The 47,972-nt window shown below is 44.3% G+C and carries 46 protein-coding genes and 1 riboswitch; of the genes, 9 read left to right on the top strand and 37 right to left on the bottom strand.

The window, feature by feature from the left end:
• Positions 1–193 precede the first annotated feature (193 nt).
• Both WS40_RS04350 and WS40_RS04345 read left to right on the top strand, forming a co-directional pair.
• Positions 194–1,312, top strand: coding sequence for an iron-containing alcohol dehydrogenase family protein (locus WS40_RS04350; RefSeq protein ID WP_046440501.1), 1,119 nt, complete (start codon positions 194–196; stop codon positions 1,310–1,312).
• A 192-nt stretch (positions 1,313–1,504) separates the two neighbouring features.
• Positions 1,505–1,699 (top strand): hypothetical protein, encoded by a 195-nt coding sequence (locus tag WS40_RS04345; RefSeq protein ID WP_046440499.1) that lies wholly within the window; start codon positions 1,505–1,507, stop codon positions 1,697–1,699.
• A gap of 50 nt (positions 1,700–1,749) precedes the next feature.
• Here WS40_RS04345 and WS40_RS04340 read toward each other — a convergent pair whose 3' ends face one another.
• Complete coding sequence (locus tag WS40_RS04340) at positions 1,750–2,697, bottom strand: WYL domain-containing protein (protein ID WP_046440497.1); 948 nt, start codon at positions 2,695–2,697, stop codon at positions 1,750–1,752.
• Positions 2,694–3,938, bottom strand: a complete 1,245-nt coding sequence (locus WS40_RS04335) for a WYL domain-containing protein (RefSeq protein WP_046440495.1) — start codon at positions 3,936–3,938, stop codon at positions 2,694–2,696. Before WS40_RS04335 ends, WS40_RS04340 begins: the two co-directional genes overlap by 4 nt.
• A gap of 142 nt (positions 3,939–4,080) precedes the next feature.
• Between WS40_RS04335 and WS40_RS04330 the strand changes: the two genes are divergently transcribed.
• Complete coding sequence (locus WS40_RS04330) at positions 4,081–5,316, top strand: RtcB family protein (protein WP_046440493.1); 1,236 nt, start codon at positions 4,081–4,083, stop codon at positions 5,314–5,316.
• Between the two features lie 12 nt (positions 5,317–5,328).
• Positions 5,329–5,781, top strand: a complete 453-nt coding sequence (locus WS40_RS04325; RefSeq protein ID WP_046440491.1) for a DIP1984 family protein — start codon at positions 5,329–5,331, stop codon at positions 5,779–5,781.
• A 364-nt stretch (positions 5,782–6,145) separates the two neighbouring features.
• Here the strand turns inward: WS40_RS04325 and WS40_RS04320 are convergent, their stop codons facing one another.
• The 14 genes from WS40_RS04320 to WS40_RS04260 form a co-directional block, all read right to left on the bottom strand.
• Positions 6,146–7,345 carry a cation:proton antiporter gene (locus WS40_RS04320; protein ID WP_046440489.1) on the bottom strand — a complete coding sequence of 400 codons (1,200 nt, stop codon included), beginning with the start codon at positions 7,343–7,345 and terminating at the stop codon, positions 6,146–6,148.
• Positions 7,346–7,386: 41 nt separating this feature from the next.
• Positions 7,387–7,458: riboswitch (Fluoride riboswitch) on the bottom strand.
• A 46-nt stretch (positions 7,459–7,504) separates the two neighbouring features.
• A complete protein-coding gene (locus WS40_RS04315; RefSeq protein ID WP_046440487.1) occupies positions 7,505–9,685 on the bottom strand; it encodes an ABC transporter ATP-binding protein in 2,181 nt (726 codons plus the stop codon).
• A gap of 35 nt (positions 9,686–9,720) precedes the next feature.
• Positions 9,721–10,263: a DUF1854 domain-containing protein gene (locus WS40_RS04310; RefSeq protein WP_046440486.1), complete on the bottom strand. Its 543-nt coding sequence runs from the start codon at positions 10,261–10,263 to the stop codon at positions 9,721–9,723.
• Positions 10,264–10,279: 16 nt separating this feature from the next.
• A complete protein-coding gene (locus WS40_RS04305) occupies positions 10,280–12,550 on the bottom strand; it encodes an ABC transporter ATP-binding protein (protein ID WP_046440483.1) in 2,271 nt (756 codons plus the stop codon).
• Positions 12,551–12,714: 164 nt separating this feature from the next.
• Positions 12,715–12,873, bottom strand: coding sequence for a hypothetical protein (locus WS40_RS11410; RefSeq protein WP_325208412.1), 159 nt, complete (start codon positions 12,871–12,873; stop codon positions 12,715–12,717).
• A gap of 52 nt (positions 12,874–12,925) precedes the next feature.
• Positions 12,926–14,422 carry a sodium-dependent transporter gene (locus tag WS40_RS04300; protein ID WP_046440481.1) on the bottom strand — a complete coding sequence of 499 codons (1,497 nt, stop codon included), beginning with the start codon at positions 14,420–14,422 and terminating at the stop codon, positions 12,926–12,928.
• Between the two features lie 271 nt (positions 14,423–14,693).
• Entirely contained in the window at positions 14,694–15,647 is a 954-nt protein-coding gene (locus WS40_RS04295; RefSeq protein ID WP_046440479.1) for a carbohydrate kinase family protein, read from the bottom strand.
• Positions 15,648–15,661: 14 nt separating this feature from the next.
• Entirely contained in the window at positions 15,662–17,032 is a 1,371-nt protein-coding gene (locus WS40_RS04290) for a glycoside hydrolase family 32 protein (protein ID WP_046440477.1), read from the bottom strand.
• 55 nt (positions 17,033–17,087) lie between these two features.
• Positions 17,088–19,025 (bottom strand): PTS beta-glucoside transporter subunit IIBCA, encoded by a 1,938-nt coding sequence (locus WS40_RS04285; RefSeq protein WP_046440475.1) that lies wholly within the window; start codon positions 19,023–19,025, stop codon positions 17,088–17,090.
• A gap of 165 nt (positions 19,026–19,190) precedes the next feature.
• A complete protein-coding gene (locus tag WS40_RS04280) occupies positions 19,191–20,192 on the bottom strand; it encodes a LacI family DNA-binding transcriptional regulator (protein WP_046440473.1) in 1,002 nt (333 codons plus the stop codon).
• Between the two features lie 140 nt (positions 20,193–20,332).
• Positions 20,333–21,685 (bottom strand): MATE family efflux transporter, encoded by a 1,353-nt coding sequence (locus tag WS40_RS04275; RefSeq protein WP_046440471.1) that lies wholly within the window; start codon positions 21,683–21,685, stop codon positions 20,333–20,335.
• Positions 21,678–24,362 carry a glycosyl hydrolase family 59 gene (locus WS40_RS04270; RefSeq protein WP_046440468.1) on the bottom strand — a complete coding sequence of 895 codons (2,685 nt, stop codon included), beginning with the start codon at positions 24,360–24,362 and terminating at the stop codon, positions 21,678–21,680. Before WS40_RS04270 ends, WS40_RS04275 begins: the two co-directional genes overlap by 8 nt.
• A gap of 160 nt (positions 24,363–24,522) precedes the next feature.
• Positions 24,523–25,341 (bottom strand): AraC family transcriptional regulator, encoded by an 819-nt coding sequence (locus WS40_RS04265; RefSeq protein ID WP_325208411.1) that lies wholly within the window; start codon positions 25,339–25,341, stop codon positions 24,523–24,525.
• A gap of 251 nt (positions 25,342–25,592) precedes the next feature.
• Complete coding sequence (locus WS40_RS04260; protein WP_046440465.1) at positions 25,593–26,714, bottom strand: metallophosphoesterase; 1,122 nt, start codon at positions 26,712–26,714, stop codon at positions 25,593–25,595.
• A 169-nt stretch (positions 26,715–26,883) separates the two neighbouring features.
• On the opposite strand from WS40_RS04260, the gene WS40_RS04255 reads away from it, so the two are divergent.
• Positions 26,884–27,597: an acyl-[acyl-carrier-protein] thioesterase gene (locus WS40_RS04255; protein WP_046440463.1), complete on the top strand. Its 714-nt coding sequence runs from the start codon at positions 26,884–26,886 to the stop codon at positions 27,595–27,597.
• A gap of 164 nt (positions 27,598–27,761) precedes the next feature.
• Positions 27,762–28,694, top strand: a complete 933-nt coding sequence (cysK, locus tag WS40_RS04250) for a cysteine synthase A (protein ID WP_038671060.1) — start codon at positions 27,762–27,764, stop codon at positions 28,692–28,694.
• A gap of 214 nt (positions 28,695–28,908) precedes the next feature.
• Here the strand turns inward: cysK and WS40_RS04245 are convergent, their stop codons facing one another.
• The 15 genes from WS40_RS04245 to WS40_RS04175 form a co-directional block, all read right to left on the bottom strand.
• Entirely contained in the window at positions 28,909–30,111 is a 1,203-nt protein-coding gene (locus WS40_RS04245; RefSeq protein ID WP_046440461.1) for a transglutaminase domain-containing protein, read from the bottom strand.
• Positions 30,112–30,128: 17 nt separating this feature from the next.
• Positions 30,129–30,650 (bottom strand): DUF4358 domain-containing protein, encoded by a 522-nt coding sequence (locus tag WS40_RS04240; protein ID WP_022286642.1) that lies wholly within the window; start codon positions 30,648–30,650, stop codon positions 30,129–30,131.
• 145 nt (positions 30,651–30,795) lie between these two features.
• Positions 30,796–31,707, bottom strand: a complete 912-nt coding sequence (locus WS40_RS04235; protein WP_038671065.1) for a dihydroorotate dehydrogenase — start codon at positions 31,705–31,707, stop codon at positions 30,796–30,798.
• Complete coding sequence (locus WS40_RS04230) at positions 31,700–32,473, bottom strand: dihydroorotate dehydrogenase electron transfer subunit (RefSeq protein ID WP_038671067.1); 774 nt, start codon at positions 32,471–32,473, stop codon at positions 31,700–31,702. Before WS40_RS04230 ends, WS40_RS04235 begins: the two co-directional genes overlap by 8 nt.
• An 18-nt stretch (positions 32,474–32,491) precedes the next feature.
• Positions 32,492–32,974, bottom strand: a complete 483-nt coding sequence (locus WS40_RS04225) for a hypothetical protein (RefSeq protein WP_046440459.1) — start codon at positions 32,972–32,974, stop codon at positions 32,492–32,494.
• 21 nt (positions 32,975–32,995) lie between these two features.
• On the bottom strand, positions 32,996–33,931 hold the full coding sequence (gene pyrF / locus WS40_RS04220) for an orotidine-5'-phosphate decarboxylase (protein ID WP_046440505.1): 936 nt from the start codon (positions 33,929–33,931) through the stop codon (positions 32,996–32,998).
• Between the two features lie 28 nt (positions 33,932–33,959).
• Complete coding sequence (locus WS40_RS04215) at positions 33,960–35,228, bottom strand: dihydroorotase (protein WP_046440457.1); 1,269 nt, start codon at positions 35,226–35,228, stop codon at positions 33,960–33,962.
• An 86-nt stretch (positions 35,229–35,314) separates the two neighbouring features.
• The gene (locus tag WS40_RS04210) at positions 35,315–35,794 is read right to left on the bottom strand and encodes a hypothetical protein (protein WP_046440455.1); all 480 of its coding nucleotides are present in this window, start codon (positions 35,792–35,794) and stop codon (positions 35,315–35,317) included.
• Positions 35,795–35,833: 39 nt separating this feature from the next.
• Positions 35,834–37,501, bottom strand: a complete 1,668-nt coding sequence (ilvD, locus tag WS40_RS04205; RefSeq protein ID WP_046440453.1) for a dihydroxy-acid dehydratase — start codon at positions 37,499–37,501, stop codon at positions 35,834–35,836.
• A 42-nt stretch (positions 37,502–37,543) separates the two neighbouring features.
• Positions 37,544–38,059 (bottom strand): hypothetical protein, encoded by a 516-nt coding sequence (locus tag WS40_RS04200; protein ID WP_046440451.1) that lies wholly within the window; start codon positions 38,057–38,059, stop codon positions 37,544–37,546.
• 15 nt (positions 38,060–38,074) lie between these two features.
• Positions 38,075–38,869: a hypothetical protein gene (locus tag WS40_RS04195; protein WP_046440449.1), complete on the bottom strand. Its 795-nt coding sequence runs from the start codon at positions 38,867–38,869 to the stop codon at positions 38,075–38,077.
• Positions 38,870–38,893: 24 nt separating this feature from the next.
• A complete protein-coding gene (locus WS40_RS04190) occupies positions 38,894–39,853 on the bottom strand; it encodes an ROK family protein (RefSeq protein WP_046440447.1) in 960 nt (319 codons plus the stop codon).
• A gap of 28 nt (positions 39,854–39,881) precedes the next feature.
• Entirely contained in the window at positions 39,882–40,127 is a 246-nt protein-coding gene (locus tag WS40_RS04185) for a hypothetical protein (protein WP_046440445.1), read from the bottom strand.
• A gap of 10 nt (positions 40,128–40,137) precedes the next feature.
• On the bottom strand, positions 40,138–41,094 hold the full coding sequence (locus WS40_RS04180) for a type I phosphomannose isomerase catalytic subunit (RefSeq protein WP_046440443.1): 957 nt from the start codon (positions 41,092–41,094) through the stop codon (positions 40,138–40,140).
• A 131-nt stretch (positions 41,095–41,225) separates the two neighbouring features.
• Complete coding sequence (locus tag WS40_RS04175; RefSeq protein WP_046440441.1) at positions 41,226–41,942, bottom strand: hypothetical protein; 717 nt, start codon at positions 41,940–41,942, stop codon at positions 41,226–41,228.
• Positions 41,943–42,246: 304 nt separating this feature from the next.
• Here WS40_RS04175 and ruvX point away from each other — a divergent pair, with 304 nt between their 5' ends.
• The gene (gene ruvX, locus WS40_RS04170) at positions 42,247–42,678 is read left to right on the top strand and encodes a Holliday junction resolvase RuvX (RefSeq protein ID WP_046440438.1); all 432 of its coding nucleotides are present in this window, start codon (positions 42,247–42,249) and stop codon (positions 42,676–42,678) included.
• Entirely contained in the window at positions 42,641–43,501 is an 861-nt protein-coding gene (locus tag WS40_RS04165) for a metallophosphoesterase (protein WP_325208410.1), read from the top strand. The genes ruvX and WS40_RS04165 overlap by 38 nt, the downstream gene beginning before the upstream one ends.
• On the opposite strand, the gene WS40_RS04160 is transcribed toward WS40_RS04165, so the two are convergent.
• From WS40_RS04160 to ylxM, 6 genes are all read right to left on the bottom strand, one after another.
• Complete coding sequence (locus tag WS40_RS04160) at positions 43,460–43,816, bottom strand: TSUP family transporter (protein ID WP_195519258.1); 357 nt, start codon at positions 43,814–43,816, stop codon at positions 43,460–43,462. The genes WS40_RS04165 and WS40_RS04160 overlap by 42 nt on opposite strands.
• A 33-nt stretch (positions 43,817–43,849) precedes the next feature.
• Entirely contained in the window at positions 43,850–44,209 is a 360-nt protein-coding gene (locus WS40_RS04155) for a sulfite exporter TauE/SafE family protein (protein ID WP_046440435.1), read from the bottom strand.
• Positions 44,210–44,263: 54 nt separating this feature from the next.
• The gene (locus WS40_RS04150) at positions 44,264–44,497 is read right to left on the bottom strand and encodes a KH domain-containing protein (protein ID WP_022286624.1); all 234 of its coding nucleotides are present in this window, start codon (positions 44,495–44,497) and stop codon (positions 44,264–44,266) included.
• Positions 44,498–44,610: 113 nt separating this feature from the next.
• The gene (gene rpsP, locus WS40_RS04145; RefSeq protein ID WP_022286623.1) at positions 44,611–44,853 is read right to left on the bottom strand and encodes a 30S ribosomal protein S16; all 243 of its coding nucleotides are present in this window, start codon (positions 44,851–44,853) and stop codon (positions 44,611–44,613) included.
• 67 nt (positions 44,854–44,920) lie between these two features.
• Positions 44,921–46,288, bottom strand: coding sequence for a signal recognition particle protein (gene ffh, locus WS40_RS04140; protein WP_022286622.1), 1,368 nt, complete (start codon positions 46,286–46,288; stop codon positions 44,921–44,923).
• A 33-nt stretch (positions 46,289–46,321) separates the two neighbouring features.
• On the bottom strand, positions 46,322–46,717 hold the full coding sequence (gene ylxM / locus WS40_RS04135; RefSeq protein WP_022286621.1) for a YlxM family DNA-binding protein: 396 nt from the start codon (positions 46,715–46,717) through the stop codon (positions 46,322–46,324).
• A 207-nt stretch (positions 46,718–46,924) separates the two neighbouring features.
• Between ylxM and WS40_RS04130 the strand changes: the two genes are divergently transcribed.
• Entirely contained in the window at positions 46,925–47,893 is a 969-nt protein-coding gene (locus WS40_RS04130; RefSeq protein WP_038671085.1) for an aldo/keto reductase, read from the top strand.
• Positions 47,894–47,972 lie beyond the last annotated feature (79 nt).

The following is a 47,972-nucleotide window of genomic DNA, read 5'->3' as shown; positions in this document are numbered from 1 at the left end:
CACAACATAGAATATTTTTGTTTTTTGCGCTGTCTACTTGACAGGGGGCGGGTCACAGTGGGAGTACCGCTTTTTGATATATTTTTAATAATTATTAACAAAATATCACAAAATTACTCTATAAATAGTTGTATTATTAAATCATATGATTATGACGGTAGAAAATGCCGTTAAAAATAACGGAGGAAAGAATATGTCTTACAACGAATTTTTACCAAGCTACTCTATTGGCGACGATTGCTACAAAGAAATACCTTATGTTACCCGACGTTATGGAAAAACCGCTGTTGTTATCGGTGGAAAGACCGCTATGGAAAAGGCTAAGCCTGAACTGCTTGCGGCTCTCAAAGGCTCTGACCTTGAGATAACCGACTTCATATGGTATGGCGGCGACTCAAATTATGAGAACATTGAAATGCTTAAAGCTATGCCGGAAGTGCAAAATGCAGATATGGTCTTTGGCGTTGGCGGCGGACGTGCTGTTGATACTGTAAAGACCCTTTGCGACAGAATTGACAAGCCGTTTTTCACTTTCCCGACCCTTGCTTCAAACTGCGCTTCCTGCACGGTAATATCTGTTATCTACAATGCTGACGGCACTTTCAAGGAATACGCTTACCTCAAAGCACCTGCACTTCATACTTTCATCAACACAAAAATAATCGCAGAATCACCTGAAAAGCTGTTCTGGGCTGGTATCGGTGACGCTCTCAGCAAAGAGTACGAGGTGGTCTTTGCCTGCCGTGATAAGGATATGACCCATACGCCTTTGCTTGGCAGAGTTCTTGCAGAGGCATGCACAAAACCGCTTGTATCCTACGGAAAAAAAGCACTTGAGGATTGCAGAAATAACGTTTCTTCAAAGAATATCGAGCAGATAGCTCTTGATATCATCATTACAACAGGTCTTGTTTCAAATTTTACTGTTCATCAGAACAACCCCGACCCAAAGGACGATTACTATTATAATTCATCTCTTGCCCACTGCGTTTACTATGGCGCTTCGCTGTTTCCAAAGTGCGAGCATGATCACCTCCACGGAGAGATAGTTTCATTCGGCGTGCTTTGCCTGCTTACATATGACGAGCAGTTTGAAGAACGTCAGCGCATTTTTGAGTTCAACCACAGTATAGGTCTGCCATGCACATTAGGAGAGATAGCTCTGACAGAAGAAGATGTCCCAGCCATTGCACATAAGGCGGCAAGCGTTGTTGAGTGGACTTATGTTCCTGGCGAGCCTACAGAAGAAAAGTTTATTAAGGCGATACTTGATACCGATAAGGCAGGAAAGGAATTTCTGGCAAAGGCATAATAACAAAGAACAACAGCATATATAAATGGTGACTGAGCCGTATGGCTTTGTTATAAATAATAAAAATAGGATAGTGCTTTTTGAACAAGTACAATACAATGGAGATTGCAGCGTAAACGGGAGGTTTACGGCGATCTTTAAAACCTCCCGCTGAGAAGCAGTTGACATTTACAACATTCAGGAGGTAAAACAATGAATAAAAATATTGTGATTCGTTTAGAGAAAAAAGAAGAATACTATGAAGTCGAAAACCTTGTAAGGGAGAGTTTTTGGAACGTTTACCGTCCCGGCTGTCTTGAACATTATGTGCTTAGTCAGCTTAGAAATGACGCTGATTTTGTGCCGAAGCTTGAATTTGTGATGCTGCTTGACGGGCAAATCTTTTAAACGATAAAAAGCAAGGCTCTCTGCCATATAAACGGCAGAGAGCCTTTGTTTTATTCTTTCATCAAAGCCAATTGCCTGTCCACCCTCTCCTTGATTTTCATGCGAAAATCATATGGCGAAAGCACCTCCACCACAGGTCCGAATGACAATAAACGTATTATTATCTCATTTTCGTTCTGCTCGTCATATTTAATAGATACCATACATTCACCGCTGTCCTCATCAAAGACCGACTCTTTTTCAAGCTCTGCAAATTCAAGCATAAAACGATTTACTGCATTTCGTTCGTTGAGTATCTTTATTTTTGCCTGCTTTTTCTTGTCTGTGACAGCTAAAAAGCTCTCAGGCGTTATATCTGTCAGCTTAGTGAGTGTTACCTGCGACAGATTTATAATTCCGCTGTCCACCATTCTGCGCTTTTGGTACCGGTTTACATATACCCTGAACTTGTTGTTTTTGGCAGAGTATTCGATTTTTGTGGGCAGAAAATAGTGCGTGATACGATTATCTTTTCTTGTCTGAAAGCTTATTTTGATAAGCTTTTTGCCATGGATAGCCGAAAGAATATCCCGAAAATGCTGTATGTATTGTGGGTCATGAAAATCATCACCGTCAGAATATTGGTCAAAGCAGGTCAAAAAGTTTCTCTGATATAGCTTTTTCGCACCAAGCAGTTCCGCCAACTGTGACTTTTGCTCAGTGTCAAGAAACAGACCGCTTCTCGGGTCGCTTAGCACCGCACAAAGCCACGCTTTTTCAAGTGCCGTCAGCGGGATATGAGGCTCTTTTTTCAGGATAGATCTGTATATGCTGTCCTCTTTTTTCAGCAAGCCATATCCGTCAGCTCCTGTGAGCTTAGGTTCGAGGAAAAGAACGCTTTCAGAAAAGCCGTTCTGCCTGATGATATCTGTTATCTCAGCCTTTGTGACAGTGTGTCTTTTCAGGATTTTCTCCGTTATGCTGTAATAGGTGCTGTAAATTTCCGAAAACAGTTTCATTCGTAAGCACCTCCGTATATCTCATAAAGCCTTGCGATATCCGAATCAAATTTATCCTGCAATTCCTCATTTGTTGTTTCAAATGCCACTATCCTGCCGATAAACGTTTTTATCCATGGAAAGGCTTCGTTAGCGTCAAAAATGTCAATGTCAAAGGCATAAAGCCCGTCGGATTTCTTTGTTACAGTACCGCTTCTTTTTTCACGTTCCAAACGCTTCACAACATACATTTCTTTTGCTTCGTCTACCGCTATCTCCATGTGGATATGCTCTTTTTGTCCGTATTTGCGAGCTTTTCCGAAGCTCGTTCCCCATAAAAATCTGCGGTTGTCCTCATAATATCTGTAATATGTATCATAGTCAGCTACCACATCAAGGGGAGTCACTTTCACTATGGAATCCACCCTTACAGACATCAAACGTTTCTGCTTTGTGAAATACATGATAAGATAATTTCTTCCTGTCTGCACCGAGCAATGTATCTTCAGCACAACGGCTGTTATCTCGTGCTTTTTGTCGTTCTTTCGGCTTACACAGGATAGCAGAACAGCCTTTTTCTGCTCCATTGCCCCCATGATATCAATGAGTATCTCATCATCAAGAGTATGCACCATGTAAGCGTGCTTTCGCACAAAAATATTATTTTTCGCACCCAGCTTATCCATGATAAAGCTGCCCACCACGCCAAAAGGGTTTTCCTCAGAGAAGAATTTTATCATATCCCCCAATCCCTTATACCTGCTTACAATATCATCTGCATAACAACCGGTTTTGGTGTATAGGATATTTCTTCCGCTTTTGACCTCCGACACCAAGCCCTCTTTTACATATTCCTTTAGCTTGATACGGATTATCTGCACGTCTATTATCATGCCGTAGTTTTCAGAAATATAGTCTGCTATCTCCGATACCGACATGGCGTTATCTTCAAGAGCGTCCATTAAAATAAAGTGCAGACGGATATCATTGTCCGTAAAGGTCTTTGAACGATAGCACTGATACAGTGGGTTTTGAAAAATGTTCCCCGAATCCACCTGCACAGATACTTTCTTTTTGTGACCCTCCAAAGAGGTGTGAACGTGGTCTGAAAGCCAGCTTTCTATCCTGCGTCTTTCGTTGTCATAGGTGCGCTTGCTTTTTGCGTCAAAGCTTTCTCTTGTGTGAAATCCAAAGATATAGAAATCACGCACATATTCTCTTATCTTTTCAAAATTCTTTATAAGTTCAGAATATACCGCCATTCAGAACACCTCCTTTGATAACATTATACCAAATCTATACTCCCATTGCAATACATAACAAAACCTCGCACCTTTTTTTATATGATTATTTTGTATCTATCTGCTATAATACATACAACAGCAAAAGCAGGAGGTGCACAAAATGTTTGAATATTACGATAAAGATAAAATGCTAGTACCGATCAAGATATGGACAGAGTCTATAGACGATATCGAGGAAAGCTGTCTTGAGCAGGCGATAAACCTTGCAAATCTTCCATTTGCCCATGACCATATCGCATTGATGCCTGATACTCATACAGGAAAGGGAATGCCTATAGGCGGTGTGATAGCCTGCAAAAATACGGTAATCCCAAATGCAGTTGGCGTTGACATCGGCTGTGGAATGGCATTCGTGCAGACAGATATCCCTGTGAACATTCTTCGTGACACTGTAACAGGAAGCGGCGAGCTTATAAAGGTGATAGTAGGAAATATACTCCGTACTATCCCAGTGGGCTTTAGTCATTATGGCAAGCCGCAGACTTCTGCCGTGCTTGATAAGGCGCAAAGCGAGATAGAAAGATACAATGCTGACAGCGAATTGCTGAAATTTATCGAGCAGGGATATTATTCTGTAGGCTCGCTTGGCGGAGGAAACCATTTTATCGAGATACAGGAAGACGAAAACGGCATGGCTTGTATAATGCTCCATTCGGGAAGCCGAATGTTCGGCAACATGATAGGGCAGTATTTCAACAAGATAGCCCATGAGATGAATGACAAGTATTTTTCAACTGTTCCCTCAGAGTATAATTTGCCGTTTCTCCCTGTGGATACAGACGAGGGTCAGAGATATCTCAACTGGATGAAACTTGCAATGGACTTTGCTTTTGAAAACAGAGAGGTAATGCTTGAAAAGGTAAAGCATATTTTCACAGAGCAGGTTGAGAAGTATACTGGTATCACACCGAACTATAGTGATGAGATAAACTGTCACCATAACTATGCCGCACTGGAAAATCACTACGGTGAGAACGTGTGGGTACACCGCAAAGGCGCTATCCATGCGGCAGAGGGCGAAGTCGCTATAATCCCAGGTTCTATGGGCTCAAACAGCTATATAGTGAAGGGCATGGGCAAGGCTGAAAGCTTTTTGACTTCATCTCATGGTGCAGGCAGAAACTATTCACGCACAGGCGCAAAGGAGAAATTCTCCGTTGAGTCTGTTATGGTAGACCTGAGGCAAAGAAACGTGGTGCTTGGAAAGACCAGTAAGAAAGATGTGGCTGAGGAGTGCCGCTTTGCTTACAAGGATATAGATGTTGTTATGAAAAATCAAAGTGACCTGACGACGCCTATAAAGAAGCTTTTCACAGTGGGCGTTGTCAAAGGATAGGAGGTAATTTATATGAAACTTGCAACTGCATTGGCTGAACGTTCTGATATCCAGAACAGAATAAACACGATCTCAGTAAGACTTGACAATAACGCAAAGGTGCAGGAGGGCGATGTTCCTGCGGAAGACCCAAAGGCTCTTATGGAGGAGCTTGACAGGCTGATATTCCGTCTTGAAGATCTGGTGGCACGGATAAATCTTACCAACAGCGGAACAGTATATGAGGGCAAGACTATCACAGAGCTTCTTGCACACAGAGATTGTCTGAAAAAGAAGGTAAGGGTATTGCGGGATTTTCTGAATACCGCAAGCGACCGTGTCACAAGAATGACAAGAACAGAGATAAAAATAGTCAGCACTGTTCCTGTGACAGAGATACAGAAAACGGTTGACGGTCTTTCAAAGGAACTGAGAAATGTGGACGAGAAAATTCAGGAGCTGAACTGGACAACAGAGCTGGTGTAATAAAATGGGTGGGATATCTACAGGGTGGATGTATCTCTATCAGCAGAGAATGTGCTGATTATGGACAGAAACTTCGGGCAGGTTTCAGAGGTTCAAGTCCTCATTTGACAACGCATTGCCAGCAACGTAACATGCGTATCGTAACAAATTCTTATTACCACCTTGCATCAACTGTAGATAGGGTAGGGATATGAAAATCGGCATGACCTTGATTTGGTCGTGCCGATTTTTTTATGCAATGTAATCAGAATATTTCGTAAAATGTGCAAATGCTCAAATTATTCCCTCATAAAATGTGTGAAATCAAAAATTATTCACTCATAAAATGTGCAGAGAGTGCCGCAATCGCCTATTTTACGCCACTTTACTCCTCGTGTGCAAGAAGCCTTTTATAGCTGCGGTCAATGCCTATTGCACCAAGGGGTGCTGTGATAAGGATCGCAAGCACAGCCACAGATAGCACTATCTTTCCGCAGGGCAGACCAAGGGACATCGGCACTGAGCCGATAGCCGCCTGAACTGTCGCCTTTGGCATATATGCCGTTACACAGAAAAGCTTTTCTTTAAGGGTCAGCTTCGTGCCGAGAAGACATATCCATACACCCACGGCTCTGAAAATAAGCGCTCCGAAAATAAGAAGCACAGCCGCCACACCTGCCGTAAGGGTGTAGCGTATGTCCACTGCCGCACCAACAAGGACAAAAAGCACAGCCTCAGCGGCTATCCAAAGCTTGCCGAACTTTTCTGAAAGCCTTGCAGACACGTTTTTGTCAGCCTTTATTTTTATCACGCAAGCCATTGCCACAACTGCAAGAAGTCCCGATACAGCCACATAAGGCTTCAAAAATGTTTCCGCTGACATGAGCAGGAACGCAAAGCCCAAGATAGCGATGACCTTTGTGCTGTTTCTTATTTTGTTACCTTTGTGGTAGGATATCTCAAAAATATAGAAAAGCACAAACCCTGACAGTGAGCCGAGAAGCACTCCGAGGATTATTGACACGGGGATATTGAGAAAATCTGTCGCCTTTGCAGAGCCACCCTGTGCCATTGTTACGAATGTGGAGAACAGCACGATAACGAAAATATCATCGCATGAAGCTCCCGCAAGTATCATTTGCGGTATGCTTTTTTCAGTGCCGTATTTTTCTTCCATAAGCTTCACCATTCTCGGCACTACCACCGCAGGGGATACCGCACCAAGCACCGCACCCATAACAGCGGCTTCCGTGTGGTTTATCCCAAGAAGCAGCGGAGCAAGGATAAAATATCCCAGTATCTCAAAGCTTGCAGGCAGAAATGACATCATGACCGCAGGTCTGCCTACCTTTTTCAGGTCAGACAGGTTCAGGGAAAGTCCTGCTTTTATAAGGATTATGATAAGTGCGATCTGCCGCAGCTCTGAGGATATCCCAAGAATCTTAGGGTCGAGCAGATTGAGAACGTAAGTGCCTGTGAGAATGCCCGTTGCAAGCATACCGATTATCCTCGGCAGACCGATAGCCTGAAAAATGGCGGCGGCTGACAGCCCCACAAGAAAGATCACAGCCAGTGAAAATAACATAATTATACCTCCCAAAAATCAAAAAAGCTGACAACTCCTGCGTAAAAACAGAAGTCATCAGCTTAATAAGCGGTTTAGGTTTCCCAGGGGAGAACATCATTCCCCAATATGAGATTTTACTATTGTATTTTACCACATTGCCGTGATAATGTCAAGTGCTTAACAGGTCTGCGGCTGAACTTTTTTCATCTTTGTGGTCTGGCGCTGAGCCATAACAAGCTTGTAGTATACGCCTTTTTTCTGCATAAGTTCAGCGTGAGTGCCGAACTCTGCAAGTCTGCCCTTGTCAAGGACGATAAGCCTGTCGGCGTTGCTGAGGGTGGAAAGTCTGTGAGCAATGGCAATTGTCGTCCTGCCCCTTGTGAGCTTGCCCAAAGCGTCTTGTATCTGCTTCTCCGTCTGAGTGTCAAGAGAAGCCGTCGCCTCGTCAAGTATTATTATCTTAGGGTCATGGAGTATCGCCCTTGCAATGGCAATTCTCTGACGTTCGCCACCCGAAAGCTGATAGCCCTTGTTGCCCACTCGGGTGTTGTAGCCGTCAGGGAGCTTTGTGATAAAGTCATGTGCATTCGCAATTTTCGCTGCCCTTATTACTTCCTCAAAGGTAGCGTCAGGCTTTGCATATGCTATATTTTCAAGTACGTTTCCGTCAAAAAGGAAAGTTTCCTGCAACACAACGCCCACCTGTGAACGCAGGCTGTGCTGTGCGATATCCTTTATGTTCACACCATCAATGCGTATCTCTCCCTGTGTGCAGTCATAAAGTCTGAGAATAAGATTTATCATTGTGGATTTTCCCACACCTGAGTGTCCCACAATGCCTATCATTTCGCCCTTGTTTATCTTGCAGGTTATGTCTTTCAGCACAGGATTGTATACCTTGTAGCCAAAATAAACGCCGTCAAATTCGATATCGCCTTGAATGTCAAGGTCAATAGGGTCATCACAATCACTAACGTCAGTGTCCTCGTCAAGTATCTCAAAGACCTTGCCTGCGGAAACTGAGGTGTCCGCAAGATTTCTCGGTATCTGTATAAGCCAGCGTATAGGCTCGTAAAGCATTGCAACATAGGTGGTGAACTGTATAAGCTGACCTAATGTCATGGTGTGGTCGAGAATCATGTTTCCACCGAAATACAGTACGAAGAAGTTACCAATGGTGAGGATAAATTCTGAGGCAGGAATGGTGAGATACCACATCATTTCCGCACGAACGCAGCTTTTCGCCCAGCGTTCGGAACATTCTGTGTAACGCTGTATCTCCCTTACCTCGTTGCCGTAGGATTTTACAACCCTTATGCCGTTTAAAATATCATGCAAAGTTTCTCCATGAGAAACGCCGTTTTTCCATACCTTTGTGTAGCGTATCGCCATGGCGTCAAAAAGCTTTTGCACTATTATGAAAACTATCGGCACAGGCAAAACTGTCATAAGCGCAAGCCGCCAGTCCATTATAAAAAGCAGTATGCCTATTATCACAAGGGAAAGTATTTTTACTATGGCGTCCTTGCCGTTTGCAGTGATGAAGTCCTCAAGCTTTGCGGCGTCGCTTGAAACACGGTTGATAAGCTCGCCTGCTGTTCGCTTTGATATGGAGTTCATGGAAAGCTGCTGTGACTTTTCAAATATTTCCTGCCTAAGGTCACGTCCCAGATTGAGTGCGACCTTGAAGCTGTTTTTCATGTTGAAAAACTCAAACACTCCTGCCAAAAGCAGCAGGGTGACGATAGTGATGATAACTCCTGCAAGACCTGCCCAATGGGTGTTTTTCGGGGTAACATACTTGTCGATTATAACTCTGTCAAGATATGGCGCAAGCACCCAAATAAGCTCGGAAAGTATCGTGCATATAACTGCGATCGCAAAATATTTCTTGTATGGCGCAATGCGTTTTATGAGCTTGACCATTGTCTTGCCCTTGCCTGTGCAGTAGATACATTCCTTTGCGCCCTCCAGTGGCAGACCGCATTTTGGGCATACAGGCTCTTCCGTGTCAGTTATCTCCATAAGCTCGCCTGTGCGCAAACAGTGGTCAAGAAGCTTCATAAGCTCGGCGTATCTGAGAAACTGATCCTGCGAAAAACCGCAGAAGCAGATAGTTTCACCGCTTTTCAGCGTTCCCTGAGCCATTGAAGTGCCTATCTGCTGTTTGCACTCAAACTCGGAGAAATCTTGTATGCCATATTCAAGAGTTATTTCACTGCCGTTGTAGACATATATCTTTTCTTTTGTCACGCAGAAATGTCCGTCCATTTTGTCGCCCTTACAGGTGAAGTTTGCAGGCAGAGAGTAAACAATGTCTGCCGGGGCATTCTGCGGCAGGGAGATTTTTAGATCCATATTTTCACACTCCTTTCAGTGTGGTCTAACACCTTTTAGGTGTACATTTCAAGCACCTGACGGCTCTTTCTGTCAAGCTTGTGAATGTCAGGGCAAAAATATTTGTTGCCGTCTGCGTCGTTGACGTAGAGATAATCATAGCCTATCATTCTGAAATTCTGATACCAGTCACGGATACAGATAGTTTTCTGTCCTGAAGTTGTGTCAGCCTTTACAAAGATCGCACCACGCATATTATCCTTTATGCTGTAGACCTTTGTTATCTCAGGCATATAGTATTTGTATTCAAGATAGCTGTCAAGAAGTTTGTATTGCTTACTGTCAAGCTCCGCCATATCTTTTATAACGCCTATCTCACGGAACTCTTTTTCGGAATTTTCGTATGAAAGGCTTATGTAGGTGGTCTTTGAGTAAAATGGTATGAGCCTTGTGGGGTTTACCTTGTGATAAGTCCTGCCCTCATAATCGAGGGTAAGAAAGCCGCTTTCTTCCTTTGCAAGGCGTATCTTTTTGCAGTCGAGCAAGGTCAGCTTATCGACCTCATAAACCTCCTGCTCAGCGGTAATATTTTCAGCCATTGTGTTCATCTCCTTACTATTCGTTTATGAATTGCAATGCCTCTGATTGCAGCTTGTAAAGCTCGAAATATTTGCCTTTTTCTTTTATGAGCTTGTCATGTGTACCCATTTCTTTAAGCTCACCATTTTCGATAACGCAGAGCATATCAGCGTCACGGAGAGTGGAAAGGCGGTGTGCGATAGAGATTATCGTCCTGCCCTGTTTCAGATTGTCGATAGCGGCTTGTATCTTTCGCTCTGTCCTTGTGTCCATGGAAGCGGTCGCCTCGTCAAGGATAAGTATGTTAGGCTTCTGAATGATAGCCCTTGCGATAGATATTCTTTGCTTTTCACCGCCTGACAAGGATATTCCGCCCTCGCCGACCTTAGTGTTATAGCCCTCAGGGAGCTTTGTTATAAACTCATGTGCGTTTGCGGACTTTGCCGCTTCGATAACTTCTTCCATGGTGGCGTCAGGGTTTGCATAGCGGATATTGTCAGCTATCGACCCTATGAAAAGGAAAGTTTCCTGTGAAACTATACCGATATTTCTGCGCAGATCGTCAAAAGCTATCTTCCTGATAGGCACGCCGTCAATGGTTATCTCACCGCCTGTTACATCATAAAGCCTTGCCATAAGGTTTATGATAGTGGATTTTCCTGCACCTGTTTTACCAACGATTCCAAACATATGTCCGGCCTGCACCTTGAAAGAAACGTTTTTTATGATAGGGTGTCCTGCTTCATATTCAAAGGATACATTTTTAAGCTCGATATCGCCCCTCATGTTTTCCATGTGAACAGGGTGTTCGTCCTCTTTTACAGTAGGCAGAGCGTCCATTATCTCAAACATTCTTGATGCGGCGTCCATACATTTTGCCCAGCGGTCGCCTATCCATGTGAAAAAGTTGATAGGATCCATAGCCATTTCGGTATAGGAAATAAGTGCTGAAAGTGCGCCGAATAGTATGTGACCTTTTATAACAAGCACTGCGCCAAGGCAGAAAACAAGCTTGTTTACTATCCTATAGAACGTCCATATAACAGGGATAGTGTTTGCTATTCGTGAGTTTATCCTTGAGTTTATTAAAAATGCGTCAGTGTTTTTTACCCTATAGCGTTCTATCTCTCTGTCCTCACGGGCGAAAGCCTTTACCACACGCTGACCGTTCATAACGTCAGACAGCACCGAGTTTGCAGAACGCATTGCAACATCATATTTGCGGTAAAGCTTGCGCTGGCTTTTGTAAAACTGGTGCTGAACTATCTCTATCACCGAGATAGTGAGAATTATACCAAGTGACAGAAGTGGCGAAATTGTGAGCATTATTACCGCAATGCCCACTATCTTTACCACGTTTGTAAGACCATACGGCACTATATCCGTGAAAAACCAGTAGATGTTCTGACTATCTCTGTCGACCCTGGACATAAGCGAGCCTGTCTGTTTGCTTGTGAAAAAGTCAAGGGAAAGCCGCTGCATTGATGAGAATATCTTCACCCTAAGCCGGTGCGTAACAACAGGCACGACCTTTGAGGTTATAATGCCTGAAATGATACGCATTATCATTCCTGCAATGTTTATGCCAACTATGAGCATTACTATCATGAGTATCTTGCCATAGTATTTTCCGTTTTCCGCAAGCACATCATCATAGAGCATCTGAGAGCCGAATATCGGCGAAAGCACTGCGAAAACGTTGCTTAAAACTATGGTGAGCAGTATGAGAAATACCGCACCCTTAAATTCACCGAACATAGAAAGCAGGCGTTTGAACACCGAGCGTCTGTCTACACATCTCGGACAGACAGGGCGGTTAGGATCAGGATAAGGCTCACCGCAGGTAGGGCAGTGGGTCTTTACTCCTTCCAGCAGGCGGTCGTCAATAGGCTCGTTCTTGGCTGTGCAGTTCACACGCTGGCTGAATTTCTCAAATTTGTCAGCAAAGCCAAGAGAAAATCTTGCTATTGGGAACTCCTTGCCGGACTTGTCCTTTATCATAAGTCTTGCGGAATTTGCATAGCGGTCAACATACATTTCTTCAATGCTGTCTATGGGGTATTCATCATAGCCTGATACTGTGAAGTTTACGAGATTTTTTCTCTTCTGCCCACGTTTCATTTTTCCGTATTCTTCATAGCCACGGAGTATGCAAAGGGTGTCTTTTGTGAAAGTTATGTATACATCCACATATCCGCCCTCACCGTCAAGGTCAGCTTTTACGCAGTAAAGCAGCTCGTCAGTCATAACTCCACGCTTTAGCAGTTCGTTTTCTGCAAGCTGTGGCAAAACGTCAAAAAACTTCATGTATTCCCTCCTTTTCGGGATAAATTTCATATTCTTCCGATATAATTCTGTAAATTCGCATAATGTAACTGCCTATAACAGGTCAAAAAAAGACCTCTGATACCTGATATCAGAGGTCGCAATAGATCTGCAGTATAATATCCAGAAAGCTGATAAAAATCTCATTAGCTTTTGGTAATAAGGGCAGGCAAAATGACATCTGAAAGGCACATCGAACTTATATTATTTGCAAGGCTTGTATTCTCGTTAGTTTTTAGAAGATCAAAAAGAATATTTCTCATTTCACCCACCACCTTTAAGTTTATTTTTATAGCGTTTATCATTATACGAATTTTCGTGAAACATCACGCAAGGTTTATTATATAGCCAAACTTTCTATTTGTCAATAGGATTTTCCAAATTTTTTTTGCTTTTTGAGAAAGCTGCCCAGAATATCAGCACAAGAAGTATCACCGCAAAGCACATCCAGCCTATAAGGACCGGCAGACTTCTGTTTGAGAATGTGTCATAGTATCCTTTGAGGTAGATGAAACAGATAAGTGCAGGCACAACGTAGGCCATGTAGCTGCGAAGTCCGTTAGGGATATGCTTGCCCTTGCCAGTGTTGGCTTCCTTGATGAAGTTCTCCCAGCCCCAGCCGTTTTTGCGAACGCAGAAAAGCACTCCCACAAGAGAGCCAAGCGGCAGAAGATTCGATGATACCAAGAAGTCTTCAAGGTCCATGATAGTCGAACCTGCGCCCATTGGTTGGATATTTTTCAGCAGGTTAAATCCAAACACAGCAGGCATTGTAAGCACAAGTATCATCACAAGGTTTACAATAAGTGATTTTTTTCTGCTCCAATCCCACAGTTCCACCGACATTGTGATAATGTTCTCAAACACTGCGATAACGGTGGAAAGCGCCGCAAATGACATGAAGATGAAGAAGAATATTCCCCACAAGCGGCTTGAAGCCATATGGTGGAAAACGTTAGGCAGAGTGATGAAAAGTAGTGACGGACCTGAGTCAGGCTCGATTCCGTATACAAAGCAGGCAGGGATTATGATAAGTCCCGCAACGACAGCCACGGCAGTGTCAAGAACGATAACGTTCACAGACTCGCCTACAAGAGTGCGGTCCTTTTTCAAATAGCTTCCGAATATCTCCATTGTGCCTATGCCTATGCTTAGTGTGAAAAACGCCTGCGTCATTGCGGCGAAAAGCACTGATGTGAAGCCTTTTTCCTTAAAGACGTCAAAGTCCGGCACAAGAAAGAATTTAAGCCCCTCAGAAGCGCCTTTCAGCCTGATAGAGTTCACCGCCAGCACCACCATGAGCGCCATAAGCAGTATCATCATAAATTTCGTTACCTTTTCAATGCCGTTTTGCAATCCCAGTGCGCAAACACCGATACAAAGTATGATAACGATAGCCGAGAATATGAGCATGAGCCACGGGGAAGCCTGCATATCCTTAAAAGCCTCAGCCGTTGCCGCTGTGCTTGAAGCGTCCAACGAGCCAGTGGCGTATTTGAAAGCGTAGTATAACATCCAGCCTGTGACCATGGTGTAAAACATCATGAGCAGATAGTTTCCTGCAATGCTCGTGTATTTTGTGCAGTGATATCGGCTACCTGGCTTTTCAAGTCGGTTGAAAGCCTGAGAAAGGCTTCGGTTGCTTCCTCTGCCTATGGCAAATTCGCATATGAGTATTGGAAGACCCAACAGCACAAGGCAGATAAGGTATAGGAACAGAAAAGCTCCGCCGCCGTTTTGCCCGCAGATGTATGGAAATTTCCACACGTTGCCAAGACCAATGGCACACCCTGCTGACACAAGTATAAATCCCAATCGGGATTGAAAGGTTGCTCTGTTTTTATTTTCGTTCATAAAAAATATTCTCCTGTAAAAATAGTCATACAATCTCTATTATATAGTATATCGTGGCTTTTGTCAAATTTTCACAAAGTATCATGTTACTATGCTAAAACGTGTTAAAAACAAGCCTTTCAAAAATGCAAAAGCGGGACGTCGAGGGCGCCGTCCCCTACATATACTGCAAAAATGTTTTGTGAAATTTTGCCGAAAACAAAAACCCTCCCAAAAGGGGAAGGCTTTGTTTTAAGGAAATGTATTATTAAAGGATAATTATTATGCAAATTTATATAAATTCTATTTTTCTGTAGGAGTCGATAGCACCCTGATGTTTAACGCTTTCACCGCAGAATTTATTTGAAAACGCTATACAGCTTTCTAGCTGTGCATTGTCAAGGTCGCAAAGACCTTCGGCGGTCACATTGAGAGTTTTTAGTGCATAGAGGAACGAGCCTATAAAACCGTCCCCTGCGCCTGTTGTGTCAACGGCTTTCACCTTTTCGCTCTCTGTAAATGCCTGAGCGTTATTGGTGAAAGCATATGCTCCCTCTGAGCCGCAGGTGTATATCACAAGCTTCACATTGCCTGTGAAAAGCTTTGGCAGAGCGGCTTTGATGTCTTTTTCACCTGTGATAAATCCAAGCTCTTCGTCTGATATCTTCACAATGTCAGCCATTGGTATAAACTCATTCACGGTATCATGCAGAGCTTTCTTGTCGTTCCAAAGAGGAAAACGCAGATTAGGGTCAAAGCTTATCATTGCGCCTTTTTGACGTGCATAGGCGATAGCCTTTTTGTGTGCGTCTTTCATTGGAAAATCTCCAAGGGAAACACTGCAAAAATGCAGTGTGTATGCGTCCTCAAACCATTCTTCTTTTACCTGTTCCACTGAAAAAAGCATATCTGCGGAGGGCTTTCTGTAGAATGAGAACGTCCTGTTGCCGTCATTTTCAAGGCTCACAAAAGCCAATGCTGTGTTAGCCTTGTCGGTGAAGCTCACAAGGGAAGTGTCGATTCCAGCCCTTGCAAGGTCGCCTGCTATCTTTCTTCCGAATGGGTCATCACCAAGCTGAGTGATAAATTTCGAGCTTCCACCAAGGATAGTGAACGCTCCGCAGACGTTTGCAGGCGCTCCGCCGCTCTTAGGGCTGAAAGCCGTTACTTCTTCAAAGGCACAGCCTGTCTGTGCAGGAATAAAATCTATCAGTGCTTCGCCTATGGCAAAAAGTGTGTTTCCCATGGCAGTTCCTCCTCTCAGATGTCCCAGACCTGTGCCTCAAAGCCGTTTACTTTAAGCTTTACGCTGTCATTATCGGGATATATTCTTGTTGACATTACAGTTTCGCCGTCATTGATATATACCTCAATGCTTGACATATCTGCGATAACTCTTATGTTTCTCACGCTGTCTATCTCTGCATTTCTTGTTGTTCTGCCACAGCCGTATTTTTCATCGGTAAATTTCATTGAAAAAAGCTGCTTTTCTTTATCAAAGCTAAGCTCCAGCTTGCCGTCAAGAGATATGCTGAAGCTATCCGCAGGCTCGCCGTCAAGCTCAAATGGCAGAGGATATTCTGCAGTTTGACCGCTACTCTGACGGCGTGCGTTGCTTTTAAGCTCGTCAAATTCAGCTATAGGCTGCTGTCTGAGCTTGCCGTTGGGTGCAACAGTTACAACTCTCGGTATGGTAAGGCAGTGCTGCCAGCCAAGTTCAGTTGTGGCATTGCCATAGACCTTGTTATCCATGCCAAGCCAGCCTATGAGTATCCTCCTGCCCTGTGGGTCAAGAAATGTCTGCGGCGCATAGAAATCAAAGCCCATGTCCCACTCGGTGAAGTCACCGAGAACGCTGTCCTCAAGCTTGCCCTGAACAGGGAAGTAGCCTGATTCGTTAAGGTTCTGCCACTTTGTTTCATAGTGAGGCATACCCTGCGGGCAGGTGCTTAAAAAGCCCTTGCCGTCTATCTCGAAATAGTCAGGGCATTCCCACATATAGCCGTAGCCCTCTTTGTATACTTTGCCGGTGTATTTCCAGTTTATAAGATCGTCAGATTCGTATACAAGCACACAGCCCTCGTCGTCAAGAGTTCTTGCACCCAGCACCATTTTCCATGCGTCGCCTTCTTTCCACACCTTTGGATCTCTCACATGGCATGAGCAGAAATCAGGGTAGTCGCTGTTTCTGAGAAGTACTTGCTTTTCACTCATTTTGCTTCCGTCTGTGGTGGTGACGTGGATAACGTTCGCACCTCTGCCGGCTTTGACATAATCATAATTGCCTATCATCTTCACATTACCTGTGTAGAAAATATGCAGAACACCGTCATTTTCAATGGCGCTTCCTGAGTAAACACCATGGCTGTCCTCAGGAATGTCAGGCATCATAACTGCTCTGTCATAAGTCATGTGCATAAGGTCGCTGCCGTGATAATGTCCCCATCCTCTTGGCGTGTGACCGTCAGCGGCAATTGGGCTGTACTGAAAATAAACATGATATTCGCCCTTGTAAAAGCTCAGACCGTTCGGATCATTGAGCCAGCCGTCAGGCGGTTCGATATGAAATCTCTGACGCCATTTTGCGTTCTTTATTCTTTCCCTGTTTTCCAGTTTTTCTTTGTTATCCATTTATATCCTCTCCTTTTTATGCGTTGACTATAATTATTGACGATTTGTCTGTACTTTATGCGTTTACCTTTATTAGCCTATCTCCTATAGTCACTTCTGTGCCTTCTTCTGCAAGCTCCTCAACGGAGGCAAATTCGTCTGAATTGCCCACAAGAACAGGTGTGATAGTCTGATAGCCCTTACTCTTTATAAAGTCCATATCGAAAGTGATAAGCGTCTGTCCCTTTGTTACTCTGTCGCCCTCAGAAACGTAAGCCTTGAAGCCCTCGCCTTTAAGCTCAACAGTGTTTATTCCAACGTGGATAAGAAGTTCCTTGCCGTTGTCAAGTGTCAAACCAACTGCATGGAAAGTGTCAAAAAGCGTTTCGACCTTGCCGTCGCCAGGTGCAACGACCTTGCCCTCGGTAGGTTCTATTGCCGCACCAAGACCAAGTATGCCCTGCGCAAAGGTCTGGTCAGGAACGTTTTCAAGCTTTACAGCCTTGCCGCTAAGCGGAGCTGTGATAATGCCGTCATCTGCTACGTCTGCATTTTCAGCCTTTGTTTCCATAGCCTGTGCAGGCTGTTCAGCCTTTTCTGTCTTGTTTTTGGAAGGCTTGTTCTCGTTTTTTATCTGCTCGTTGTTCGTGCCGAAAAGCCAAGTAAGAGTGAATGCAACGCCCATTGCTACAGCCATTGATATTATATACTTCACTGGGTGGTTGAGTGTAAGAAGTATTGCAAATATTCCTGTTACACCTGTTGCAGTTGCGCCAAGGTGTAGGATAGAAGCGACCATTGCTCCGCAAGCACCGCCGATAGAACCGAATATGAAAGGCTTTACAAATCTAAGGTTTACACCGAATATTGCAGGCTCTGTTATGCCAAGCATACAAGACAGAGCAGATGGATAAGCCATTGATCTGATCTTATTGTTCTTGCTTCTTACTGCCACTGCAAGGCAGGCAGCTCCCTGAGCCATGTTTGCGGCAGATGCCAGAGGAAGCCAATAGGTCGCACCATATTTAGCAAGCTGACCAATGTCGATAACAGTGTACATATGGTGTATACCGCCAACAACTGTTGTTGAATAGAAACCGCCCATTATGAACGAACCAATGCCGAATGGGATAGTGATAAGCTTCTGAACGCCTGTGATAATGCCATTTTCAAGGGCAACGAATACAGGACCGATAAAGGTGTAAACGAGGAAAGCCGTTACTGTAAGGCTCACAAGAGGTGTAACGAAAAGGTCGACAATGTCAGGCACTTTCTTGTGAAGCTTTTTCTCCATAGTCGCAAGAATGAATGAAGCGATTATGATAGGTATTACATGACCCTGATAACCTACCATGTGAACGTTGAACAGACCAAATATGGAGAACGTCTGCTCATATCCGTTTGTGGAAACTGTCCAAGCGTTTTGCAGGTCAGGGTGGATAAGGAACATTCCTATTACCGCACCAAGATAAGGGTTGCCACCGAACACCTTAGTTGCAGAATAGCCAATAAGTATCGGCAGGAATGTGAACGCTGCATTTGAAAGCAGTTTGAATATTGTGAAAACATATCCATTTGTGTCAAGGGAGATAAAGCCGTTTGAAGCCATGAAATTCAAGGCTTCCATTATTCCCATAATAAGACCGCCTGCGACGATAGCAGGGATTATAGGTACGAATACGTCGCCGAGAGTTTTGATAAGTCTTTTGAACCAGTTCTGCTTCTGAGCCACCTGAGCCTTGACTTCGTCCTTTGAAGAGGCTTCCACGCCTGCCTCTGCAATAAATTCGTCATAGACCTTGTTTACCGTTCCGGTGCCTATGATGATCTGAAGCTGTCCTGAAGCTTCAAAAACGCCCTTTACAACATCAATGTTCTCCAGGGTATCCTTTTGTATCTTTGAGTTGTCTGCGATTATAAGTCTTAATCTTGTGGCACAGTGTGCGGCACTGACCAGATTTTTCTTTCCGCCTATAGCAGAAAGTATCTCACGAGCTGAACTTCTGTGATCCATAATATCCCGTCCTTTGCTTGCTTTTTTATTATTTTGCCCGAACTATGTTATTTTATCAGTTTCATTATTTATGTGATATCGATTTCATTAACTATATTATAACCCATGACAGTGCATTTGTCTATTGACAAATAATATAAACTTACAAGGCGGTGTTACAAGGTTTCACACAGTTTCACATTTTTTCTCTGTAGACTCACGCTCTTCCAGCTCAAAACCGAGCGTCAGTGTCCTTGGTATAGAGCTTTCTCGTTTAAGTGAATTGAGCAGCATTTGTGCCGCTTCTATGCCTGCGGTGCGATAATGAAAATGCACAGAGGTCAGGGGAGTGGACGTGACATTACAAAGCTGAGAGTCGCCAATACCTGCTATCATTATATCCTCTGGTACTTTCAATCCCTGCTCACGGCAGGCAAGGAGCGCGCCTGCGGCAAGATTGTCGGTGGCACAGAAAATGTGGTCGTACCTTCTGCCGCTTCTCAGTAGTGTCAAAGCCTTTTTGTAGCCTGAGTCCATTTTAAATTCAGCCGTCTGCATATCAGACTTTTCAATGTTGATGCCGTTATCAGAAAGGGCGTGGAGAAACCCGTCTTTTCTTGCCTGACCTGCCGCCTTGTCCTGCTCGGTAACACCGATAAAAGCGGGCTTTTTGCAGCCTTTGTCAAGCATAAGCTTCTCTGCGGTATAGGCGGCTTTGTAATCGTCATGACAAACGCAGTTTGCACCCTTATATTCCTGTCCAACAATTACCACCGGCACACGCATTTTTTTCAGCACAGCGTCATGGAGCGGAGTGAAAACAGAAGCCAAAAAGATAACTCCGTCAACACGATTGCTTCGGAAAAGCTCCAGATATTCCACTTCTTTCTTTGGGTCGTTGGCAGAGTTCACAAGCAAAAGCTGATAGCCCTGCTCACTGAGTACCTGACTTATTCCCTCCACCTCTCTTGCACAGCTCTCGCTTGAAAGCTTCGGTATAATAACTCCCACAAGCTTTGTCACCCTTGTTCTCACGTTCTGCGCCTGAACGCTTGGGGCATAGCCTGTGGCCTCTATGGCGGCTTCAATAAGCCTGCGCTTTTCTTCGCTCAAATAGCCGTCGTTGAAATATCTGCTCACAGCAGATTTTGATACTCCTGCGGCTTTTGCAAATTCGGTAATGTTCATTGCTCGTCACTCCTTTTATTATATTATACCACTGCACTATGAATTTTCAATATGGTTTCATATGAATATTTCATATATAATGTGAAACTGATTCAACTAAAAAAACTGCCGCACCCAATCGGTACAGCAGTTATGAAAATCTATTTCACTATGGCATGAAGCTTCCATTTTCCACCCTTGTATCTTATAAGGCTCACCATAGCGGTCACAAACCACGTTGCAGCGGTGGTGTACCATATGCCCCAATAGCCTATGAAAGCTATCCTTGTGAGGATAAGTGAAAGACCTATCCTGCATATTACCTCCGCCATGCCGTTTACAAGGGCATAGTTTGTATCGCCTGCGCCGTTTAAAAAGCCCCTTGTGGTGTGGATAATACCCAGCGACCAGTAGAAAAGTGAGGTTATGATAAGCGCTTTTGCCGATATGCTTATAACAGTCTTGCCCTTGACAAACCAAGATGTTATCGCTCCACCGAATAGTGCGAACAGCACAAGCACCACTGCCGAGAATATCACCGATATCTTTATTGCACAAGCAAGACCTTTCTGAGCACGTTTTTCTTTTCCTGCGCCGATATTCTGTCCTGTGAATGTTGAAACCGCCGCATTAAGTGAAGAAAACGGCTGTTGAACGAACTGCTCAATACGCATTGAAACTGTGTATGCCGCCATGACCGTTTCGCCAAAGCCGTTAGTCACACGCTGGAGAGCCACCATTGATACCGAGATAAGTCCGTTTTGTATGGCGATAGGCACGCCTGTTTTCACACAGCGGCTCATCATGTCCTTGTCGGTGTGCAGATCGTCGGCGGTGAGCTTTATCTCTCCGCTCACTGCAAAGCAGTACACAATACAAGAAATGGCAGAAAGTGCCTGCGTAAGCACTGTCGCCCATGCCGCACCTGCTATGCCGAATTTGAATACCACCACAAAAAGCAGGTCAAGGAGGGCATTCAGCAAACTTGCTGCACCTAAGAATATCAGCGGTGTTTTTGAGTCGCCCAAAGCCCTCATTATGGCGTTTATCCAGTTGTATGCTGCCACCGCTATCGTTCCGCCGCAGGCTATCTGCATATACGCCGCAGAATCTCCAATGAGCTTGTCAGGAACTTTCAAAAGCTCCAGTATAGGTTTTGCGGCAGGCACGGATAAAAGGCTTATTACAATGCCGAATATAGCCGTGACAAGCGCTGAGTTGAATACTGCCGACCGCATGGCTTTTTTCTTGCCTGCACCGAAATACTGTGCGACAATTATTCCTGCACCCACCGACAGCCCTATGCAAAGGGTGTAAAAAAGATAAGTGATAGAGCCTGTAGCACCAACAGCGGCAAGGGCGTCATCGCCCAGATAACGCCCAACCACCATAGTGTCCACTATATTGTATGTCTGCTGCAAAAGATTTCCTGCAAGCAATGGCAGTGAAAACATTATTATGTGCCGCATTTCACTGCCTTGTGTCATGTCTGTTGTTCTGCTTATTTTAGTCATTATTTTCCTTACGCTTCTTTCTCGCTATGCTGTATATCACTGCACCAACTGCCGCAGCAGCGCAAATGCCTGCCCCAACAGCTATAGGAAGCTTGCTTTTGCCTGACTTAGTGCTTTCAGACTTCGCAGGCTTTTTCTTCTCGAATGGTATCTTTCCGCCTGTTACCTGCATAGCGTCAATTGTATATTTGCCTGATTTTATGGTTACCTTTGCGGTGTGAGCGCCCTCAGACAAGCCTTCAAAATGGCATGATATCTCACGCTGACCTGTCCTTGAAACTGTCACGAGCTGTTCATCACCTCCGTCTATTGATACCCCGAGTATAGCGTTTTCTCTTGTTTCACCTGAAAGCGCAAAGCCTGTTCCCTCAAAGCTTACTGTGAAAGAGTCGCCCTCTGTGCCATCTGATATGGTTCGTTTGTAGTTTTTGAAGCTGCTCATAAGGTTGTGTTCCCAGTTGCCCTCAAAAGTGAAGCAAGAGTCTGTTTCGTCAAAGCGAGTTACATATGTGTCACTGCCCTCCACAGGTTCAGCAGAGAAGTTGTCAAAGCTGTTTTTGTTGTATGAGCTGAAAAGTGACGCTCTGCCTGCACTTATAAGGGATTCCCCCTCGTTCACAGTGTATTCAGCCACCATGTTTCCGTCAATATATCCACGGATAACGTTGTTTACAGCCTCGACTTTAAGCTTGTGAGAAGCTGTGCCGTCAAAGCTGTCTATGCTTCCACTGCTAAGAGTGCCGTCATTTGCTTTAAGCTCCCAGCTTCCGTTCTCATAAAGCTTTATCCAATAGCCACTGTATGAATTGCAGCCAAGCGTGTATCTCAGACCAACGCCCACATAGTTTGATCCTGCGTCCTGCGAAGTCGCAAAAGCAGCGTCAACGTTCACAGAGTAGTTATACCACCTGTCGTCACCGAATGTAGTCACAGGTTCGGGGGTGTAGCCCCACTCGTTGGCTTTCATATCAGCCGTTATCTGCTGAACTAGCATATTGCCCTTGTCGGTCTTTTCCACCTCGAAAGCACCGCCCTGATCTGTTGTGTATCTTGGCGCATTGCCCCTTGATAAAAGATAATTCTCAGGATAGCCTGCATACTCAAAATCGTCCGAATATGGAAGCTTCAAAACAGTGCGTTCGCTCTCGTCAGCGTTTTTGTATTCTGTGCGCTCAGGTGTAACAGTAGAAATTGTCACAATAGAATTTGGCTTCACTGTCACAGAGTATGTATAAGCTCCGCCGTTCTCTGTAGGGGTTATATCCTCAGTTTTCTTGAAATAATTCTTGTCATAGCTGCCGTCAATACTGTCAGGACCTCTTGTTTCCCATACGCTCACGTTGCTTGACGCCTTGTCAAGTCCTGATACCTTGAGGTCATACTGTATAGGCTCGCTTGTAGTGTTTGTGATAACAGTGCTGTAATCGCCTGTTTCTGTGTCTGTGGCGGTCATATAGCTGTAAACTGCGTCGACGATAGCGTGGCCGTCACCGCCTTTTTTGCCGTCACTGTAGCATCCGTTGTCAACGAATGCCCAGCCTTTTTCAATGAACTGCGAAAAATGCAGAGACATATAAAATCCGCTGTCAAGCATATAATAACCGCTCCAAGGGTCGCAGGCTGAGATAAGCTGTTTCTGACAGTAGCAAGCACCGTCATAGTATGCCGATACAACAGGCTGATACTCATAAAGTGTCATTTTGCCGTTTGGATACATTCCGATTATTCTGTTTGCAATATCGAGGGTGCCGTTTATGCCTGCCAGACCTGAGCCGTCATATCTGTATGTGCCCTGAGCATATGCCATTGGCGAGCTTGCTTCGCTGAACCAAAGTTCTTTGTTTTCTTTATAAGCAAGCTTCTGTGCGTTCTCGGTGGACTCGCTTGTGTAATGGCTTCCCACCACGTCAACAACGTTCATAAGTTCGCTGTCCTCATACATTCTGTCAGCAAAGCCCCATGTGCAGACCTCTTCTCCACCGACTATCTTTATCTTTGAGTAGTCATAAGGGGTGTCTTTTTCACTTTTGAGATGTGAGGAAAGATATTTCACCCATTCAGGGTCAGCTCCACGCTCATTCTGCACAGCACTTACATAGTCAAATTCAAGCCCATATGTTTCATAAGCGGCGTCAAGGGTGTTTTTATACCATTTGTATCTTGCAGCATAAACGTCGGAAGCGTCAGATACCCACTTTGGTTCACTCCACCAAAGCATATCCAAGGTGAGGTCAGGATTTATCTTCTTTGCGTCAGCGGCAAGCTGGTATGCCGCACCTCTTGTTACGTCAGCCTTTTCGTCCTCTGTTCTCATTACAGACGGTTCTGTGCCTGATGATGAGTTTATATCCGCACCCATTTCCAACTTAAGGTGAGTAATGCCGATTCCCTCTTTGCCAAACATATACTCCATTATCTGCTCATATACATCTGGGTGTTCAGCCTTGTAATCCAACAGAAGCCTTGATGAGTTGTTTGCGCTCACCATGCCTGCCCCTCTGTAGCGCATATTTTCTTTGAGCTGAGCCGTAGTTCCGTCAATAACTATCTCTCTTGTATTATTTGTATTGCTATCGTTCACCGTTGTTCCCTCCGCACTGCAATTGTAAGCGCCTGCGCCAGATATCATCATGACCAATGCTGACACCATTGACGCGCTCCTTTTTAGTATCGTCATAAGTTATCCTCCTTGCATAAAGCATGGCTTCTTGCTTTCTTATGACAATTATAAGCTTAAAGGAGTGTATGGTCAATCTGAAATATTTTGCATATTATTAAGATACGAACATTTTGCTTTGAAATATGCTAAGAAAATTCTAATAAAGCTTAAAATATTATTACAAACCTGTTCCTCTTGAACGACGGTATTCTCTTGGCGAAACGCCCTCCAGCTTTTTAAAAACGATGCTGAAATAGTTTCTGTCCTCATAGCCCACCTGCTTGCCTATGTCGCCTATGTCAGAGTCGGTGTTAAGAAGCAGAGATTTTGCCTGAGAGATACGTCGTTTTGCAATATATTCAAGGGGACGCATTGAAGTTTCTGCTTTAAAAACACGGCAGAAATGTTGTACTGACACTCCCGAAAGTCCTGCAAGTGTTTCTGCGGTGATATCCTCCATGTATCGGCTGTCAATATACAAAAGCGCCTGCCTTGTAATGCTTCCCACGTTGTTTCGGCTGTCAGGGAAAAGCATTGCAGTTCTCATGGCGAGGATATATTCATACACAAGTGCGGAAGTTTTTTCGCCACAATTCACAGGGTCGGCAGCGGCAACTAAAATTCGCTCAAAAAGCTGAGCAGGTTTTTGTGTGTTTATCTCAGGTGAGAATCTAAAGCTGTCAAAGCCAAGGTTTGCAAGCATTTGCCCCGCAAATTCACCACGGAAAACTATCCAGTTTGTTATCCAATTCCCATTTGCAGGATAATATTCATGCGGAACGCTAGGGGGCAGATAAAATGCCGAGCCTTTTGTCTGCACAAATTCTTCTCCTTCGACAATTAGTCTGCCCTCGCCCCCTGAGGTAAAAAGGAGCTGATGTGAAACAAGCCCTTTGTCCCTTGTGACGTGATATTCAGGGTCGGAAATGCCTATTCCGGTGAGATAAAAGGGCAGGGAAGTCTGCCTACCGATAACAGGATATATGACCTTTGTCACTGCCACACCTCCTTTTCAAAGTGTAGTTTCTTGGTAAATTATATATCCACAAGGGCAGTTTGTCAATAGTTCGGTGCTTGACTACGGGTAAACATTGGGCTAAACTTTTATACACAGCGTTTTTCGACACAGCGAACGTCCGAAAGGCAGATGAACATTTTGGAAAAAAATCACGATAGAAAAGCATTCAAAGCCCTGATACAGACTGAAGGGTCAGCATTTTCGCTGACCCTTTTGCTTTGTCCTGCTATTTAATTCTCTGAAACATCAATAACAACGTATTCAGACTTGCAGCCTGTTTTGAATTTTATCGCCCAGTCTGAAATGCCTGATGTCACGATAAAGTTGGTGTCCTCACGCTTTTCATAGCCGTATGTGCGGTCATTGCCGCCGATGAGAGTGCCAAGGAAGTTTATTGGTATGAGCTGACCGCCGTGTGTGTGACCTGACAAAACAAGGTCTACCTTTGACGCCGCCTGAGCGTCATAATCACAAGGCTGGTGATCCATTACAACTGTGAACTTCGAGCTGTCAAGATCCTTTGTGAGCTCTTCCATAGATGCTCTGTGACCGCCCTTTTCCATTTCCTCAGACCTGTCCTGTCTGCCTATTATGTAGAAACGATCGTCGATAAGCACGGTGTCGTCCTGTAATACGTTGACATTGTTCTTTTCAAGCTCCGCAATAAGATCGTCACCGCTGTAGCCACGATACGAAGGGTCATAGTATCCCTTGTCATGGTTGCCAAATGAGAAATAAACGCCGTAGTTTGTTTTCAGCTTGCCAAGAGCTTCACAGCACTGTATCATGTCCTCTTTTGATGTGTCATCATCAACAAAGTCGCCTGTTATAAGCACCACATCGGAGTCAAGCTTCTGTATCTCTTCCATGTACTTTGCGAAGCCGTCCCCATGAAACGTTGTGCCAACGTGAGAGTCTGCAAATTGAACTATCCTTATGTCACCTGACTTCTTATCAGTTTTCAGTGTGTAGTCAGTTTCCCATACATTATTGCAAAGATACCAGCCCACTGCAAGATACACCACCGTCAGCGGCACGGCGATAAAGCCTGCAAGGCATTTGCTTGCCTGTTTCTTTGATATCTTCTTTCCAATGAACACAAACAAGTCGCACAAAAGCCAGAATATAACAAGATGCAGCAAACAGATTATCGTATTTATCCAGTCCCATATAAGCCATATTATGCCGCCTGTGAGCACTATAAGACCTGCACTTATGGCGTATTTAAGTACCTTTTTATCCTTTGAAAGCTTTTTTATAAAGCCAAAAGCTGATATTCTTCTTGTGAGATAAATAAAGCCAGCCACAGAGCAGACCGCCACAAGAATAGCTATCATTAACCATAAAAACATATTTTGCCTCCTGTAAAATTGCTGTAATATCATTATAAGTAGCAAAGCGGACTAATTTCAACAAGTTTTTTTTAACATTTCTTTACCTCTGTTAACATTTGTACCTATGTGCTGTTGAAAAAAGCGACAATAAGTTGTATAATTATCATATAGAATGGAGGAAAGCAATATGTATGAAATGAAACGCACTGTAAATTGCAGCCAGATAGGTTCTCATGGCATAATAAGAAATAGCTGCATTGTTGACCTTTTGCAGGATTGCTCTGTTATCCACCTTGACACTCACCCTGTTATGTCGCCTTTTTTTGAGAAAGAAAACTGCGTGATGTTTCTTGTGTCAAGACAGCTTGATATAGTCCGCAGACCTGAGCAAAACGAAAAGCTCATCGTGAAAACATGGACCTATGAGCTTAAAAGAATGTATGGCTACAGAAACACAGTTATATATGACGAAAACGGTGATATCTGCGTGAAGTCTATAGCTTCTGGCGCTTTCATGGACAAAACCTCTCAGCGGCCTATAAAAGTTCCACAGGAGCTTGTTGATAGGGTGAAGCTCTATCCAAAGCTTGATATGGAGTATCTTCCAAGAAAGATAGCCCTACCTGATACTGAGCCTCAGGTGTATGAGGATATCCCGGTGCTGAAATGCTATATCGACATGAACGAACACGTCAATAATGCGAGATATCTTGACATAACAGACGAGTTTGTGGAAAACGAGTCTGCTGTGAAGCGTATCCGTGTGGAATATAAAAATCCCTTGAAGCGTGGTAAAGCCATAAAGGCTCTTGTTTATACCGACGAGGGCAGAAAATTTGTGGAGCTTTGTGATGAAAATAATAAGCCATATTGCATTACTGAGTATGATTATAGGTTATAATGCACAAATTGGAGCCTGCAATTAGCTGACTTTGTTGTATAAAACATAGAAAGCATATTAATCCTATTGACATAGTAGGAATAAAGTGATATAGTATAACCATAGCAAACATAAGCGGTACAGAAAACCGCATAAAATAATTTTCATATCGGAGGTAGATTAAAATGTCAAAGATCTATAAGGGCGTTTCGGAGCTTATCGGAAAAACTCCAATAATCGAAGCAGTTAATTTTGAAAAGGCAGTAGAGGCTGACGCAACTATCCTTGCAAAGCTTGAATATTTCAACCCGGCAGGAAGCGTTAAGGACAGAGTTGCACTTGCAATGATCGAGGAAGCTGAGAAGAAGGGTGTTCTCAAAAAGGGTGCAACTATTATAGAGCCTACATCAGGAAACACAGGTATCGGTCTTGCGGCTGTGGGCGTATCAAAGGGCTACAAGGTAATTCTTACAATGCCTGAAACAATGAGTATCGAAAGAAGAAATCTTCTTAAGGCATATGGCGCACAGATAGTTCTCACAGAAGGCGCAAAGGGCATGACAGGTGCTATCAAGAAGGCTGACGAGCTTAAGGGCGAGATCGAGAACTCAGTTATCCTCGGTCAGTTCGTAAACCCAGCAAACCCAGCCGCTCACTTTGCAACAACAGGTCCTGAGATCTGGGAAGATACAGACGGTAAGGTAGATATCTTTATCGCAGGCGTTGGCACAGGCGGAACAGTAACAGGTGTTGGTCAGTATCTCAAATCAAAGAACCCTGACGTTAAGATAGTAGCAGTAGAGCCTGCAACTTCACCTGTTCTTTCACAGGGCAAATCAGGTCCACACAAAATTCAGGGTATCGGCGCAGGCTTCGTTCCTGATGTCCTCGATACAAAGGTTTATGACGAGATCCTCCCTATCGAGAATGAAGACGCTTTCAAGACAGGCAACAAGTTCGCTAAAACAGAGGGTATCCTTGTTGGTATTTCATCAGGCGCAGCACTTAAAGCCGCTGAGATACTTTCAAAGAGACCTGAGAACAAGGGCAAGACTATCGTTGCACTTCTCCCTGATACAGGTGAGAGATATCTTTCAACAGCACTTTTCGAGAGCTAATTTCTCAAACATACAAAATCGGAAAAGGGCAGACAGTCAGGCAAGCTGACGTGTGACCCAATGAACAAGCTTTCTTCGATCAAATCCGATATAAAAAGCCGCAGGGTATACAGCGTAAAAACTGTATGCCCTGCGGCTTTTATTAAGGCAACACCGCACAAAGCCGTCAGGTGGGCTTTGTGCGGTATTGCCTTAAAGAATCCCCTTATAGGCTTTAACCCATTATGTTATTATCAGAATAATCAGGCTCATACTCATAATCTATTCCGAGAGCATCTGAGAAAGCCTTTGAAAGCTTGTCGTAATCAATGCCGAGTGCATTGTCTGTGTCATAAGAATTATCCGAATCGTCATCATCTGCCGAGTTTAAAGAAATTCCAAAGCAAACCTTGTCCCCTGCGTCAATAACAGGTGTGGAAGAGACGTTGTAATCGTCAATGTAAAAGTTTGATATTATGTTTGTGACCTGCTCCGCAACAGCAGTGCTGCCTGCTCCCTTCGGCACGTCCAGTGACATATATATAGTTTTTCCTTTGTCTGACATTGCTTCCTTTATGCGCTCAGGTATATCATAAACGCTGTCAAGCTTCTTGGCATTCTTGCATATGTAGCAATCGTCAGTGGCAGTGCATTCAGGGAAGTCCTCTTTGTTCCAAGGATAAGAGCCGTCGTCCTTTGCAGTGTCAGGTACGTTGAAATACGCGTAGTCAGGAGCTTCGTTACCACCGTCAAATGTCACATCAAGGTGATACCATTTGCCATCTATCTTCACAACGTTCCAAGCGTGTTCGCCGTTTTCTGTTGAGTGTATTATCTTGCTGTCGATACCCAGAACATCAAAAAACAGCTTTATTGTTGTTGCGTTTCCCACACAGATAGTAGAGTGGTCATGGAAAAATCCGTAAGGATTGTATGACTCGTCATCTTCACTGTCATCAGATATCGCCACAAGAGAATCGTCATTAAAGTGGGTCTGAGAGAACACATAATCATAAACAGCCTTTTCCTTGTCATATTCGCTCATGCCGTCTTTGATTATCTCGCCCACAGCCTTTTTTAGCTCTTTGAGTATGTATTTGTCCTTATCGTCAGTGAGCTTTGAATCATCACCCGACTTGTAAGCTTCAACCACTGCTGTATCATCATAGATAGGGTGTATCTCACCGTTTACGTTGCCGTCACCGTCTGCGGGATCAAATATATCCTCCCCCAGAATGTTAGAAAGCGTGTTTTCCAGCTTTTCAAGCTTGTCGTTAAGTTCTTTTATCTTCTCGCTGTCGCTGCTTTCTGATTGTGATGATGTGCTTTTAGCAATTTTAGTATCAGAACTGCTTTTATCTTTTGCACAGCCTGTCATACCCGCTGTAAGGCAGGTCAGACAAAGTGCAAGGGTAAGTATTTTTTTCGCTGTTGTCATTTTCTTTCCTCCGTTTTTTAATTTATCATGTCTGTTATCTCGTCAGATATCTCGTCAGCATTGTCAGAGATAACAAGCACCCAGTAATCTCCAGCCTGAAATATCTTTGCCGCCTGTATTTTCTTTGTTTCTTCAGGCTTGTAGTTTTCATATTGATTAAGTCTGTAGCTCAGCCTGTCTGCAAGCTGGCTTTTTGCACTGCTTCCGTCAGCCATTTTGAGCATTGATATCTCGTCAGCATAATTGCCGTCAGAGGAGTAAAGTATTCCTCCGTCGCTGAGCTTGTCAGCTTCTATACCATAAAGCTTTTCGGTATTCTTTGTGAAGCTGTCCTCACCGTAAAAAGTCGAAGCGTCCATGTGGTCGCCCTCTATTGCCGAAAGGATATCCTTTGCAGTTTTACCGCTGTCTGCCGTAGATGTAACAGCACTTTCGGAGGCCTCAGACGAAATGGTGTTGTCTGCTCCGCATGATGTCATTGAAAGCGTGGTAAGAACTGTAAGTGCAGATGTTATCACGCAAAGTACTCTAAGAAACATATCTTTCCCCTTTCTCTGTCAACCTTTCCTGACGACTTAAATTATAGCACTTTTGCAAGCTGTTTTCAATGAATTTAAGAAATTCATAAGAAAAAATACCATAAAAATATCCGCCCTGTAAAAAGACGGATATTTTACTATGTTGTTACCAAGGCTTAACAGTGCCGACTATCTCAGAGATGTTGTTTATACCGTTGTCTTCGCAGAATTTCTGCATACCCTCGGCTATCTTCACAGGTGCATAAGGGTCAGCAAATATTGCCGCACCTACCTGAACAGCTCCTGCGCCTGCCATCATCATTTCAATGGCGTCTTCCCATGTGGCGATACCGCCCATGCCCATAACAGGTATTTTAACAGCGTTTGCCACCTGCCATACCATTCTTACGGCAACAGGGAACACCGCAGGACCAGAAAGTCCGCCCACGTTGTTTTTCAGTATAGGACGGCGTGTCTTTATGTCGATACGCATACCGAGAAGCGTGTTTATAAGGGAAACAGCGTCCGCGCCGTTTGCTTCAACAGACTTTGCAATGTCCACAATGCTTGTAACGTTCGGTGAAAGCTTTACCATAAGAGGCTTTTCCGTAACGTCCTTTACAGCCTTTGTGACCGCACCTGCAACGTTGCAGTCAGTGCCGAAAGCCGCTCCGCCCTGTTTTACGTTAGGGCAGGATATGTTAAGCTCTATCATGTCAACAGCCGTGCCGTTGAGCTTTTCTGCAAGCTCTGCGCATTCTTCGATAGTTGAGCCTGCTATGTTGGCTATTATCCTTGTGTCCTTTGTCACAAGATTAGGTAGCTCATAGTTTATGAACTTGTCAACGCCGCCGTTTTGAAGTCCAACAGAATTGAGCATACCGCTTGGAGTTTCCGCAACTCTCGGACCTGGGTTGCCCTCACGGCGGTGAAGCGTAGTGCCTTTTACGGATATTCCGCCCAGCTTTGAAAGGGGATAGAACTGCTCATATTCTCTGCCGTAGCCAAATGTTCCGCTTGCAGGGATAACAGGGTTTTTGAACTCAACTCCGCAGAAATTCACATTTATCCTATTCATCAAACACTACCTCCTCGCTGTCGAATACAGGACCGTCCTTGCAAACGTGAGAATTGAACTCCTGACCGTCCTTGACAGTGCGGCATACGCATACAAGACACGCACCCACGCCGCAAGCCATTCTCTGCTCAAGAGATACCTGACAGTAAATGCCGTTTTCCTCACATATTTTTGTGATATTTTTCAGCATTATCATTGGACCGCAGGCATAAACGATATCAGGCTTTTCGCTTTTAAGCACGTCAAGAAGCGCGTCAGTAACAAAGCCCTTTCTTCCTGCCGAGCCGTCGTCAGTGCAAAGCTGAACGTCACAGCCCATAGCCTTGAAGTCCTCCTGCAAAATAACAGCCGCAGCGTTTCTGAAACCGCTTATAACAGTGGCGTTCTCGCCGTATTCCTTTGCAATGCCCACCATTGGAGGTGTGCCTATGCCGCCACCGATACAGACAGCTTTCTTGCCCTTTTCAAGCACCTTGAAGCCGTTACCCAGCGGTGCGATAATGTCAACAAGGTCGCCCTTGTTAAGCTCGCTTATCTTGTCAGTGCCGTGACCTCTTACCTCAAAAACAAGGCGGATAGTACCCTTGTCCTTGTTGATATCGCAAATAGAGATAGGTCTGCGGAGGAAAAAGCCCTCTGCCTGCACCTGTGCAAACTGTCCTGCCTTTGCCGCCTTTGCAATGTGCGGACAGTATATCTCAATGTCAAAAATTCCTTTTGCAAGGGTCTTTTTTGAAACTATTGGGTATTTACCCTGCTTGTACATTAAAAATCCTCCCTGTACTTAGTTCTTTACCTCATTCGGAGCGTTCACCGCATCAAAAACGAGAGTGACCGAGCTGTCATTATCAGTATAAGTAAGCTTTAGCGTGTAAGAGTCAGCAAAATAGCCTATCTTCTGCTTTTTGGACATATTCTCCCAACCGGCAGGTGGCGCAAAATCCACTCCGCTGTCGTCAATAAAGATAAGATCAAGATCGTCGCTGTCCATTTCGATAGTGCCTTTTAAGCAGGGATTGCCTGCTTCTGCGTCATACATGAGATAGTTGCCGTCTGAACGGATAATAAGGCTGAGATAGCCCGAATAAAGCTCGCTGTTGTCAAGGGGCGTTTCACGGCATTTCCACTCACCTACGATACATCTTGGGAAATCGCTTTGCTCCTGCTGACTTTCTGTCAAAGAGCTTGTATCCTCGTTCTTTGCGCAGGAGCATAAAAGCAATGCTCCCACCGTCGCTGTAAACAATATAACGCCCTTTGCTGTCATACTCAGTCACTCCTTTAGTGTTTATTCAAGTGTGATCTTTGGCAGATATGAGATTATATCCTCTTTCATTCTGATAACTTCACGTCTTGCAGCCTTTGCAAAATCATGCTCGTCACAGTTATCCTCTTTCTTGTAAGCACACATTACGCCACGGGATGAGTTTACGATAGCACCAAGTCCGTGATCGTCAAATGCCTTTGATACTCCTTCAGCACCGCCGCCCTGTGCACCGTAGCCCGGTACAAGGAAGAATGTGTGCGGCAGAGCCTTTCTCATCTCAGCAAGCTGCTCAGGATAAGTCGCACCCACAACTGCGCCAACACCGCTGTAGCCATACTTGCCCATAACGTCCTTGCCCCACAGCTCGCACATTGAGCCCATTGTGGCATAAACTGTCTTGTTGCCTATCATAAGATCCTGAAGCTCACCGCTTGACTTGTTTGAAGTCTTTACAAGAACGAAAATGCCCTTGTCATATTTTCTGCACTGGTCAAGAAGCGGGTTGATTCCGTCTGAGCCAAGATAGCCGTTTACAGTGAGAGCGTCTGCACCGAAAGCTTCCACAAGCTCACCGCCAACGTCAGTAAGACCAAGATGTGCGGTTGCGTAAGCTTCCATAGTTGCGCCGATATCGTTTCTCTTGCCGTCTGTCATGACGAACATACCTTTTTCCTTTGCATACTGTATAGTCTTGTAAAGTGTCTTTACGCCCTCGTAGCCATACATTTCATAGTATGCAACCTGTGGCTTGATAGCAGGGCAGATATCGTGTATCTCGTCGATTATAGTCTTGTTGAACTCCCATATAGCCTTAGCTGCACCCTTGAGCGTCTTGCCGTATTTCTTGAACTTCTTTTCCTTGATGTATTCAGGAACATAGTCAAGCTTTGGGTCAAGACCCACTACTGAAGGGTTTTGTGTCTTTACGATATTTTCAATAAGTCTGTCAAATGCCATTTTTATCTTCCTTTCGGATATTTTTATATTAAAGCTCAAAAACGAGCTTTCCTCTGCATATTGTGTACATTACCTTGCCTTTGAGCCTTGTGCCTTTGAACACGCTGTTTTTGCTCTTTGAATTAAGCTCCGCAGGGATAACTTCCCATTCATAGTCAGGGTCAAAGATACAAAGATCGCATCTTTCGCCCACTGCTATCTTGATAGGCTCAAGTCCCATTATCTTTCTCGGATTTACCGACATTATCTCTGCTATCTTGTCAAGACCGCATTTGCCGCTGTGATAAAGCTTTGTGAGCGTTGCCGCAAGGGAAGTTTCAAGTCCAACAACACCGTTTGGAGCTTTCTCAAAGTCAGCCTTTTCCTCAGCCGAGTGTGGAGCGTGGTCGGTGATGATGCAGTCGATAGTGCCGTCAAGAACAGCTTCCTCAACAGCCGCTCTGTCCTCCTCAGTTCTAAGTGGAGGCGACATTCTGAAATCTGCGTCACGGGCTAAAAGCTTTTCGTCTGTGAAGGTGAAATAGTGCGGCGCAGTTTCACAGGTGACCTTAACGCCGTCTTTTTTCGCCGCTCTTATGATGTTCACAGAGCCTTTGGTGGAAACGTGGCATATGTGAACTCTTGCATTGCAGCTCATTGCAAGGCATATCTCACGGGCTGTGATATAGTCCTCAGAGGCTCTGTCCATGCCCTTTACTCCAAGCTTTTCGGATATCTCGCCCTTGTTGATGATACCACCGTTTATTATCTTCAAGTCCTCGCAGTGAGAAGTTACAATAAGACCGTTCTCGTTAGTCTTTTCGATAGCCTGACGCATAAGCTCAGCGTTCTCAACAGGTCTGCCGTCATCTGAAATGGCGGTAACTCCTGCGGCTTTGAGTGCGTCATAGTCGCAAAGCTCCTGACCTTTCATGCCCTTTGTAACGCAGGCAATAGGGAAAACGTCGATACCTGTTTTCTTTGCCTTTTCAAAAACGTATTTCACGCCCTCAGGGGAGTCGATAGGCGGCTTTGTGTTCGGCATACAAGCGACGCCCGTGAAACCGCCTGCCTTTGCGGCGTTCGCACCTGTGATGATGTCCTCCTTGTAGGTAAGACCTGGGTCACGAAAGTGAACGTGCATATCGAAAAGCCCGGGCAATGCACAAAGCTTGCCCTTTGCGTCGATAACTCTCTGAGCATGCTCGTCAGTTTTTCCAAGGCTGACTATCTTTCCTCCGTCAATGCCTATGTCCGTTATACCGTCAAGCCCTGTCTGCGGGTCGCAGGCACGGATATTTTTGATCAGTAGCTCCATTTTTACTCCTTTTTATCTTAATCAAGTCTTTACTGCACAAAAGCTGCGGCTAAACATATCGTTCAGCCGTAGCCCTTGAAAATTCGTTATTTGCCGTCGTAGAACGAGCCGTCAGAGTCTTTTCTCTCGCATGAGTAAACTCCGTCAGAGTTCTGGAAAATGAACTTGCAGGTAGCGACCTTGTCGCCCTCGTCCTCAGACGGTACAGAAAGGTTTTTGTAGGAAATAGTCGAGAAGAACTTCATTCTCAGACCGATGTCAACAGTTGTATCTCTGTCAGACGGATTTACAAGAAGCTGTATCTTTCCGCTTCCCCCGTCCTCCTGAATTTTAAACCAGCCCTTTGCGATAACTGATTTGTTATCAGTGTGAGTGATAGTGAAATCGCCCTCGTCAGAGAACTCAAAAGTGATGTTTGCGTCCTTATCTGTCCATGTTCCAGAGATAAGCTCTCTTGAATCGCCTGATCTTGACGGCTGATTGAATACATATGTACAGATGAAAACACCTACTACTACAAGAACTACAAAGAGTATTCCAAGCAAGCCTGAAATGAATTTTTTCATATTATTCCGCCTTTCTCCCTTATTATTTTGTGTCGGATATTAGTCCTTTATCTGAAGTATAGCACCTCTGTTTGCAGAAGTTACAAGTGAAGCGTATCTTGCAAGATAGCCTGTTGTTACCTTTGGCTGTCTTGGCTTCCAGTTCTTTCTTCTTTCAGCAAGTTCCTCGTCAGATACTTTAAGTGTGATAGAGCAGTTGTCAATATCTATCGCTATCATATCTCCTTCTTCAACAAGTGCGATAGGACCGCCTACGGCTGCTTCAGGTGAAACGTGACCGATAGAAGCACCTCTTGAAGCACCGCTGAAACGTCCGTCAGTGATAAGTGCAACAGTTGAGCCAAGACCCATGCCTGCGATAGCAGATGTAGGATTGAGCATTTCTCTCATTCCAGGACCGCCCTTTGGTCCCTCGTAACGGATAACCACAACGTCGCCCTCAACTATCTTGCCGCCTCTGATAGCAACGATAGCGTCCTCCTCGCAGTCAAACACTCTTGCAGGACCCTCGTGGGCAAGCATTTCAGGTGCAACAGCTGAACGCTTAACAACGCAGGTGTCAGGAGCAAGATTTCCTCTGAGGACTGCGATTCCGCCTGTCTGTGAGTATGGGTTGTCTATTGGTCTGATAAGCTCAGGGTTCTTGTTTACAACGCCGCTTATGTTCTCGCCTACTGTCTTGCCTGTGCAAGTCATGCAGTCAGTGTTGATAAGGTTTTTCTTGTTAAGCTCACTGAGAACTGCATAAACTCCGCCTGCTTCGTTGAGGTCTTCCATATATGTGTGACCGGCAGGAGCGAGGTGACAGAGGTTTGGCGTTCTCTTTGATATCTCGTTTACAAAGTCAAGGTCAAGCTCTACTCCGCACTCGTGAGCGATAGCAGGGAGGTGAAGCATTGAGTTTGTTGAGCAGCCAAGCGCCATATCAGCTGTGATAGCGTTGATGAAAGCGTCCTTTGTCATGATATCTCTTGGTCTGATGTTCTTCTTGTAAAGCTCCATTACCTGCATACCTGCGTGCTTTGCAAGCTTGAGTCTTTCAGAATATACAGCAGGGATAGTGCCGTTTCCTCTAAGACCCATGCCAAGAACTTCTGTAAGGCAGTTCATAGAGTTTGCAGTGTACATACCTGAACAGCTTCCGCAAGTCGGACAGGCTTTGTTCTCAAATTCCTCAACGTCGTCAAGAGTGAACTTGCCTGCGTTGTAAGTACCAACAGCCTCGAACATGCTTGAAAGGGAAGTCTTTTTGCCCTTAACGTGACCAGCCAGCATTGGACCGCCTGATACGAAAATAGTAGGAACGTTTACTCTTGCGGCTGCCATGAGCAGACCAGGAACGTTCTTGTCGCAGTTTGGTATCATAACAAGAGCATCAAAGTGATGAGCCAAAGCCATGCACTCTGTTGAGTCTGCGATAAGGTCACGGGTAACGAGAGAATATTTCATTCCCATGTGACCCATAGCGATACCGTCGCAAACAGCGATAGCAGGGAATACAACAGGTGTTCCGCCTGCCATTGCAACGCCCATTTTAACAGCTTCAACTATCTTGTCAATGTTCATGTGACCAGGAACTATCTCATTATATGAAGATACGATACCAACGAGAGGTCTGTCCATTTCTTCCTTTGTCATGCCAAGAGCATTGAAAAGTGATCTCTGTGGAGCTTTGTCTACTCCGTCACAAAAATAATTACACGCCATTTTTTATTACCTCTTTTGAAAAATATATTACTGAGAGCGGTATTATTCTCCGTCCTCATTTTCTTTTGTTTCAGCCTCGTCTGAGCTTTCCTCTGTCTTTGCAGGGTGCAGACGCTTTCTTACACCGTATGCAGAGCAGTATTCGCAAACGATATCCAGCACTGAGAATATGATAAGCATAAAATTCATTGAGAAGATACCTGTTACAAGCACGAATGCCGCAGGGATAATGAAAAGCGGGATCCCAGTGCCGTAAATATCTTCAAAATGATTGCCTTTTTTATACTGCCTTATCCAAAGCACCCAATAAAGTGCGATAACGAGCAGTGCAACAACAGCCCATATTATGAAAAGCAGCTTGCTTGAAAAGCCTACCTCGTAATCTCCGATAGCAAGGCACATATAGCCTATGCAGCCAAATCTGCCCACACACTTTGCGATAAAGACGATAATGTTCTCGTCCTCAAGCTCAGGCTTGTCGGCAGGTGTCTTGAAGCAGGCGAATATCACAGGTATCAGCAAAAACAAAGTAGGTATAAATCCTATATTGAACTTCATTTTGTTTTGTCCTCCTTATCGGAAAGGTCTGTCTTCTGTTGAAACTACTTCTCGCTGCATTGTGCGGACAGCCTCATCAACAGCCGCCATAAGCTTTTTCTCAAGTGGAGTGCCCACAACATTATGAGTGTAGCTTACGGTGAAACAGGTCTTGAAGTCAGGCATATAGTCGTAAAGCGGACAATAATAGAAATATTCAATCTTACCTCTGTTTTCGACTTTTGCCTTGAAGCGTGCTCTTGGACCCATGTCATTGACAGGCAGGAACATCATTGCATTTTCAGGTACGCCACCCTTATCAAATTTCTCTGCCATGTTATAGATTATTTCGTCATCTACATCTAAAACTCCAAAAAGCGGAGTATTTGAGTCAGAGTAATCTGCATCATAATCATCATCAATGGTCGGAAGATATGACGCCAGATAGTGTACATCTCCGGCCGTTTCAAGAAAATCTCCGCTCAGGTTGAATGTTACCTTCACTCTTATCTCTGCGTTTTCACCGTCAAAAACCTCAAATTCTATTTTCCTTGACGGCTTTGCAGGAATGCTCGCTGTGTCAAGAACTTCCTGCGGTGTGGTATATTTCGGTCTTGTATAAGCACAATTGCTTCTCTTGCTTGAATTTGTGCTTGAAGTGCTTGGCTTGCTTGAAGTCGTGGTGCTTGACGAGCCGTTTATAGCCTCGTTTTTCTTGTCCATAGCCTGATTGAACAGGTCTTTAAGCCCTGTCGGACCATTGCCGTTCTTTGCCGCAGCGTTGTCGATAGCGTCTACAGCACCTTTTAATATCTTGTCGAAAAGTCCCATTTTGAATTCCCCTTTATATCTTTATTACTTTTTGTGTGAAAGTCCAAGGAATGCCGCACCGATTATGCCTGCGTCATTTCCAAGCTTTGCAATAACTATCTCAGTGTTCTTTGCTGAGTTCTTTGTGTAAATTTCCTTAGCCACAAGCTCTTTCAGTGGCAAAAGCAGAGGGTCGCCCTCGTTGCATACGCCGCCGCCGATACAGAGAATATCAGGCTGGAAGATGTTTATTGTGTTTGTGATTCCGCAGGCAAGATACTTTATGTATTTGTCAACAACTTCCTTGCCTGCCTTGTCGCCTGCTCTCATGGCGTTGAACGCAGTTCTTGCTGAGACCTTGCCGTCCTCTTCGTTCATTTTCCACATGATAGAGTCCTTGTCCTCGAACATAGCCTCTTTTGTCATTCTTACAAGACCTGTTGCAGAAGAGAATACCTCAAAGCAGCCGTGTCTGCCGCAAGTACACTGCGGACCGTTAGGGTCGATAACAGTGTGACCTATCTCAGCACCTGCAAAGTTGAAGCCTGAATATATCTTTCCGTTAATGATTATTCCTCCGCCAACGCCTGTGCCCAGAGTGATACAAACAGCGTCGTTCGCACCCTTTGCCGCACCTGCAACATACTCGCCGTATGCCGCAGCGTTAGCGTCGTTCTCAACATAGCAAGGCTTGTCGATAAACTTCTTCATAAGGTCAACAACGTGGAAGTTAAGGAAACCAAGGTTGTTTGAATACTCAATAACGCCAGTGTCAGAATTTGCAGTGCCAGGTGTGCCGATACCTACAGACTCTATCTGCTCTATCTCCAGCCCTGCGTTCTTTACAGCTTCCAAAGCGACCTTAGCCATATCCTCGCAGATCTCCTCCGCAGGTCTTGGCAGATTGGTCTTGCAGGTAGCCTTTGCGATTATCTCAAATTCTTCATTTACAATACCTGCTTTGATGTTAGTGCCGCCAAGATCAATACCAATGTAATACTTCATAATAATTTCTCCCTTTTATTTTCTGAGCTTACTGAGCGTTATCGCTCTCAGTGTCATCGTCATATTCGTGAAAGTTTATCTCTTCCTTTTCCTCTTTTGGCTTTTGGGCTTCAGCCTTTTTTGCTATGGCGTCATATGCCAGAAGATACACAAGCTCCAGCACCACAAAGCTGATAAGACCTATCCAAAATGAGCTTGCCACAAATCCGATAATAAAAGCGATCACAAGTGCGCCAAGCTCACCTATCTCCTTTTTCAGGTCAAGTTTAAGCATTTATCTCACCTTAGTCTATCTTTGTAAGCACGAATGTGCATTTGCCCTCAACAGTATACTTGCCTGTGCCTGCTGAAATAAATACGCTTTCGCCCTTCTTTGCAGAAACAGTTTCGCCACCGCTGATAACAGGCTCGCCATCGAGAACGAGAATACTGTTGAAGCTGTTTTCGTCAGCGTCAAGCTCAGCCTTTGTTTCAACGTTGACTCTGTATGTTGTGAAGTATTCGCATTTTGAAAGAAGCTTTATGTCATAGCCATCCTTCTTCTCAACAGGTGTCTCAGGATACTTCTCAGCAGGAGCAAGCTTTGTTACGTCAAGAGCCTTGTTAACGTGAAGCTCTCTAGGCTTGCCGTCCTTGCCAACTCTGCCATAGTCATAAATTCTGTATGTAGTGTTTGAATTCTGCTGTATCTCAGCAATAAGGATACCCTTGCCGATAGCATGGAGCGTGCCTGACTTGATGAAGAAAACGTCGCCCTTCTTAACAGGTACAGCGTTTGTTACTTCAAGAAGCGTGTTGTCAGCGATCCTTCTTGCAAATTCTTCCTTTGTTATCTCGTGCTTGAAACCGTAGAGAAGAGTTGCACCCTCGTCACAGTCAACAACATACCACATTTCTGTCTTGCCGTATTCGCCCTCAACTCTCATTGCATAATCGTTGTCAGGGTGTACCTGTACAGAAAGATTGTCCTTAGCGTCAATGAGCTTAATAAGGATAGGGAAGTTCTCAAATCTTTCGCAGTTCTTGCCAAGAACGCCCTTGCCTGCCTTTTCGATATACTCATTGAGTGTCAGACCCTTGTATTCACCGTCAGCCACAACGCTTGGACCGTCCTTATGACAAGAAAGCTCCCAGCTCTCTGCGACCTTATCATAATCGCACTTTTTGCCGTACTCATCTCTAAGTCTGGTGCCGCCCCAGATGTAGTCCTTAAATGCTGGATCAAGTTTAAATATTGACATTTTATATAGCCTCCAATTATTAAATATACCTTTTAATATAATACCATAACTCCGTCTATAAGTCAATATTTCTGGTATAAAAAAAGCAGGAGAACGAACTGCTCGTCCTCCTGCTGATAGCGTTATTTCTTTTATTTCTTCTCGTCCTCATCGTTCTTAGGCTCATCAAAAAGATTTTTCTTGTCAACGAACTTGCCGGTGCTTACGTCAAAGGCTTCGCTTGACTTCTTGTTCATAATTATCACAATTACCACAACTGCGATAGCAATTCCTGCGATGACCGCAATAACTATGATAATAGGGTTTGTTCCCTTTGAGTCTTTTTCTTCCTTTTCTGCATAAGTCTTTGTCTTGCAGTTCGTTACCGTTATGCCTGTTACTGTTATCTTTGCCCTGTCAGTTGCGCCGATTATGATGTTGTATACCTGACTGAAATCGTCCGTGCCGTATGCAGTTGCGATAGATTCAAAATCATATGTAGCTGATGAATCGTCAAATTTCACAGGTGCTATCTTTGCCCATACCGCACCGTCCTGAGCAACTGATGTAGTGGTGTTGTCCCAGCTCTGGAAAATAAGCTCAGCATTGTATTTGTTTCCTGCCTTTTCGTTTATTTCCTCGCTCTTGAATGTGACGATTATCTCTGAATCCTTTGTAAGCCTTGTTGCGTTGAAAGTTGCCTGATCGACAGTGATAGACTGTTCCCAATTGCTACAAGTCGCTGCGGAAGAGCAGTCGATAGTAACGTCTTCTGTTTCTGCGTTTTCGGCAAAAGCTGTCAGTGTGCATGAGAATATTGAAGCGCAGGCGATGATAGCAGACATTGCTACTGATAAAAATTTCTTCATTTTTCTTTTTCCTTTCCAATTCTTATATAATATAATTTTGCACAAAACTTAACCCTGACATTTGTGCATACCCTCTGATAATAAAGCATTATAACATAATTAAAAGTAAAAATCAATAACCATAATGCACAAATAATCACAGTATTTAAGGAACTATTTTACTTTTTTAAGCAAATGGTATGTAGAGAGCTCTTCTACATTGCGTTTTTTGCAGTTTAATTCCCCAAATCCTGCTTTAGGACTTGTTTTACAGACAGTGTTATGATATAATGATAAGAAAAGTCTTGATATAGAGGTGTGCAAAATGAAAATAATGGCAATAGATTATGGCGACGCAAGAACAGGCTTCGCAATAAGCGACCGCTCTGAGTTTCTTGCTTCTCCTATCGGCACTGTTCCTGAGAGAAACGCCGAAAGGCTTGCAGATAAGGCGGCTCAGACAGCGGCTGAATACGGTGCAGGTGAGATAATAGTAGGTCTGCCTATAAACATGAACGGCACAGAGGGACCGAGAGCAGAGAAGTGCAGGGCATTTGCCGAGCTTTTGAAAGAGCGTACCAATCTGCCGGTGAGAATGTGGGACGAGCGTTCCACAACTGTCACAGCACACAATATCCTTAACGAAACAAACGTCAGGGGAAAGGCAAGAAAGGCTGTTGTAGATACAGTTGCCGCAACGATAATTTTGGAGGGCTATCTTGAATACAGAAGAAAAAAAGCAAAGCAGGCTGACTAAAAAGCAGAAAAGAAATATCATCATAGTGATAATAGTGCTTGCGGTAATGATATTTGCCGATTTCGTGTGGTCTAATACCTATATCGAGGTCAAAAAGCTGTCAGCGCATTTTGATAACTTACCTGAGGGCTTCGAGGGCTGTAAGATAGTTCAGATATCTGACTTCCACAACGAGTGGGGCAAGGGCTATATAGATAGGCTGACGGAAAAGGTCAAAGACTGTGAGCCTGACTATATCTTTGTCACGGGGGACAGTGTAGATCAGATCTTCCCCGATGTTGACCGTTCCCTTGAGTTTATGAAAAAGCTCCCTGACATATGTCCTGTCTATCTTGTTATGGGCAACCATGAATATAATCTTTCTCAGGAGGAAAGGGAACAGTTTGTTGCAGGCTGTGAAAGCTATGGTGTAAACGTCCTCTATAACGAGCATACCACACTCACACGAAATGGTGATACTATAAGCCTGTTGGGCTTTGACAATATGGAAAATGACAGCGAGGCTTTTTCTCATGTCACAGAGGATTTTGTCATACTGCTAAACCACTATCCCGAGGATTGCAACTATTTCAGCAAGACCGCAGTGCAGTATGGAACGCATATAGACATAGACTTCACAGGTCATGCGCATGGCGGACTTATAAGGCTTCCCCTTGTGAATGGTCTTTATGCACCTGGTCAGGGTCTGTTCCCGAAATACACCGACGGCACTTATAACGTGAACGATACAACCCTTGTGGTGTCAAGGGGAGTAGGCAATAGTGGCTGGACACAGCGTTTTTCAGACCCTTTTGAACTTGTGCTTTTCGCCCTTGAAAAATAACTCTTTCAGTCCCATTAGGATAAGGAAAATACCAAAAGCTTTTGAAAGCAGGCTTTGCTCTATCCTGTTTGCAAGCCATGCTGATATAATAACAGCAGCCGTTCCCCACAAAACTGCGGGAACGGCTTTTTTCCATTCCACAAGCTTGTTTTTCGTGTGAAGCACAAGGCTTATTATTGCGATAGGGATAAAAAACACAAGGTTTATCCCCTGCGCCGCTAGTTGCGAAAAGCCTGCAAAGACCGTCAGATAAACTATAAGCACCATTCCGCCCCCAAGACCCATGGAGGCAAAGATGCCGGTGAGAAAAGCCACCGCACATATTGTATACCAAGCCGTAATATCACCCTATTTCATAAATATCCTCACGCCTGCAATTATCATAAGTGCACCGAAAATGCGTTTTAGCAGACTGTTTGAAAGCTTTTTCATGAGCATTGCACCCACTGCCGCACCAACTATCCCAAGTGGTATGAATTTCACAGCCTGCCAAATGTCAAGACTTCCGCCCTTGAAATATACAAGTCCGCTTATAATAGACAATGGAAGCGTTATGGCAATTGACGTGGCATGAGCTTTTTTCGCCTCACTGCCGCCTTTTTCAAGCATAGGCACTGCTATCATTCCTCCACCTGAACCGAAAAAACCGTTGCATATCCCCACGGCTATACCTGTGAGCGCATTGAAGCATTTTTTATTTATACGCAAAAAAATCACCCCATACTATTATCTGTACGGGGTGATGATTTATTCACTGAACTATCAGTCTATCTCTACCATTATTTTCTGATCCACACGGGAAGCACCGGCACGCATTACGACTCTTATAGCCTTTGCGATCCTGCCCTGCTTGCCGATAACTCTGCCCATATCGTCCGGAGCAACGTGAAGATGATAAACCACGATACCCTCTGCGTTAGGCTCGTCAACAACGACCTCAACAGCGTCCTTGTTTTCAACAAGCTCAGAAACTATAGTTTCGAGTAATTCTTTCATAAAAATATCTCCATTCTCCCACGAAAATGCGGCAGGGAAGCGTTTTCCCCGCCGAAAACGGCAAGCGAAGTGGTGGGATAGGTGGCTCACCGTCTGAATTGTCTTGTCAGCTATTAGATAGTGCCGTTCTTCTTGAGAAGAGCCTTAACTGTATCAGTTGGCTGTGCACCGTTAGCGATCCAAGACTTTGCCTTTTCGTCGTCAACCTTGAGTACAGAAGGTTCCTTAGTTGGGTCATAGTAGCCCAGCTCTTCGATGAAACGTCCGTCTCTTGGATATCTTGAATCAGCAACTACGATTCTGTAGAAAGGAGCCTTCTTAGCACCCATTCTTCTGAGTCTGATCTTTACTGCCATTGTATTTTCACCTCCATAAAAAACTTCATATATCAAATCAATCACTTGATTGCTGATAGCTTATCAACTATTGTGGCATTCCGCCGCCAAGTCCTTTGAGAAGTGCCGCTCTGTTTCTTCTGGATTTCTTTCCGTGAAGATTTCCACCGATACCGAACTGCTTCATCATTTTCTGCATCTGTTCAAACTGCTTAAGAAGCTGATTTACGTCAGATACCTGCGTGCCGCTTCCGGCAGCGATACGTCTTTTTCTCTTAGGGTCAATGATCGCAGGCTTTTCTCTTTCAGCCCTTGTCATTGAATTTATCATAGCCTCAGTCTTTTTCAGTTGAACCTCGCCCTGCTCCACCTGCTCGTCTGTTACCTTGTTTGCGCCTGGAAGCATTCTGATAATAGACTTCATAGAGCCCATTTTCTGTATCTGCTTCATCTGCTCCAGCAAGTCGTTAAGGTCAAAGCCCTTTTCCTGCATTTTTTCTGCAAGCTTTTTGGCGTCCTTTTCGTCAACTGTCTGAGTAGCCTTTTCGATAAGTGTGAGCATATCGCCCATGCCAAGTATTCTTGAAGCCATTCTCTCAGGGTGGAAAGCCTCAAACTCGTCAAGCTTTTCGCCCATACCAACGAACTTGATAGGCTTACCTGTTACAGCAAGCACTGAAAGCGCCGCACCGCCTCTTGTGTCAGAGTCGAGCTTTGTAAGGATAACACTGTCGATACCAAGAGCCTCGTCAAAGCTTGAAGCTACCTTTACAGCGTCCTGACCGATCATAGCGTCAACAACGAGCATTATCTCGTTCGGCTCAGCGATCTTCTTGATGTCTTTAAGCTCGTTCATAAGCTCCTCATCAATGTGAAGACGTCCTGCTGTATCTATGATAACAAGGTCATTGCCGTAATCCTTGGCGTGCTTGATACCCTCTTTTACTATCTTTCGTGGGTCTATCTGACCCATTTCAAATACTGCGACTTCGGCTCTCTCTCCCACAACCTTTAGCTGTTCGATAGCCGCAGGTCTGTAAACGTCGGCTGCTATAAGCAGAGGACGCTTGCCCTCTTTCTTGAACATCTTCGCAAGCTTTGCAGCGTGTGTTGTTTTACCTGAACCCTGAAGACCGCACATCATTATTATGCAAGGCGGCTTGTTAGGGAAGTTTATCTTCGAGTTAGCCTCGCCCATGAGCTTTATAAGCTCGTCATTAACTATCTTTATGACCTGCTGACCAGGAGTAAGGCTCTTCAGCACTTCCTCGCCAACGCTTCTCTCTGTTACCTTGGCAATAAAATCTTTTACTACCTTGTAGCTGACGTCAGCCTCAAGCAGAGCCATTTTAACTTCACGCATTGCCTCTTTTACATCGGCTTCGCTAAGTTTACCTCTTGATTTAAGACGCTTGAACACGCCGTTTAGTTTTTCTGAAAGTCCTTCAAACGCCATAAGCTGTCCTCCGTATAATTTTTTTATCTATATCTATTCTTCTTCAGTATATTCTGCGTTGTCAAATTCATCAAGCTTAGAATCGAGATTTTCAAGAAGCACTATCACCTTTTCGGCAATATCTCTCGCATAATTCTTTTTTTTACACTCGTTAAAAACGTCCATAGCCTGAGCCTTGAACTCTTTAAGCTCTGCCAGATAAGCTTCCTGCTGTTTTAGCAGACCTAGCTTTTCTTCATAATCAGCCATTGCAGTTTCACATTTTTTTATAGCGTCATGAACGCCCTGTCTTGAGATATCTAGCTGAGCGGCGATCTCTCCCAACGACAGATCGTCATTGTAATAAAGATCCATGATCTCGTTTTGTTTATCAGTGAGCAGGCAGCCATACAAGTCGAGCAAAACGCTGTTTTGCAAATTTTTACTCATACTGCTTACCTCCTAATGGATTTCTGTAAAGTCATAAACCTTTACAATTATATATCAAGTTTACCGACTTGTCAAGGGGTTTTTATGAAAAAATAAAATTTAACAAAATTCTGTGGAAAAAGTCCTTTTTATATGGTATAATAATATATTGATAGACATAGTGATGATAAATAGTATAGGAAATTGTATGCCAAGGGGGAAGAGTATATGATAAGCTATGTGTTGAAAAACGACAGATATGAAATGAAAGTCCCTGCCCTGACTTTTGGTGCGGCAGGTTTTGAGAGAAACGATTGTGACGATGTGTATTTTGAGTTTCTCGACAAATATGTAGAGCTTGGCGGCTGGTGTATCGATACCGCAAGAGTTTACTGCGACTGGCTGGAGAATGGTCACGATTCCAGCGAGGGAGTAATAGGCAGATGGCTCAAAGCCAGAAACAATCGTGATAAAATTTGTATTGCCACAAAGGGCGGTCACCCTGAAATGGGTCATATGGACGAAAGCCGTCTTAGCAGGGAAGAGCTTACAAAGGATCTTGAAGCAAGCCTGAGAGTGCTGGGCGTTGACTATGTGGATATTTATTTTCTTCATCGTGACGACCCGAAGATACCTGTGGAAGAGATAATGCCAGTTCTCAATGATTTTTATGAGAGCGGAAAGATACATTTTATAGGCGTTTCAAACTGGACAACTCAGAGGATAGAGGAAGCAAATAAGTTTGCAGAGGAAAACGGTATGGAGCCTATCAGGATCAGTCAGATAAACTACAGCCTTGCACATTCGAGCGTTGAAACTTTCGGTGACAATACTCTTGTTTGTATGGATACAAAGGAGTTCCGCTGGTACAAGAAGCATGATTTTCCTGTTATGGCGTTCTCCCCGCAGGCAAAGGGCTTTTTTGCAAAGCTTGCAAAGGGCGACGCTGCAAACAATCTCCCTGAGGGACAGTATGCAGGTCCTGCTAATCTTGCAAGACTTGCAAAGGTAAAACAGCTCAGCGAGCAGACGGGGGACACTCCGGCAAAGATAACCCTCGGCTATCTGAACAGCCAGCCGTTTTTTGTATCGTCAGTTTTCGCAGTAACAAAGCTGTGGCAGCTTGACGAGGATATGGAAGCGCAGGATCTTACATACGATCCAAAGACAGTGGCTTTCCTTGAAAATATGATATAAAATAAAAGCACTCTGCATTGACCGTGATATAATCCCCTTAGAGTAGACACATGAAATAATAAAATGGTGTAACTCTAAA

Origin of the sequence: Ruminococcus sp. N15.MGS-57 (assembly GCF_000980385.1) — a bacterium.
GTDB lineage: Bacteria > Bacillota > Clostridia > Oscillospirales > Ruminococcaceae > Hominimerdicola > Hominimerdicola aceti.
This window is presented reverse-complemented; position numbering and strand designations above follow the sequence as displayed.

Coding starts and splice junctions, on each gene's coding strand:
- WS40_RS04350 (WP_046440501.1), top strand. CDS start 194: ATGTCTTACAACGAATTTTTACCAAGCTACTCTATTGGCGACGATTGC.
- WS40_RS04345 (WP_046440499.1), top strand. CDS start 1,505: ATGAATAAAAATATTGTGATTCGTTTAGAGAAAAAAGAAGAATACTAT.
- WS40_RS04340 (WP_046440497.1), bottom strand. CDS start 2,697: ATGAAACTGTTTTCGGAAATTTACAGCACCTATTACAGCATAACGGAG.
- WS40_RS04335 (WP_046440495.1), bottom strand. CDS start 3,938: ATGGCGGTATATTCTGAACTTATAAAGAATTTTGAAAAGATAAGAGAA.
- WS40_RS04330 (WP_046440493.1), top strand. CDS start 4,081: ATGTTTGAATATTACGATAAAGATAAAATGCTAGTACCGATCAAGATA.
- WS40_RS04325 (WP_046440491.1), top strand. CDS start 5,329: ATGAAACTTGCAACTGCATTGGCTGAACGTTCTGATATCCAGAACAGA.
- WS40_RS04320 (WP_046440489.1), bottom strand. CDS start 7,345: ATGTTATTTTCACTGGCTGTGATCTTTCTTGTGGGGCTGTCAGCCGCC.
- WS40_RS04315 (WP_046440487.1), bottom strand. CDS start 9,685: ATGGATCTAAAAATCTCCCTGCCGCAGAATGCCCCGGCAGACATTGTT.
- WS40_RS04310 (WP_046440486.1), bottom strand. CDS start 10,263: ATGGCTGAAAATATTACCGCTGAGCAGGAGGTTTATGAGGTCGATAAG.
- WS40_RS04305 (WP_046440483.1), bottom strand. CDS start 12,550: ATGAAGTTTTTTGACGTTTTGCCACAGCTTGCAGAAAACGAACTGCTA.
- WS40_RS11410 (WP_325208412.1), bottom strand. CDS start 12,873: ATGATAAACGCTATAAAAATAAACTTAAAGGTGGTGGGTGAAATGAGA.
- WS40_RS04300 (WP_046440481.1), bottom strand. CDS start 14,422: ATGAACGAAAATAAAAACAGAGCAACCTTTCAATCCCGATTGGGATTT.
- WS40_RS04295 (WP_046440479.1), bottom strand. CDS start 15,647: ATGGGAAACACACTTTTTGCCATAGGCGAAGCACTGATAGATTTTATT.
- WS40_RS04290 (WP_046440477.1), bottom strand. CDS start 17,032: ATGGATAACAAAGAAAAACTGGAAAACAGGGAAAGAATAAAGAACGCA.
- WS40_RS04285 (WP_046440475.1), bottom strand. CDS start 19,025: ATGGATCACAGAAGTTCAGCTCGTGAGATACTTTCTGCTATAGGCGGA.
- WS40_RS04280 (WP_046440473.1), bottom strand. CDS start 20,192: ATGAACATTACCGAATTTGCAAAAGCCGCAGGAGTATCAAAATCTGCT.
- WS40_RS04275 (WP_046440471.1), bottom strand. CDS start 21,685: ATGACTAAAATAAGCAGAACAACAGACATGACACAAGGCAGTGAAATG.
- WS40_RS04270 (WP_046440468.1), bottom strand. CDS start 24,362: ATGACGATACTAAAAAGGAGCGCGTCAATGGTGTCAGCATTGGTCATG.
- WS40_RS04260 (WP_046440465.1), bottom strand. CDS start 26,714: ATGTTTTTATGGTTAATGATAGCTATTCTTGTGGCGGTCTGCTCTGTG.
- WS40_RS04255 (WP_046440463.1), top strand. CDS start 26,884: ATGTATGAAATGAAACGCACTGTAAATTGCAGCCAGATAGGTTCTCAT.
- cysK (WP_038671060.1), top strand. CDS start 27,762: ATGTCAAAGATCTATAAGGGCGTTTCGGAGCTTATCGGAAAAACTCCA.
- WS40_RS04245 (WP_046440461.1), bottom strand. CDS start 30,111: ATGACAACAGCGAAAAAAATACTTACCCTTGCACTTTGTCTGACCTGC.
- WS40_RS04240 (WP_022286642.1), bottom strand. CDS start 30,650: ATGTTTCTTAGAGTACTTTGCGTGATAACATCTGCACTTACAGTTCTT.
- WS40_RS04235 (WP_038671065.1), bottom strand. CDS start 31,707: ATGAATAGGATAAATGTGAATTTCTGCGGAGTTGAGTTCAAAAACCCT.
- WS40_RS04230 (WP_038671067.1), bottom strand. CDS start 32,473: ATGTACAAGCAGGGTAAATACCCAATAGTTTCAAAAAAGACCCTTGCA.
- WS40_RS04225 (WP_046440459.1), bottom strand. CDS start 32,974: ATGACAGCAAAGGGCGTTATATTGTTTACAGCGACGGTGGGAGCATTG.
- pyrF (WP_046440505.1), bottom strand. CDS start 33,931: ATGGCATTTGACAGACTTATTGAAAATATCGTAAAGACACAAAACCCT.
- WS40_RS04215 (WP_046440457.1), bottom strand. CDS start 35,228: ATGGAGCTACTGATCAAAAATATCCGTGCCTGCGACCCGCAGACAGGG.
- WS40_RS04210 (WP_046440455.1), bottom strand. CDS start 35,794: ATGAAAAAATTCATTTCAGGCTTGCTTGGAATACTCTTTGTAGTTCTT.
- ilvD (WP_046440453.1), bottom strand. CDS start 37,501: ATGGCGTGTAATTATTTTTGTGACGGAGTAGACAAAGCTCCACAGAGA.
- WS40_RS04200 (WP_046440451.1), bottom strand. CDS start 38,059: ATGAAGTTCAATATAGGATTTATACCTACTTTGTTTTTGCTGATACCT.
- WS40_RS04195 (WP_046440449.1), bottom strand. CDS start 38,869: ATGGGACTTTTCGACAAGATATTAAAAGGTGCTGTAGACGCTATCGAC.
- WS40_RS04190 (WP_046440447.1), bottom strand. CDS start 39,853: ATGAAGTATTACATTGGTATTGATCTTGGCGGCACTAACATCAAAGCA.
- WS40_RS04185 (WP_046440445.1), bottom strand. CDS start 40,127: ATGCTTAAACTTGACCTGAAAAAGGAGATAGGTGAGCTTGGCGCACTT.
- WS40_RS04180 (WP_046440443.1), bottom strand. CDS start 41,094: ATGTCAATATTTAAACTTGATCCAGCATTTAAGGACTACATCTGGGGC.
- WS40_RS04175 (WP_046440441.1), bottom strand. CDS start 41,942: ATGAAGAAATTTTTATCAGTAGCAATGTCTGCTATCATCGCCTGCGCT.
- ruvX (WP_046440438.1), top strand. CDS start 42,247: ATGAAAATAATGGCAATAGATTATGGCGACGCAAGAACAGGCTTCGCA.
- WS40_RS04150 (WP_022286624.1), bottom strand. CDS start 44,497: ATGAAAGAATTACTCGAAACTATAGTTTCTGAGCTTGTTGAAAACAAG.
- rpsP (WP_022286623.1), bottom strand. CDS start 44,853: ATGGCAGTAAAGATCAGACTCAGAAGAATGGGTGCTAAGAAGGCTCCT.
- ffh (WP_022286622.1), bottom strand. CDS start 46,288: ATGGCGTTTGAAGGACTTTCAGAAAAACTAAACGGCGTGTTCAAGCGT.
- ylxM (WP_022286621.1), bottom strand. CDS start 46,717: ATGAGTAAAAATTTGCAAAACAGCGTTTTGCTCGACTTGTATGGCTGC.
- WS40_RS04130 (WP_038671085.1), top strand. CDS start 46,925: ATGATAAGCTATGTGTTGAAAAACGACAGATATGAAATGAAAGTCCCT.